Origin of the sequence: Pseudomonas sp. NPDC087697, from assembly GCF_044743155.1 — a bacterium.
Classification (GTDB): Bacteria; Pseudomonadota; Gammaproteobacteria; order Pseudomonadales; family Pseudomonadaceae; genus Aquipseudomonas.
The window spans coordinates 1-57,671 of sequence record NZ_JBIUVW010000020.1; the positions used below are offsets into that span (position 1 = coordinate 1).

A 57,671-nucleotide genomic window follows, 5' to 3' on the forward strand; every position below is an offset into this window, starting at 1 on the left:
CAGTTCGCGATAGTCGAACAGGTCACCGTTGCTCGCCGGGTATTGCAGCAGCGCGCCGAAGAATGCGCTGACATCCGTCAGTTCGCGCTCGTCGCCGACGACTACGTCAATGCCCAACGGCTCGGCGCGGGTGCGCAGCACGTCGAGGGTTTGCGGGTGGCAGTGGGCGGAGGCGAAGAAGGCGTGGCTGCTTTTGTTCTTGCTCAGGCGTTTGCAGAAGGTCATGGCTTCGGCAGCGGCGGTGGCTTCGTCGAGCAAGGAAGCGTTGGCGATCGGCAGGCCCGTCAGGTCGCTGATCAGGGTCTGGAAGTTCAGCAGTGCTTCCAGACGACCCTGGGAAATTTCTGGCTGGTACGGGGTGTACGCGGTGTACCAGGCCGGGTTTTCCAGCAGGTTGCGCAGGATCGGCGACGGCGTGTGGGTGCCATAGTAGCCCTGGCCGATATAGGTCTTGAACAGTTGGTTCTTGGCGGCGATGGCTTTGATCGAAGCCAGTGCATCGGCTTCGCTAAGGCCTGCGCCCAGATCGAGCACGCTGGTGCCTTTGATGCTGTCCGGGATGACGCTGGCGCTCAGGGCTTCCAGGGAATCAAAGCCGAGGCTGTTGAGCATGGCTTGCTCATCGCCCGAACGCGGGCCGATGTGGCGCGCGATGAATTCGTTGGCGGTGCTCACATTTACAGAAACAGAAGGTACTTGAGTCATGTGCGCTCTCCTCAGGCTTCGGCGTTGGCTTTGATCAGACGGTCGTAAGCGTCCTGATCCAGCAGTTTGGCGACAGCCGAGGCGTCGGTTGGCTTGAAGCGGAAGAACCAGCCTTGGCCCAGCGGATCTTCGTTGACCAGTTCAGGGCTGTCGTTGAGGGCCGGGTTGGTGTCGACCACTTCACCGTCCAATGGCATGTACACGCCGCTGGCAGCCTTTACCGACTCAACGGTGGCGGCTTCGGCGCCTTTGTCGTAGGACTGCAGTTCTGGCAGTTGCACGTAGACCACGTCGCCCAAGGCGTTCTGTGCGAAGGCGGTGATGCCGACCGTAACGCTGCCGTCAGCTTCGGTGCGCAGCCATTCGTGATCTTCAGTAAAACGCAACTCGCTCATGGAAACTCCTCAGGGGCCAGACTCGTCTGGTGGACGCGATTGAATGCTCGTGCAGTGCAGAGCTGAATGGTCAGATGCTTTGCAAGAACGCGGCCAAGGTTTTTTATTTGTTATAAATCAATAAGTTACTTATTATTTCCGGCGAACTGAAAAACGCGACTGTAGCGAAATCGCTACAGCTTGAGGCAAGAAAAAAAGCCTATGGGGATCAAAGCCTTGCGTAGCGTAGTTTAAATGAGGGTGTAGCGAAATCGTTCCGCTGTAGCGCATTCAGTACAGATGGAGGTCGCTTTTGACGCTCTTCGTAGGAGCAAGGCTTGCCCGCGATGAACGATAACGCGGTGCATCTGGCGTACCTCATCGCCTGAATCGCGGGCAAGCCTTGCTCCTACGAAAAGCGATAACCTCAAGACTTGCCGGGAATGCCGTATTTGCGCAATCGATGGGCGATGGCGGTGTGGGAGGTTTGCAGACGGCTGGCCAGTTGGCGGGTCGAGGGGTAGTTGACGTAGAGCTTTTCCAGCAGGGTTTTCTCGAATGCTTCCACGGCCTGTTCCAGGCTGTCGACTTCGGTGTCGCTTTGGCGCGCCACGGAGGTGCCGGCGATGTCCAGGTCGCCGATGTCCACCAGGCTGCTTTCGCAAATGGCCGCGGCGCGGAAGATCACGTTCTGCAGTTGCCGCACGTTGCCCGGCCAGCGGTTGCCGAGCAGGGCTGGATAGGTTCCAGGAGCGAGGCGACAAACCGGGCGCTGGATCTGCGCGCAGGCTTGCTGCATGAAGTAGCGCGCCAGCAGCAGAATGTCCTGACCGCGCTCGCGCAGCGGTGGGACTTCGACGTTGAGCACGTTGAGGCGGTAGAACAGATCCTCGCGGAATGTGCCTTCGCTGACCATTTTTTCCAGGTCGCGGTGGGTCGCGCTGAGGATCCGCACGTTGACCTTGACCTCACGATCGCCACCCACGCGGCGGAAGCTGCCATCGTTGAGGAACCGCAGCAATTTGGCCTGCAAGTACGGCGACATTTCGCCGATCTCGTCGAGGAATACCGTGCCCTGGTTGGCCAGTTCCATCAGGCCTGGCTTACCGCCACGTTGAGCGCCGGTGAAGGCGCCAGGGGCGTAGCCGAACAGCTCGCTTTCGGCGAGGTTCTCCGGCAGTGCCGCGCAGTTCAACGCCAGAAACGGCGCGCTGTGCCGGGCGCTGATCGCATGGCAGGCGCGGGCCACCAGTTCTTTACCGGTGCCGGTTTCACCCTGGATCAGCAGCGGTGCATCGAGCGCCGCCACGCGTTGCGCACGGGCCTTGAGGGTACGAATTGCCGGGGATTCACCGAGCAACGCATCGAAACCTTCGGCGTGATCGTGGTGCAACGCCGACAGTTGTTCACCGATGCGATTGGGTTGATACAAGGTCAGCAGGGCGCCGGCGTCGGTGATGGGCGTAGCATCCAGCAGCAAGGTCTGGCCGTTGACGGTGATCTCGCGCAGCGGCAGACGGAAGCCGTGCTCCAGCAACGTTTCCAGCAGCGACGGGTCGGCGAACAGCTCGGCAACGCTTTCCCCGGCCGGCTCACGGCCGTACAAGGCGATCAGTGCCGGGTTGGCCAGCAACACGTTGCCGGCGCTATCGAGGGCCAGCACTGGGTCGGTCATCGCCGCCAGCAACGCGTCGAGTTGCAAGTGCCGCCGCTGGCCGGGAAGGATGTCGACCACCGTCACCGCCTGCACGCCGCGCACGCTGAACAGCGCATCGCGCAGTTCTTCAAGCACTTGCGGGCTGAGGGTCGGAGCGTCGATGTAAACGTTCGGTGGAACCATTTCCACCGCATCCAGATTGAGATTGCGCCCACCGAGCAAGGCCAGGACTTCCTGGGTGATACCGACGCGGTCGATGAAGCTGACGTGGATACGCATGGGGCGGTTCAGTGTTCTGGAGTGCGGAGGGTGGCAAGTATGCCTTGGAGCGGGGTGTCAGGTGAAATTCGCAATCAAATTGTAGGAGCAAAGCTTGCTCGCGATGAACGATCACGCGGTGTATCAGTTACACCGCAGTGCCTGCATCGCGAGCAAGCTTTGCTCCTACAGGTTATGGGTTACTCCAGATGTTCAGGCTTCACCGGATCCCCGGATTTGACGTGCAGTTGTGCGCGTACGTCTTCGAACATCTCGTCGTAATACTTGTGCAGCGAGCCGATGCTGGCAGTCTTGGGCATGCCGTATTTCTGTGCGATGCGCGTGGCGTGTCGGGCAAAGTCGAAGGCCTGGTCTTTGGGCAGAAAGAATTCTTCCTTCAGGTCCTTGCCTTCGACCGAGCCATGCAGCTTGAAGAGCATGCCTGTGCCTTCCTTGGGATCTGTTGCGACCTCATAGTCAATGCACAGGTTGTAGCTGAAGTCGTCCTTGTTCAGTGCGTGGCGCTCGATGTGCAAGTGACCGGGCTCGAACGTGGCCATGGGCGCCTCCTTCAAAGGCATTGAAGCGGGGCAGGCATGAGGCCTGCCCCGGCTGTTTTTATAGGTAAGTGATACCAGGTTTAGCCGTACTGATACGGGTGCCGGCCTTGCCCTGGACGATCGCTTCGATGTCCGAGAGTGAACCGATCACCGCGACTTTGCCAGTGTTGCGGGCGAACTCGCAGGCCGCCTGGACTTTCGGGCCCATGGAGCCGGCCGCGAAGCCGAGTTTTTCGATTTCGTCCGGATGGGCCTGGGCGATGGCTTTCTGGGTCGGCTTGCCGAAGTCGATAAACGCGGCGTTGACGTCGGTGGCGATCACCAGCAACTCACTTTCGAGCTGTTCGGCCAGCAGCGCCGAGCACAGGTCCTTGTCGATGACTGCTTCCACGCCCTTGAGCTTGCGGTTTTCGTCGTACATCGTCGGGATGCCGCCACCGCCCGCGCAAATCACGATGCTGCCTTTGTCCAGCAGCCACTTGATCGGGCGGATTTCGAAAATGCGCTTGGGTTTCGGGCTGGCGACCACACGGCGGAACTTGTCGCCGTCCGGGGCAATCGCCCAGCCTTTTTCAGCGGCCAGCGCCTCGGCTTCGGCCTTGGAGTAGACCGGGCCGATGGGTTTGCTCGGGTTCTTGAAGGCCGGGTCCTTGGCGTCGACTTCGACCTGAGTCAGCAGGGTCGCGAACGGCACTTCGAAGTCCAGCAGATTGCCCAGTTCCTGTTCGATGATGTAGCCGATCATGCCTTCGGTTTCGGCACCGAGCACGTCCAGCGGGTAGGGGGAAACGGAGGTGTAGGCCGCCGCTTGCAGCGACAACAGACCGACTTGCGGGCCATTGCCGTGAGCGATCACCAGTTGATTGCCAGGATGGATTTTGGCGATCTGTTCGGTGGCGATCCGGATGTTGGCGCGTTGGTTGTCCGCGGTCATGGGTTCACCACGGCGGAGCAGGGCGTTACCGCCCAGTGCAACGACGATACGCATAATGCAATCCTTTCAGAATTCGGTGATCCCCTGTAGGAGCAAGGCTTGCCCGCGATGGCGGCGAGTCTGATACACCACGGTGCCCCAATCGCGGGCAAGCCTTGCTCCTACAGGGGCAGTGGCTGTTCACAAAATAGTGCTCAGCCTTTTAGATATCAGCCAGCGCCGAGACCAGAATCGCCTTGATGGTGTGCATGCGGTTTTCCGCTTGCTCGAAGGCGATGTTGGCGGGCGACTCGAAGACCTCCTCGGTTACTTCAACGCCGTTGGCCAGGTGCGGATAACGCGCCGCGATGTCCTTGCCGACCTTGGTTTCGCTGTTGTGGAACGCCGGCAGGCAGTGCATGAATTTCACCCGAGGGTTGCCCGAGGCTTTCATCATTTTGGCGTTGACCTGGTACGGCATCAATTGCTCGATACGCTCGTCCCACGCTTCGACCGGTTCACCCATCGACACCCAGATGTCGGTGTGGATGAAGTCCACGCCCTTGACCGCTTCTTTTGGGTCTTCGGTGATGGTGATGCGTGCACCGCTATCGATGGCGAAGGCTTTGCACTGATCGATGAAGTCCTGATGTGGCCACAGCGCTTTCGGTGCGCCGATGCGCACGTCCATGCCGAGTTTGGCGCCGATCATCAGCAGCGAGTTACCCATGTTGTAGCGGGCGTCACCGAGGTAGGCGTAGCTGATGTCATGCAGCGGCTTGTCGCTGTGCTCGCGCATGGTCAGGGTGTCGGCGATCATTTGGGTCGGGTGGAATTCAGCGGTCAGGCCGTTGAACACCGGCACGCCAGCGAACTTGGCCAGCTCTTCGACGATTTCCTGTTCGAAGCCACGGTACTCGATCGCATCGAACATCCGACCGAGAACGCGGGCGGTGTCTTTCATGCTTTCCTTGTGGCCGATTTGCGATGACACCGGGTCGATGTAGGTGACGTGAGCACCCTGGTCATGGGCCGCGACTTCGAAGGCGCAACGGGTGCGGGTCGAAGTTTTTTCGAAGATCAGCGCGATGTTCTTGCCTTTGAGGTGCGGCTGTTCGGTGCCGGTGTACTTGGCGCGTTTCAGGTCGCGGGACAGGTCCAGCAGGTAGTGCAGCTCGCGATTGGTATGGTGCATCAAACTCAGCAGGCTGCGATTACGCATGTTGAAAGCCATGATGTGGATCTCCTTTGGTTTCGGTTATCCCCAAGGCCGGTGCTCTGTAAGCCTCAGCCAAGGTTTGACGATTAATAGTCGATTGGGTCGCGGATGATCGGGCAGGTCATGCAGTGGCCGCCGCCACGGCCGCGGCCGAGTTCGCCGGCGCTGATGGTGATGACCTCGATACCGGCCTTGCGCAGCAGGGTGTTGGTGTAGGTGTTGCGGTCGTAACCGATCACCATGCCTGGCTCCACGGCCACGACGTTGTTGCCGTCGTCCCACTGTTCGCGTTCGGCGGCAAAGCTGTTGCCGCCGGTTTCGACGACGCGCAGGGCTTTGAGGTTGAGCGCGGTGGCCACGGTGTCGAGGAAGCTGGTTTCTTCGCGACGGATATCGATGCCGCCCTGTTTGCTTTCATCAGGGCGCAGGGTGAAGGCAACGATCTGGTTCACCACTTCCGGGAAGATCGTCACCAGGTCGCGGTCGCAGAAGCTGAACACGGTGTCCAGGTGCATCGCGGCGCGGGATTTCGGTAGGCCGGCGACAATCACGCGCTCAACCGCTTTGTGCTTGAACAGGTTCAGTGCCAGCTGGCCGATGGCCTGACGAGACGAGCGCTCGCCCATGCCGATCAACACCACGCCGTTACCGATGGGCATCACGTCGCCGCCTTCCAGCGTGGCGTTGCCGTGCTCCTGATCCGGGTCGCCGTACCAGACCTGGAAGTCGGCGTTGGTGAACTCGGGGTGGAACTTGTAGATGGCGCTGGCCAGCAGGGTTTCCTGGCGGCGCGCCGGCCAGTACATCGGGTTCAGCGTGACGCCGCCATAGATCCAGCAGGTGGTATCGCGGGTGAACTGGGTATTTGGCAGCGGTGGCAGAATGAAGCTGGAGTGGCCGAGGAAGTCGCGGAACATTTCGATGGTCTTGCCACCGAAGCTGTTTGGCAGGTCATCGGCCGACACGCCGCCGATCAGGAACTCGGCGACTTTGCGCGGTTCCAGGCTGCGCAGCCAGGAGCTGACTTCGTGAACCAGGCCCAGACCCACCTGGTTGGCAGTGATTTTACGCTCCAGGATCCAGTCCAGGGCTTCTGGATTGGCGACGATGTCGGTCAGCAGGTTGTGCATTTCCAGCACATCGATATCACGCTCACGCATCTTGGTGACGAAGTCGAAATGGTCACGCTTGGCCTGGGCAACCCACAGCACATCATCGAAAAGCAGTTCGTCACAGTTGTTCGGGGTCAGCCGCTGGTGAGCCAGGCCTGGGGAGCAAACCATGACTTTGCGCAGTTTGCCGGCTTCGGAATGTACGCCGTACTTAACTTTTTCCGTGGTCATTACAGATCCTCCAGATAACAAAACAGTCGAGTGTTCCAAGCGGGTGCTACAGGGTCAGGAAGCCGTCGTAGAGCCCATAGGCCGCCACCAGGGCGCCAATGACTACCGCGACGAAAATCAGCTTCTCGACGGTGGTGAAAACCGGTTTGCCCAACTCGCGTTTGGCCTTGGCGAACAGGATCGCGCCGGGGGCATAGAGCAGGGCGGACAGCAGCAGGTATTTGATGCCGCCTGCGTACAACAGCCAGATCGCGTAGATCAGCGAGATGGCGCCGATGATCAGGTCTTTCCTGCGTTCGGCCAGGGCGTTTTCGTAGCTCTCGCCGCGTACCGCCAACAGCAGCGCGTAGGCCGCCGACCACAGGTAAGGCACCAGAATCATCGAGGTGGCGAGGTAGATCAGCGACAGGTAAGTGCTGGCGGAGAACAGAGTGATGATGAGGAACACCTGGACCATCGCATTGGTCAGCCACAGGGCGTTGACCGGCACGTGGTTGGCGTTCTCCTTGCGCAAAAACTCCGGCATGGTGTGGTCTTTGGCAGCGGCGAACATGATCTCCGCACACAGCAGCACCCACGACAGCAGCGCACCGAGCAAGGAAATGATCAGGCCGACGCTGATCAGCACCGCGCCCCAGTGACCGACCACATGTTCAAGCACGGCAGCCATCGACGGGTTCTGCAGTTTGGCCAGTGCAGGCTGAGTCATGATGCCCAGCGACAGCACGTTCACCAGCACCAGGAACAGCAGCACGGTGATGAAGCCGATCACGGTGGCTTTACCGACATCCGAACGTTTTTCGGCGCGGGCCGAGAAGATGCTCGCGCCTTCGATGCCGATGAACACCCAGACGGTGACCAGCATCATGTTGCGCACCTGGTTCATCACGCTGCCCAGGCTGGGGTTTTTGATGCCCCAGATGTCGGCGGTGAAGATGTCCAGTTTGAACGCGAACACCGCGATCAATACGAACAGCAGCAGCGGCACGACCTTGGCGATTGTGGTCACCAGGTTGATGAACGCGGCCTCTTTGATCCCGCGCAGCACCAAAAAGTGCACGGCCCACAGCAGCACGGAAGCACCGATCACTGCCGCGACGGTGTTGCCTTCGCCGAAGATCGGGAAGAAGTAACCCAGGGTGCTGAACAGCAGAACGAAGTAGCCGACGTTACCCAGCCAGGCGCTGATCCAGTACCCCCAGGCGGACGAGAAACCCATGTAGTCGCCGAAACCGGCCTTGGCGTAGGCGTAGACACCGCCATCGAGGTCAGGCTTGCGGTTGGCGAGGGTCTGGAAGACGAACGCGAGGGTCAGCATGCCCACTGCGGTGATGGCCCAGCCAATCAGTACCGCACCGACGTCGGCACTGGCGGCCATGTTTTGCGGCAAAGAGAATATCCCGCCACCAATCATTGAACCTACTACCAGTGCGACTAAGGCGCCGAGTCGTAGTGTTCCGGGAGATTCAGACATTGCATGACTCCATTGCCGGAGAAGAGAGACCACAGAATAAATCTGCTAACTGATAGAGCAGCTGATCTGGATCAGTTCATGGTCACATTCCATTGTTAATGAATGACTTATGAATACTTCCGAAATAGCGCGTGCGTGCCGCAAGAAGCCTGTTCCAGAGGCCTCGACATAGATCAAACGGGAATGGGTCCTATTGCAGCGGACTTGAAGCTAGTTGGTTTCTCAGAATGTGCAAATTTTTAGCGGCTGTTTTCAGTACAGAATTGATTTATCTGGAATGATCCACAAAACTGGCCAAATGCCTCTGTGGCATAGATGAGAAAGTTTTAAATAAGCGTTATTTTTGCCGTTATCTGATTAACGTCATGCCACGCTGCATATTTAATGGAATGAACACTTGTTATGTTTTCAAAACATGACAAACAGTCGATTGGAGAAGTAAGGATGTCGCAACCGGTGCAAAAGCTTCGACTCGGCGTGGTGGTCGGCTCGATGACTGGCGGCGTGCTGTCGCTGTGAGGCTGTTGCTCGAATACCCACCGCCTTATGACTGGCCGGCGATGCTCGGCTTCTTGTCAGCACGAGCGATTGCCGGATTGGAGAGCGTGGTCGATGGTGTGTACTCGCGCAGCATCAGCCTGAACGGTGTGTACGGTACGTTTTCGATTACGCCTGCGGCCGGTGATGCGCTTGAAGTGAGGCTGGATTTTCCTGATGCGTCAGCCGCGCCTGAGATCATTGCGCGGTTGCGGCGGATGTTTGATCTGGACGCGGATCTGCCGCGCGTCCATCAGCAACTGGCGGTTGATCCGTTGATGGCAAGGTTGATTGCCGAGCGTCCCGGTCTGCGAGTGCCGGGGGCGTGGGACGGGCTGGAACTGGCGATTCGCGCGGTGCTGGGTCAGCAGATCACGGTCAGTGCTGCAATCAAACTGGCGGGCAAGCTTGTCGCCCAATATGGCGAAGCGTTGTCTCCGCCGTTGTCTGGATTGACTCATGTGTTTCCTGAAGCTGCGGTGTTGGCGGCAGCTGATCTGGCAACGTTAGGAATGCCGAAAAGCCGTGGGCGGACGCTGTCTGGCGTGGCGCAGGCGTTGCTTGACGATCCCTTGTTGTTTGAATCGAATCGGGACGGCGGCGTTGCGCGGCTGTTGGTGTTGCACGGGATTGGCGACTGGACGGCGCAGTACATCGCCTTGCGCCAGTTGCGCGAGCCGGACGCGTTTCCGTCGGGAGATGTGGGGCTGATCAATGCGCTGGCGGCGCTGGAAGGCGGGCCGGTTACAGCGCGTGAGTTGTTGGCCCGCGCCGAGGCCTGGCGACCGTGTCGAGCCTATGCGGCACAGGTGCTTTGGACGTCGTTGAGTCGTTCGGACTGAAGCTGATCCGATAGTTGCGTTGACTGTTCGGTCGTCATCGCGAGCAGGCTCGCTCCCACCTTTGATGTGTGGTGATCACAAATGGTGTGACCACATCAGACCTATGTGGGAGCGAGCCTGCTCGCGATAGCTATTTCACAATCACCACCACTGTGCGCGATGGGAACCCAATTCCCCGGCCGGAATAGCCCACTGCAACGGTGTCCCCGTAATCTTCAGCGGCACCTGCAATCGATGCGCCGGGCCCCAGACTGTTTGCTCAACCAACATTCCCTGATCGTTATCATCTTCCGCCTGCAACGCCTCATCCGCCCCCGCTCCCTGTTCAACCAGCAACTTCGCCGTGCGCGCTAGCGATAATCGCGCTGAGCTGCCGTGCCCGCTCCTCAACCGCTCAGTCAACGCCTTGATCGAACTGGCCGCCATCAGATAACCAGTGGCGTGGTCCAGCGCTTGAACCGGCAACGGCGCGGGTTTGTCCGCATGCTTCCAACCCATCCCCGCCTCGGCGATGCCGCTGCTCATTTGCACCAGGCTGTCGAAGCCACGGCGGTTTTGCCAAGGACCGCTCCAGCCGTACGCATTCAGGCAAATGTCGATCAGGCCGGGGGCGAGTATCTGCCGTTCGGCGGTGCCGTAGCCGAGGTGTTCCAGGGCGTTGGCACGGTAGCCGTGAAGCAGGATGTCGGCGTCCTTGAGCAGACTTTCGAATACTGCGCGGTCGGCGTTGTTGTGCAGGTCCAGGCGGGCGCAGCGTTTGCCCAGGGTGACTTCCGGAATCACACCGGGTTCGTTCCACTGCGGCGGATCGATGCGCAGTACATCGGCGCCCAAGCCGGCGAGAAAGCGACTGGCAACGGGGCCAGCGAGGACGCGAGTCAGGTCCAGCACCTTGATGCCCGCCAGCGGTTGCGCGATCGAGCCTCGCCAGGCGTTTGAGCGCTCGCTGTTGCTGGTGGAAAACTGAATCAGCGGCTCGGCGTTGACGGCCAACCCTTGAGGGTGGGACTGCCATTGTTGCCATGAGCGCATTTCGGCTGCGCAACCGCCAGCCTCGACCACCGCGTGTTCCAGATCGCTTTTGGCCCATTGAGCGACTTTCGCGGCCATCGCCGCTCGATCAAAGCAGTGTCCCAACACCTGTTCGGCAGCATTGCGGTGATGAGGGGCGTTGGTGTGCAGGCGAATCCAGCCGTCGTGGGTTGTGTAGTCACCTGCGATGGGGTCCCACAGCGGTGGCACGCTCCAGCCAATCGGGCGGATCGAGGTGGCGAACCAGAAGGAGGCGAGACGACGGTCGACTTCAAGGGGCGGCAATCGACCGGTCTGTTGCTGCAGCAGTTCACTGACGGCCTGACCGGCAGCCGCGATGCTGGCGCAGGCGAGATCCGTCACGGCAAACGCCGAGGGCAGGGCGCCGGTCGAGGTGAAGGCGACGGTGGTAGCGGGCAAGCCGAGCGCGGCTTGAATGGACGTCAGAAAATCAGTCATCGAAGGCCCTCCGGAAGAGAGGGTTGAGCATAAAACAATTGTGGCGAGGGGGCTGCTGTTCAGGAGGCTTGCGGCAACGATTCCGGTCGCGACCAGATCCACAGGTTTCCCAGGCTCATGCCGGCGATGGCCAGGTAGATCGGCCAGCCGTGGTCGAGCATCACCAGCATCAATCCGGCGCACAGCAGCATGCTGACGGTGGCGCTGACCTTGGCCCGGCGGGCGATGATTTTACCGTTGCGCCAGTTGCTCAGGATCGGTCCGAACAGGCGATGGTTTTCCAGCCAGGCACTCAAGCGCGGCGAACTTTTGGTGGCGGCCCAGGCGGCCAGCAGGATGAACTCGGTGGTCGGCAGACCCGGCACGACGATGGCGATCAGGCCCAGCGCCAGACTGGTGTAGGCGAGCAGGCCAAAGAGGAGGCGTGAGAGTCTGGAGGTGGCGAGGGATGAATGGGTCATAAGGTCGATAGCTATAACCTGTAGGAGCAAGGCTTGCCCGCGATGAACGATAACGCGGTCTATCTGGAAAACCGAGGCGCCTTCATCGCGGGCAAGCCTTGCTCCTACAGAAAGCAAGGCCAGTTGAACCCGGAAGATTGAATCAGGCGAGCTCTGGGGTTGTGGCGTAAGCCTGTTCCAGCAGCACGGTGAAGCGGTTGAACGCATCAATCGCACCTTTCTCGACTGCCGCTTCTTCTTCGGCACTGAACGTCAGACCGTCGAGGGTTTTTACGAAGCTCTTCCAGCCTTCGGCGCGACCACCGGCAGGTTCTCCCAAATGACGGGCACCAAAGGTTTCGCTCAGGCCCAGGCCAACGGCACGCTTGATCAGGAACGCGGCCCCGAGTTTCGAACCTTCGGAAACGAAGATCCAACCGAGTGCTTGCGCTTTGCTCGGGTTTTTCACGGCGCCGGCCACGGGGGCCGGAACATCTGTTTCCAGGTCGACCAGGTCAGCCTTGGCGGCTTCGGCGCGGCAGCGTTCCGGTAGGTCCGGGACGATGGCGATCAGCTCGGCGTCGTTGTACAGCGACACCAGTTCCGACTGGAACAGGTACTGGGCAACCACGAAGCGGGCGAAATTGGCTTGGGTTTCGAACGGTGCGTGAGCTTTTACCAGTGCGTCGAGCTTGCTGTGCGGCTCGTTTGTTATCTGGTTCAGACGTTGTGAGCGCAGGTTCGGGCGTTCAGAGGTTTGGGCGGCGGTCATGAAGAAGTCCTTGAGAATGAAAGGCGCGTTGTAACTAGACGAACCAGAAGACGCGACAGAGTAAAAAAACCTCATTGCGCTTTGATCTAAAAAGCGCAGTGAGGCCGGCCTGGATCAGATATCCCAGATCAGGTTGATCGCGAAGTTGCGGCCTGGCTCGGTCAGGCGGTCGAGGTTGGCCGGGCTGAGCACGGCGGCTTCGCCGACGCTGTCGTAACCGCGCACGTTGTCCCACTGCCAGTATTTCTTGTCGGCCAGGTTGTACACGCCTGCGCTGACGGTGACGTCGTCGGTCACCTTGTAGAACCCGCTCAGATCAAGAATGCCGTAACCCGGCGTCTTGAACTGGCTGCTGACGCCGTCCGGCGACTTGAAGCTGCTGCTGTCGACGAGGTTTTTCTTCTGCACCAGGGTCCAGCTGAGCAAGGCGCCGTAGTTCTCCTGGTCGTAACCCAGGCCGAACACGCCAGTCAGCGGGTTGACTGCATTGAGCGGTTCGCCGGTGTCGTTGTTGCGTCCGTGAGCGTAAGCCACCGAGCCCTGGGTGTAGAGGCCTTGCGGTGCGCCGAAGGTGTCGAGGTTCAGGCGACCTTTGAGCTCCACGCCCTTGATGGTCGCGTGCTTGATGTTGTTGCTCTGGAACGTCAGCTCGTTGTAGCCCGGAGTGACGGCGTCTTCGTTGATGAAGTCGCGGTACTTGTTATAGAACACCGCCACATCGAAGTGGCCGGACTCGAAGTTGCCGCGCAGGCCGGTCTCGTAGCTCTGGCTTTTCTCCGGTCCCAGGTTCGGGTTCGGTTCCACTCGGTAGCCGGTAGTGGTGTTCTCGAAACGGCCGTACAGCGCTTTGGCGGTCGGGGTGCGGAAGCCTTCGGCGTACTGACCATACCAGGTGTAGTTGTCGGTCAAGGCGTAGGTCAGGCCGAACTTGGGCGACACGCGATGCCAGGTCTTGTTCTCGTCGCTGACCGTGCCTTTGCCATCGGCGGCCACGGTGTTGAGGAATTCCTGAGTGATGTGCGGCTTGAGCTGGGTGTAGTCGTAGCGCAGGCCTGGCAGGAAGGTCCACTTATTCCAGCTGATCTGATCCTGGGCGAACAGGCTGTAGGTGTTGATGGTCGGGTCCGGGAAGTCGCTGGATTTCTTCAACACGTCAGCAGGGTTGATCGCGCCGATCGCTGTGCAACCACGGCCAACCGCCAGACAGGTGCCGCTACCGCTGCGCGAGCCGGTGACTTTCTCCTGCTTGATGGTGGTGCCGTAGGTCAGCAAATGGTCGGTTTCACCGATGTTGAAGGCCTTATCGAGCTGTGCGTCGAATACCCACTGTTGTTCTTCATAGAGGGTTTCGCGACTACGCATCACGTTGCGGCTGAACGGGAAGTAGTTTTCCAGGGTGCTCTGATCGGTCTTGGCGATCTGGTAGTTCAGACTCCACTTGAGGTGATCGACCAGCAAGGAATCGAGGGCGAAATTGTTTTCCAGGCCGAAGCGTTCGCGAGTAACAGTGTCATTGCCGGTGCGCGAGCGGTACATGCCCATTGGCTGGCCATTGTTGAACGGGCCACCGATAGCGCTTTGCTGGTCGGTGTCGCGGTCGTCCTTGTACTTCTCGTAAGTCAGGCCCAGGCGCGCGTCATCGGCGTAATTCCAGCCGGCTTTGGCCAGCACGTTGGTGGTGCGTACATCCTCCGGGTTGGCGGCGGTGCGATTGAGCCCCGTGCCGTTGTTGCTGCCGAAGGATTCGGTTTCATGACCGTCGCGCTGGCTGAAGTGCAGCAGGCCGTCGAACTGCTCGGCACGGCCTGCGACAGTGGCGGATTTCAACCAGCTGTCGTCGGACGAGTTGTAGCCGGTCTTCAGGCGAGCGCCGACGTCTTTGCCCGGCTTGATGATGTCGTCCGGGTCGAGGGTGAAGTAGCTGACCGCGCCGCCGATGGCGTTGCTGCCGTAAAGCACCGAAGCCGGGCCGCGGAGGATTTCCACGCGCTTGATGATTTCCGGGTCGACGTAGTTGCGCTGGGTCTTGGCGTACGGACCGTTGAAGAAACCGTTGGGCACCTCGACGCCATCGACCTGCGTCAGGATCCGGTCACCGTCGATACCGCGAATGTTGTAGCCGCTGATGCCGCCACGGGTGCCGGTGCCGCCGACCGAAACACCCGGTTCGTAACGCACCAGTTCCTTGATGGTGTTGACGTTGTTGCGGTCCAGCTCTTCGCGCGTGTGCACGGTGACGGTGCTTGGCACGCTGTCGACTCTCTGTTCCTGACGAGTGGCGCTGATGGTCATCTGCTGCAGGGCGAGGGTGCCACCGACGCTGCGTTTTTCCAGCACGATGTTGTTATTGCCCAGCTTGCGATAGCTCAGGTTGGTCCCCACCAACAGGCGATCGAGGGCTTTTTCCGGTGTCAGCGCGCCGTGTACACCCGGCGAGGCGATACCTTCAGCGAGTTCTGCCGGCAGACCAACTTGCCAACCGGTGACCGCGGTGAAAGCGTTGAGCGCCGACACTAACGGTTGTTGGGCGATGGCGAACGTGTAATCGCTCATGTTACGGCTTGGTTGTTGGGTCGCGGTGGCGGCCATGACCGGTGCAGTGCCGGCCATCAGAATGGCGGCAGTCAGCAGGGACAGCACGCGGGAAGGTGAAGAGGACCGGCGGGTAAGGCGAGAGGACATCGATAGCGCTCCGTGTCGCACGAATCTTATAGGTGCAGATCCACATCGAAGATGCGAATCAATTGCATTGGCTATAACGAGACGTACGGGGGATTGCTATCGAGTAAAAATAATTCTCATTTGAGTCCGAAAGACCTAATTCAGGATCACCAGCGCCGGGAATTCCTGAAGCCTGGCCGAGGTGACGTGAGCCAGCGAGCGGACCACGTCCAGCGGTTGGTCGAGGCGGTAATTGCCGGTCACCGCAACGTTGGCCAACTGCTCGTTGTTATTGATGATCCAGCCCGGGTAGTAGCGGCGCAGTTCGGCCAGCACTTGGCTCAATGGGCAGTTTTCAAACACCAGCCGGCCCTGGACCCAGGCCAGATCGGTTGCCGGGTCGAGTCTGGCCGGTTGATCGAAGCCATTGGGGCCGATGCGGATGCTTTCGCCCGCGCTCAGGCGCACGCGGGCATCGTTGCGGTTGGAGCGTAAATCGACATCGCCGCGCTGCACGCGAACCTGGGCTATGCCGTCCAGATAACGCACGGCGAAGGTGGTGTCGCGCACGCTGGCCGTGACCGGGCCGGCGTCGATTTCCAGTGGCAGACCGCGATTGGCCGCGACCTCGAAATAGGCCTCGCCCTGATACAGGCGGGCGACGCGCTGCTGATCGTTGATGGTGCTGGAAAACGCCGAATTGGTGTTGAGCAGGACTTTCGAACCGTCCTCCAGTTGCAGGCGCTGACGCTCGCCGACCACGGTCAGATGATCCGCCTGAATCCGCATCGGCAGGTTGCTGAAACTGAACAGCCCAAGTATCAACACGGCCGCCATGGCCAGCGGTTTCCAGTGCGGGCGCAGGCGACCGGGCAGCGAGACCTTGCGCTTGGAGGCGTTCAAACTCTGTGCACACTGAGCGACCTGCGGCCCGTTCCAGATCGCCTGAGCCTTGGCGAATGCTTCGGCATTGTCCGGGTCGGCGGCGAGCCAGTCGTGGAATTCGCGGGTTTGTTGCTCGCTCGGACTGTCCAGCACGATCAACCAGTCCAGCGCCTGATCCATGGTGCTGCTGACTGGGCCCCGCGCCGGGGTTGGCGGGTGGGAGTGTGGGCTGTCCGTCACGGGTGTTCCTCGGCTGAGTCTGCAGACCGGCAGTTTCAAGCTTCAAGCTTCAAGCGGCAAGTATTGCGGTTCGGGATTTTCTTGCAGCTTGAAGCTTACAACTTGCGGCTGCTCTTATTCGTTGAGGCGATCAGCGACACCGACGCAGATTGCCATGATCAGCTTCAGGTCTTTTTGCACGGTGCTCAAGGACACACTGAGTTGCTCGGCGATCTCCAGATAGCTGTGCCCGTGCAGGCGGCTGAGGATGAAGATTTGTTGTTGGCGCGGGCTGAGTTGGTTGAGGCTGATGTTCAAGCGTTCGAGCATCTGTTCGGCATGGGCGGCGTCCTCGGCACTGCTGAGCGGCGCCGCGATGCTTTGCACGACGTCCAGCGGAACGTCTTCGAGCAGCGTTCGGGACTGAATGCGCCGTGCGCGCAAATGGTCCAGCGCCAGGTTGCGGGCGGTTTGAAACACGAAAGGTTCGAGGTGATCGATGGCCCGTTCACTCAACGCGCGAGCCACTCGCAGGTAGGTTTCCTGCAAGAGGTCCTCGGCGGTGCTGTGGTTGTTGACCATCCGCTCCAGGGTCCGCAGCAGCGAGACTCGCTGAGCGAGGAAGACATGGTTGAAGCGCGATTGACTCACAGTAGGACCTGATCCATTTCGAGTTAATGATAATGCTTATCATCTGTCGGAAAGGTCAAGCGCTACCTGCGAGAATTATTTGCGGCCTTGCAGGTACGCCGGGTAATCGGGGATCCGGTACTCGTGTGGCTGATCCATCAACGGGCTGCTGAGCAGGTAATCGGCGCTGCATTCATTGCAGGCCACTGGAATGTTCCAGACCGCCGCGACCCGCAGCAACGCCTTGATATCCGGATCGTGAGGTTGCGGCTCGAACGGGTCCCAGAAGAACACCAGCATGTCCACCCGCTGTTCGGCGATTCGTGCACCGAGTTGTTGATCGCCACCCAATGGGCCGCTGATCATGCTTTCAACGGGCAGACCCAGGCGTTTGCTCAACAGCATGCCGGTGGTGCCGGTGGCCACAAGCTCGTGTTGTGCGAGCTTGTCTTTTTGCCGTTCGGCCCAGTCCAGCAAGAACACTTTGCAGTGGTCATGGGCAACCAGGGCGATGCGTTTGCGCGCCGCCATGGTTTTGGTGGTAAAGCTGATACCGATCATCGGCTGCTCCACGGGCAATCGGCCTTATTCGGCGTTGCACAGGGCGAGGCAGTTATCGAGCATGCGGTTGGAGAAACCCCATTCGTTGTCGTACCAGGCCAGTACCTTGAGCAGCTTGCCGCTGGACTTGGTGTGGTTGGCATCGAAAATCGACGACAGCGGGTTGTGGTTGAAGTCACTGGAGACCAGCGGCAGGGTGTTGTAGCCGAGGATCTTCGAGTGCTGGCTGGCTTCTTTGAGCAATGCGTTGACCTCGTCAGCGCTGGCTTCGCGCTTGAGCTGCACGGTCAGGTCCACCAGCGACACATTGATCACCGGCACGCGCACCGACATGCCGGTCAGTTTACCGGCCAGTTCCGGCAGCACCAGGCCTACCGCTTCGGCGGCGCCGGTCTTGCTCGGGATCATGTTATGGGTGGCTGAACGGGCACGGTACGGGTCGACGTGGTAGACATCGGTAAGGTGCTGGTCATTGGTGTAGGCGTGGATGGTGGTCATCAGACCGCTCTCGATGCCCAGCTCGCGGTGCAACACCTGAGCCACCGGGGCCAGGCAGTTAGTGGTGCACGAAGCGTTGGAAATGATCTGGTGCGACTGGCGCAGGATGTCATGGTTGACCCCGTACACCACGGTGGCATCGGCGCCTTTGGCCGGTGCCGAGATAATCACTTTGCGCGCGCCAGCGGTAATATGGGCGGCGGCTTTGGCACGGTCAGTGAACAGACCGGTGCATTCGAACACGACGTCGATCTTCTCGGCAGCCCACGGCAAATCGCCCGGGTTGCGAATCGCGCTGACCGAAATCCGGTCGCCGTTGACGGTCAGGCTTTCCTGATCGTGCTGCACATCGGCATCGAAGGTGCCGTGCACGGTGTCGTACTTGAGCAGGTGGGCGTTCATCGAACTGTCGCCCAAATCGTTGATGGCGACGATCTGCAAATCCTGACGGTAGCCTTGGGTATACAGTGCGCGAAGGACATTACGGCCAATGCGGCCAAAACCATTGATTGCAATTCGTAGAGTCATATGAAAGGCGCCTTCGTCATTTTGTTGTTGGAATTACAAGATTATTCGCAAAAAAATAGAAAACAAGCCTTTTTAGTGGCAATATTTTGTTTTATCTACAACGAGTGACCTGAATCAACTGGTCCGAGTTGTCAAGAAAACTGTCAGCGCTGCACGCGTTGACGCCTCTTGATCAGCATAGACACGAACAGGTCGCCACATCCGTTAGCCTGGAGTTCTACACATGCATCCCCGCGTACTTGAGGTCACTGAACGGCTTGTCACCCGTAGCCGCGCTACCCGTGAGGCCTACCTTGCATTGATTCGCGGCGCCGCCAGCGATGGCCCGATGCGCGGCAAGCTGCAATGCGCCAACTTTGCCCACGGCGTGGCCGGGTGTGGCACCGAAGACAAGCAAAGCTTGCGGATGATGAACGCCGCCAACGTGGCGATTGTTTCGTCATATAACGACATGCTCTCGGCCCATCAGCCGTACGAGCACTACCCGGAACAAATCAAACACGCGCTGCGCGAGATCGGTTCGGTCGGTCAGTTCGCCGGCGGCGTGCCGGCCATGTGTGACGGCGTGACTCAGGGCGAGCCGGGCATGGAACTGGGTATTGCCAGCCGCGAAGTGATCGCGATGTCGACCGCCGTCGCGCTGTCTCACAACATGTTCGATGCGGCGATGATGCTCGGCATCTGCGACAAGATCGTGCCGGGCCTGATGATGGGCGCGTTACGCTTCGGTCATTTGCCGACGATTTTTGTTCCGGGCGGGCCGATGGTGTCGGGGATTTCCAACAAGGAAAAAGCCGACGTGCGTCAGCGTTACGCCGAGGGCAAGGCCAGCCGTGAAGAGCTGCTGGAGTCGGAAATGAAGTCCTACCACAGCCCTGGCACCTGCACCTTCTACGGCACCGCCAACACTAACCAGTTGCTGATGGAAGTCATGGGCCTGCATTTGCCAGGCGCGTCTTTCGTCAACCCGAACACGCCGTTGCGCGATGCCCTGACCCGCGAAGCCGCGCACCAGATCACCCGTCTGACCAAGCAAAGCGGCAACTTCATGCCGATCGGCGAAATCGTCGACGAGCGTTCGCTGGTCAACTCGATTGTTGCGCTACATGCCACGGGCGGCTCGACCAACCACACCCTGCACATGCCGGCCATCGCCATGGCGGCCGGTATTCAACTGACCTGGCAAGACATGGCCGACCTCTCCGAGGTGGTGCCGACCCTGTCCCACGTCTACCCGAACGGCAAGGCTGACATCAACCACTTCCAGGCAGCGGGTGGCATGTCGTTCCTGATCCGCGAATTGCTGGAAGCCGGTCTGCTCCACGAAAATGTAAATACCGTGGCCGGCCATGGCCTGAGTCGCTACACCCAGGAACCGTTCCTGGAAAACGGTGAGCTGGTATGGCGCGAAGGTCCGATCGAAAGCCTTGATGAAAACATCCTGCGCCCTGTTGCCCGTGCGTTTTCGCCAGAAGGCGGCCTGCGGGTGATGGAAGGCAACCTCGGTCGTGGGGTGATGAAAGTCTCGGCCGTGGCACCGGAACATCAAGTGGTCGAAGCACCGGCGATGGTTTTCCAGGACCAGCAAGACCTGGCCGATGCGTTCAAGGCAGGCAGGCTGGAGAAGGATTTTGTCGCAGTGATGCGCTTCCAGGGCCCACGTTCCAACGGCATGCCGGAACTGCACAAGATGACGCCGTTCCTCGGTGTGTTGCAGGACCGTGGCTTCAAGGTTGCGCTGGTCACTGACGGGCGGATGTCTGGCGCCTCGGGGAAAATCCCGGCGGCCATTCACGTTTGTCCGGAAGCCTATGTCGGCGGCGCTTTGGCACGTGTGCACGAGGGCGATATCATCCGCGTCGATGGCGTCAAAGGCACCTTGCAGCTTATGGTGGACGCCGACGAATTTGCCGCTCGCACACCGGCCAAAGGCCTGCTGGATAACGGCATTGGCTGCGGTCGCGAGTTGTTTGGCTTTATGCGCATGGCCTTCAGCTCGGCAGAGCAAGGCGCCAGCGCCTTTACCTCTGCCCTGGAGACCCTTAAGTGAAGCTAGCGCTGGTCGGTGACATTGGTGGAACCAATGCGCGTTTTGCGTTGTGGAAAAACCAGCAACTGGAGTCGATCCAGGTACTGGCGACAGCTGACTATGCCCGCCCGGAAGACGCCATTGGCGTCTACCTGAGCGGCCTCGGCCTGGCGCCCGGTTCGATTGGTGCGGTGTGCCTGTCGGTGGCGGGGCCGGTCAGCGGTGATGAGTTTCGCTTCACCAACAACCACTGGCGACTGAGCCGCAAGGCCTTTTGTCAGACCTTGCAGGTCGATCAGCTGCTGCTGGTCAATGACTTTTCGGCCATGGCACTGGGCATGACGCGTCTCCAACCGGGCGAGTTTCGGGTGGTCTGCGAAGGTAAGCCGGAGCCTATGCGTCCGGCGGTGGTGATCGGGCCCGGAACCGGCCTCGGGGTCGGCACCTTGCTTGATCTTGGCGAAGGCCGTTGGTCTGCATTGCCGGGGGAGGGCGGACATGTCGACCTGCCGCTGAGCAGTCCGCGAGAAACCCAACTCTGGCAGCACATCTACAACGAAATCGGTCACGTCAGCGCCGAGACAGCGTTGAGTGGCAGCGGTTTACCGCGCGTCTATCGGGCGATCTGTGCAGTGGACGGGCATGAACCCGTGCTTGATACCCCGGAAGCCATCACCGCCGCCGGCCTGGCTGGCGACCCGATTGCCCTGGAAGTGCTTGAGCAGTTCTGCTGCTGGCTCGGTCGGGTGGCCGGCAACAACGTGCTGACCACTGGTGGACGTGGCGGTGTGTACATCGTCGGTGGGGTGATTCCGCGTTTTGCCGATTTCTTCCTCAAGAGCGGGTTTGCCCGCTGCTTCGCCGACAAGGGTTGCATGAGCGAGTACTTCAACGGCATTCCCGTCTGGCTGGTGACCGCACCATATTCCGGCCTGACCGGCGCGGGTGTAGCGCTGGAGCAGTCAGTTGCGTAGTTGATACGTGACCGAGTCGCCTTCATCGCGGGCAAGCCTTGCTCCTACAGGGTTCGTGTCGGCCACGATTTGGCGGCTAACCCAAAACCGTAGGAGCAAGGCTTGCCCGCGATGGGGCCCGAACAGACAGCAACTCTCCAACGTCCATCAGGCATAATCCGCTCCATCCATAACAACAAGGATGCCTTCGAAGTGAGCTCAGTCAACAAGTCGATTTTGTTGGTCGATGACGATCAAGAGATACGCGAGTTGCTGGACACCTACCTCAGCCGCGCAGGGTTTCAGGTGCGGACCACGCCCGACGGTGCCGGTTTTCGCCAGGCGTTGAACGAGGCGCCGAGTGATCTGGTGATCCTTGATGTGATGCTGCCGGACGAGGACGGCTTCAGCCTGTGCCGCTGGATTCGCCAGCACCCGCGTCAGGCGCAGGTGCCGATTATCATGCTCACTGCCAGTTCCGACGAGGCTGACCGGGTCATTGGCCTGGAGCTGGGTGCCGACGATTACCTGGGCAAACCCTTCAGCCCCCGTGAATTGCAGGCGCGCATCAAAGCCTTGCTGCGGCGTGCGCAGTTCGGTCAAGAGCGCTCCGGCGGTGAGGTGTTGGCCTTCGATGAGTGGCGGCTGGACATGGTCAGCCACCGGCTGTTTCACACCGACGGCGAAGAGGTGATTCTCTCCGGTGCCGATTTCGCCCTGCTGAAACTTTTCCTCGATCATCCACAGGAAATCCTCGACCGCGACACCATCGGCAATGCTACCCGTGGCCGCGACCTGATGCCGCTGGATCGCATCGTCGACATGGCCGTCAGTCGTTTACGCCAGCGTCTGCGCGATACCGAAAAACCTCCACGCTTGATCCGCACCGTGCGTGGCAGCGGCTATCAACTGGCCGCCAATGTGGTCGCCAGCAATGGCCACTGAGTTCCTTGCTCGGCTGATACGGCGGATGCCGGTGCCACGTTCGCTGCTCGGGCGGATGTTGCTGCTGACCTTGCTGGCGGTGCTGTTTGCCCAGACGCTGTCGAGCGTGATCTGGGTCTCGCAATTGCGTGCCACGCAGTTGGAAGGGCTGGTCACCGCCGCTCGCAGCCTGGCGCATTCGATGACTGCCAGCGTCAGTTACTTTCGCTCCCTTCCGGTGGCGTACCGACCGTTGGTTCTCGACCAGTTGCGCAGCATGGGCGGCACCCGTTTCGTGGTGACGCTCAACGACAAACCGCTGGAAATGCAGCTGTTGCCGGCGACCCCGCGCAAAGAAGCGGTGCTGGCGGCAGTCGATGAAGTGTTGCGGCAATCGCTGGGCGCGGACACCGATATCTCGGTGCAATTTGTCAGCCCGGACGATCTGCGGATCTTCAATGGTGGTTTGAAGCTCGATGAATTGCCGCGTTCCTGGGCGCACTACGCGCTGACCCTGGAACCGGTCAATCCGCCGGTGCTGGTCACCCAAATCAAACTGGCCCAAGGCGAATGGCTATACATCGCCTCGCTGCTGCCCGAGCCCTATACCAGCCTCGAAGAGCAGGGCCTGCCGTCGCAGCAGGTCTGGTTCATCGTACTCACCAGCGGTTTTCTGTTGCTGTTTATCGGTCTGTTGGTGCACTGGCAGAGCCGGCCGCTCAAGCGCCTGGCGCGGGCGGCGCGGGATATGTCGCTGGGCGCTGAGGTGGAACCGGTGGCTGAGGGTGGCGGCAGTGAAGTGGTCGAAGTTGGCCGCGCCTTCAACGCCATGCGTGAGCGCATCAGCCGCTACCTGACCGAGCGCAGCCAGTTGTTCAGTGCAATTTCCCATGACTTGCGTACACCTATCACTCGTCTGCGACTGCGGGTCGAGTTGCTGGAAGATGAGCGGCTGCAAGCCAAGTTCGGCCGTGATCTGGATGAGCTGGAGCTGTTGGTCAAAGGCGCGCTGCAATGCGTCAAGGACACCGATATCCACGAAAACATCGAGCCCGTGGACCTCAACCATGTGCTTGACTGTCTGGTTGAGCCTTACTTGGCGCCCAACGGCAATGGCCGCGTAACCCAGCAGGGGCGGGCGCTGGCGCCGTATCCGGGTAAGCCGCTGGCGCTCAAGCGCTGCATCGGCAACCTGATCGACAACGCCCTCAAGTACGGGCAGAACGCGCATTTGCACATCGACGACGATGACACTGCGTTCATCCTGCACGTCGACGACGAAGGCCCAGGAGTGCCTGAGCAGCGACTGGAGCAAGTGTTCGAACCGCACTTTCGGTTGGCCGGCCAGCAGCAGGGTTATGGGTTGGGGTTGGGCATCGCGCGCAATATCGCTCACAGTCATGGTGGGGAAGTCAGCCTGCAAAACCTGCGTGAGGGCGGTTTGCGGGTGACGTTGCAGTTGCCGCGCAGTGTTGATTAGAGAGACCGCGTTATCGTTCTTCGCGAGCAAGTCCGCTCCCACATTGGATCTCCAGTGTTCGCAAATTATGTGTTCACCGCAGATTAAATGTGGGAGCGGGCTTGCTCGCGAAAGCGTCTGACCATTCAACACATCCTTTTGAACAAATGTCACAAGTCTGTGACATCACTCGCCCCCTTCGTTACCCGCGTCACCTTCGCCGTTGTTTAGACTCTTCACAGTCATAACAACAAAAAAAGGTACTCCATGGACACCTTCCAACCTGCCTACAGCAGTTGGCTGAACGCGCCTGCCCATCAGCAATGGCTGGCCGACGAAGGCCTGCGCCTGCTGGCTTTCGCCAAGGCCTCTAAGCTGCCCGAAGGCTTCGGCAATCTGGATGAATACGGTCGCCTGCCGGCCAACGCCCAGGCACACACCATGAACACCGCACGCATGACTCACAGCTTCGCCATGGCGCACATTCAGGGCTTGCCGGGATTTGCCGAGCTGGTGGATCACGGCATCAACGCCCTCAATGGCCCGCTGCGTGACGCCGAATTCGGTGGCTGGTTTGCGGCGCCCGATCACCGCGACGGCGATACCGGCAAGGCTGCTTATCTGCATGCTTTCGTGGCACTTGCGGCCAGTTCTGCGGTGGTCGCCCAAAGGCCCGGTGCACAGGCCTTGCTCAGCGATGCCATCGCGATCATCGAGCAGCATTTCTGGAGCGAAGAGGAGGGCGCGATGCGCGAATCCTTTAACCGCGACTGGAGCGAAGAGGAACCCTATCGCGGCGCCAACAGCAACATGCACGCCACCGAATCCTTTCTCGCGTTGGCCGATGTCACTCAGGACAGCCGTTGGTTGAGTCGTGCCTTGCGGATTGTCGAGCGAGTCATTCACGGGCACGCGGCGGCTAATCAGTACCTGGTGGTCGAGCATTTCGATCAGCACTGGCAACCGCTGCACGACTACAACCGGACCAATCCGGCCGACGGTTTCCGACCTTACGGCACCACGCCGGGCCATGGTTTCGAATGGTCACGACTGCTGTTGCACCTCGAAGCAGCGCGCGTGCAAGCCGGCATGTTGACCCCCGACTGGCTGGCGATCGACGCGCAACAACTCTTCGCCCACAACTGCCTTCACGGGTGGGAAGTCGATGGCGCGCCCGGCATTGTCTACACCCTCGATTGGGACAATCGCCCGGTCGTGCGCCAGCGTTTGCACTGGGTTCACTGTGAAGCCAGCGCCGCCGCCAGTGCTTTGCTCAAGCGTACCGGCGAGGCGCAGTACGAAACCTGGTATCGGCGTTTCTGGGAGTTCAGTGACAGTTGTCTGATCGACCGAATCCATGGCAGCTGGCACCACGAACTCAACCCGCAAAATCGCCCGAGCGCGCAGATCTGGGGCGGCAAACCAGACCTCTATCACGCCTGGCAAGCGGTGTTGATTCCACGCCTGCCGCTGGCGCCGAGCATGGCCAGTGCATTGGCTCAGGGCTCTACCTCGGTACTTATGTAACCATGTGGTGACATTTTGCCGTCGCTTCGTTACCTGCGAAGCGGACTACGCTGTTTAAACTCGTTTGCAGCGCAAGCACCAGACTTGCATGCATAACAACAAGAAAGGTAATTCAGATGAATGCGATTTCTCGCCTCGCCACTGTCATTTCTCTCGCCTCAATGTTTCCCCTCTGCGCCCTTGCCGCCGATTCCAAAGGTTCTGTAGAAGTCGTGCACTGGTGGACTTCGGGTGGTGAAAAAGCAGCGGTCGATGTCCTCAAGGCTCAAGTCGAAAAAGACGGCTTCACCTGGAAGGACGGTGCGGTCGCCGGCGGCGGTGGCGCTACAGCCATGACCGTACTCAAAAGTCGCGCCGTAGCGGGTAACCCGCCGGGTGTCGCGCAAATCAAAGGTCCGGATATCCAGGAGTGGGGCAGCACTGGCCTGCTCAGCACCGACGCCCTGAAAGGCGTGTCCAAAGCGGAAAACTGGGACGGCCTGCTGTCGGCCAAAGTCGCCAATACCGTCAAATACGAAGGTGATTACGTTGCGGTTCCGGTGAACATCCACCGGGTCAACTGGCTATGGATCAACCCGGCCGTCTTCAAGAAAGCCGGTATCGAAAAAGCCCCGACTACCCTCGAAGAATTCTATGCCGCTGGCGACAAACTGAAAGAAGCAGGCTTCATTGCCCTGGCCCACGGTGGTCAGCCTTGGCAGGACAGCACCGTGTTTGAAGACGTGGTGCTCTCGGTCATGGGCGCTGAGGGTTACAAGAAAGCCCTGGTCGATCTGGACCAGAAAACCCTTTCCGGTCCGGAAATGGTCAAGTCCTTCACCGAGCTTAAAAAACTCACCGGTTACATGGACCCCAATCGCGCGGGTCGTGACTGGAACATCGCTGCCGCCGACGTCATCAACGGCAAGGCTGGCATGCAGATGATGGGTGACTGGGCCAAAAGCGAATGGACCGCCGCCCATAAGGTAGCCGGCAAGGACTATCAGTGCGTGCCGTTCCCGGGCACCGAAAAAGCCTTCACCTACAACATCGACTCCCTGGCCGTGTTCAAGCTCAAGGCTGATCGCACCGGTGATATCGCCGCTCAGCAAGACCTGGCCAAGGTCGCGTTGGGTAAAGACTTCCAGAAGGTCTTCAGCATCAACAAAGGTTCGATCCCGGTTCGCACCGACATGCTCAATGACATGAGCACGCTGGGCTTCGACTCCTGCGCCCAGGCTTCGGCCAAAGACTTCCTGGCTGACGAGAAGACCGGCGGCCTGCAGCCGAGCATGGCGCACAACATGGCCACATCTCTGGCCGTGCAGGGCGCGATCTTCGATGTGGTGACCAACTTCATGAACGACAAGAGCGCTGACCCGGCCAAGGCCAGCGCCCAACTGGCATCGGCCATCAAAGCCGCCCAGTAAGTTCGTCATTCGCCGCAGGTGAACCCTGCGGCATACCCCAGATTGCGAGCCCTTGTGGGAGCGGGCTTGCTCGCGAAAGCGGACTGACATTCAACATTAATGTCGACGGTTACACCGCCTTCGCGAGCAAGCCCGCTCCCACAGGGAAACGCTGTCCGGATTTCACTACTTCACCTGGATTATCCCGATGAGCTCTGTGGCGGTTTTCAGCAAAGCCTCACCGTTCGATGCATTGCAGCGCTGGCTCCCCAAACTGGTTTTGGCGCCGAGCATGCTGATCGTCCTGGTTGGCTTTTACGGTTACATCATCTGGACATTCGTTTTGTCCTTCACCAACTCCAGCTTCATGCCGAGCTACAAGTGGGTCGGCCTGCAGCAATACGTCCGGTTGATGGAGAACGACCGCTGGTGGGTCGCGAGCAAGAACCTCGCGGTCTTCGGCGGCATGTTCATCGGCATCAGCCTGGTGCTCGGGGTGTTTCTGGCGGTGCTGCTGGATCAGCGCATTCGCAAGGAAGGCTTCATCCGCACCATCTACCTGTACCCGATGGCGCTGTCGATGATTGTCACCGGTACCGCCTGGAAATGGCTGCTCAACCCGGGCCTTGGTCTGGACAAGATGCTGCGTGACTGGGGCTGGGAAGGCTTTCGCCTGGACTGGCTGGTGGATCAGGATCGCGTGGTTTATTGCCTGGTGATCGCCGCTGTGTGGCAAGCCTCGGGCTTTGTCATGGCGATGTTTCTGGCCGGCCTGCGCGGTGTCGATCAGTCGATCATCCGTGCCGCTCAGGTCGACGGTGCGAGCCTGCCGACCATCTATTTGAAGATCGTCCTGCCGAGCCTGCGTCCGGTGTTTTTCAGCGCCTTCATGATCCTCGCGCACATCGCGATCAAGAGCTTCGACCTGGTGGCGGCGATGACCGCGGGCGGTCCGGGTTACTCCTCCGATTTGCCGGCGATGTTCATGTATTCCTTCACCTTCAGCCGTGGCCAGATGGGCATCGGTTCGGCGAGCGCGATGATGATGCTCGGCGCGATCCTGGCGATTCTGGTGCCGTACCTGTACTCCGAACTGCGAGGCAAACGCCATGAGTAATCAGCTTGGCAAACCTGCCATCAGCTTTAGCCGCATAGCGATCTACGCCACCTTATTGCTGGCCGCCGCGGTGTACCTGATTCCGCTGGTGGTGATGCTGCTGACCAGCTTCAAGTCCCCGGAAGACATCCGCACCGGTAACCTGCTGAGCTGGCCGCAAGTGATTGATGGCATTGGCTGGATCAAGGCCTGGGACGTCGTGGGCGGCTACTTCTGGAACTCGGTGAAAATCACCGTGCCGGCGGTGCTGATCTCGACCTTCATCGGTGCAATGAACGGTTATGTGTTGTCGATGTGGCGCTTCCGTGGCTCACAGCTGTTCTTCGGCCTGCTGTTGTTCGGTTGCTTCCTGCCGTTCCAGACCGTGCTGCTACCAGCCTCGTTCACTGTCGGCAAACTCGGCCTGGCCAACACCACCACGGGTCTGGTGCTGGTGCACATCGTCTACGGGCTGGCGTTCACCACGCTGTTCTTCCGTAACTACTACGTGAGCATTCCAGATGCGCTGGTGAAAGCGGCGCGGCTCGATGGCGCGGGCTTCTTCACCATCTTCGGGAAGATCCTGCTGCCGATGTCGATCCCGATCGTGATGGTCTGCCTGATCTGGCAATTCACCCAGATCTGGAATGACTTCCTGTTCGGTGTGGTCTTCGCCAGTGGCGATGCCCAGCCAATCACCGTGGCCCTGAACAACCTGGTCAACACCAGCACCGGGGTCAAGGAATACAACGTTGATATGGCGGCGGCGATGATCGCCGGGCTGCCGACACTGCTGGTCTACATATTCGCTGGCAAGTATTTCCTGCGTGGGCTGACGTCCGGCGCGGTCAAGGGGTAGAACATGGCAACTCTCGAATTACGCAACGTCAACAAGACCTACGGCAGCGGCTTGCCGGACACCCTGAAAAACATCGAACTGAAGATCGATGACGGTGAGTTCCTGATCCTCGTCGGCCCGTCCGGTTGCGGCAAGTCGACCTTGATGAACTGCATCGCCGGACTTGAAAACATCAGCGGCGGGGCGATTCTGGTGGATGACGCTGATATCAGCGGCATGAGCCCCAAGGATCGCGACATCGCCATGGTGTTCCAGTCCTACGCGCTGTACCCGACCATGAGCGTGCGCGACAACATCGCCTTTGGCCTGAAGATTCGCAAAATGCCGGCCGCCGAAATCGACGAAGAAGTTGCTCGCGTCGCCAAGCTGCTGCAAATCGAACACCTGCTCAGCCGTAAACCCGGCCAGCTCTCGGGTGGTCAGCAACAGCGCGTGGCGATGGGCCGTGCGCTGGCGCGGCGGCCGAAGATCTATCTGTTCGACGAGCCGCTGTCCAACCTCGACGCCAAGCTGCGGGTCGAGATGCGCACCGAAATGAAACTGATGCACCAGCGCCTGAAAACCACCACGGTCTATGTGACTCACGATCAGATCGAAGCCATGACCCTGGGTGACAAGGTTGCGGTGATGAAGGACGGGATCATTCAGCAATTCGGCACGCCGAAGCAGATCTACAACGACCCGGCCAACCTGTTCGTCGCAAGCTTCATCGGTTCACCACCGATGAACTTCATCCCCCTGCGTTTGCAGCGCAAGGACGGCCGTCTGTTGGCGCTGCTCGACAGCGGCCAGGCGCGTTGCGAGCTGCCGCTGGGCATGCAGGACGCCGGTCTTGAGGACCGCGAAGTGATCCTCGGCATGCGTCCGGAACAAATCGTTTTGGCGAACGGAGAGGCCAATGGTTTGCCGACCATTCGCGCCGAAGTCCAGGTCACCGAGCCGACCGGTCCCGATACCCTGGTGTTCGTCAATCTCAACGAAACCAAGGTCTGCTGCCGCCTGGCGCCGGACGTTGCGCCGGCCGTGGGCGAGACCCTGACCCTGCAATTCGATCCATCGAAAGTGCTGCTGTTCGATGCCAAGACTGGCGAACGTCTGGGGACGGCCGGTCGACCGCAAACCGAAGCGCGCGGCGACAACGTCGCTCAATTCAAAGGCAGATGAAAATCAAAAATGTGGGAGCGGGCTTGCTCGCGAAAGCGGTGTGACAGTCAACAGTAATGCTGCATGTGCTGGCCTCTTCGCGAGCAAGCCCGCTCCACAGGGGGGATTCGTGGTGGATGGGGACATCCGTCGCAACCGCTGTAAACCGCGTTAGATAAAAACAGTTAATAACAATAAAGACGAGGATGTAGGGATGAAAAAGAACAACAACGCTCAGCTTATCTGCCAATTGTCAGCTGTTGCGGTGATGACCATGGCCGGTAGCGTACACGCGGCTGACGCGTTCAGCGCCGACTCCAAGTGGATGACGGGTGACTGGGGTGGCGAGCGGACCAAGCTGATCGAACAAGGTATCGACATCAAGGCGGACTATGTCGGTGAAGTGGGCGGCAACCTCCACGGCGGCTACAACCACGACAAGACTGCGCGTTACGCCGACCAGTTTGGTCTGGGCGTGGCGCTGGACCTGCAAAAGCTGTGGGGCTGGGATAACACCCAGGCCAGGATCCAGCTCACTAACCGTAACGGTCAGAACATCTCCAATGACCGTGTCGGCGACCCGCGTGCCGGCACCTTGAGTTCCTCCCAGGAAGTCTACGGCCGTGGCCATATGGTCCGTCTGACCCAATTGTGGGTCCAGCACCAGTTCCTCGACGGTAAACTGGACGTCAAAGCCGGTTACTTCGGCGAAGGCGAAGACTTCAACACCTTTCCTTGCGAGTTCCAGAACCTGGCATTCTGCGGTTCCCAAGCGGGTAACTGGGCGACCGGTATCTGGTTCAACTGGCCGGTCATGCAGGCGGCGGTTCGCGTGAAGTACAACATCACGCCTGAGTTCTATGCGCAGATCGGCGCGTACAACCAGAACCCATCGCAACTGGAGCACGGTAACGGCTTCAAGCTCAGCGGCAGTGGTACCAAGGGCACCGTCTTGCCGGTCGAACTGGTCTGGTCGCCGAAGGTCAACGACCTGCCGGGCGAATACCGTGTCGGTTACTACAAGAGCACTGCCGACGCCAATGACGTCCGTAAAGACGACAATGGCAATGATGCAGCGACCACAGGCAAGGCCTTCCGCAGCCACGACAGCAAGCACGGCTACTGGTTTGTGGCACAGCAACAACTCACCACCCACAACGGTGACGCTTCTCGCGGTCTGAATATCGCGGCCAACGCCACTTTCCACGACAAGGACACCAACGTCGTCGACAACTACCAGTCGCTGATGTTTGTGTACAAGGGCCCATTCGACGCACGTCCAAAAGATGACGTCGGGATCGGTTTTGCCCGTATCCATGTCAACGATGACGTGAAGAAAAACGCCGAGTTGCTCAACGCCGCCAATGGTGTCACCGACTACGACAATCCGCTGTTCTCGCCACTGCGCTCCACCGAGTACAACTACGAGATCAACTACGGTTTCCACGTGACCAACTGGCTGACTGTGCGTCCTAACCTGCAATACATCACTCATCCGGGCGGTGTTGATGAAGTCGACAACGCGCTGGTGGCCGGTTTGAAAATTCAGTCGGTGTTCTAACGCAGCTGCGATAAGCTCCTCTCCATGTGCGCATTTTTGCGGACGGCCAAGGCTGTCCGCTTTTTTTTGGGGCGGCGCAACCCTGTAGCTCCTATCGGTATGGCAATGATTTTCAGGACTGCGGCACATGCATGAGCATCCGCTACAACGCTTCTTCAAATCCCTGCGCGAGCGCCCGGTGTTTGCCTGGGAGCGCTATCAGCAGCGCGAGGTGCTGGTGATCGATCATCCGCTGTGTCAGGCGGTGTTCAGTCGTCAGGGCGCGCAGTTGCTGCATTTCCAGCCCAAGGGCCAAAAGCCCTGGCTCTGGTGCGCGGCAAAGTGGCCACAGGTCGGGGCGATTCGTGGCGGCGTGCCGGTGTGCTGGCCGTGGTATGGCCGTCATCCGAGCGAAAACGCCTGGCCGTCCCATGGTTGGGCACGGCTGATCGACTGGAAGCTGATCGACAGCAGCGCCGATGACGACGGCGTACGCCTGCATTGGCAATTGCAGCTGTGTGACTGGCAGGTGGACCTGCACGCGCACTTGGGCGAGCGTATGGATTTGCGCCTGAGCACCGAACATCAGGACAGCCTGCCGTGCCAACTGAGCCATGCATTGCACGCCTATTGGCGTATAGGCGATGTTGGTGAGGTAGCGCTGTCTGGACTCGATGGCGCGCAGGGTTATGACCAGCTCAAACGTGAGTTTTGCGAGCAAAAAGGCGAGTTGCGGGTTGATGGTGGCTGTCAGCGGGTTTTCCAGCACGAGGGCGAGTTGCAGCTCAAGGATCACGCCTGGCAGCGTCAGTTGTGCATCGACACCGGTGACAGTGCCGACACGGTGGTCTGGCATCCCGGATCACGGCCGCTTCTGGGCGTGAGCTGGAATGAGATCTCGGAGTTTGTCTGCGTGGAGGCGGCCAGCGGTGGCACCGATAGCCTCAGCCTGGCGCCCGGGGAGCGGGCGCATTTGAGTTTGCAGGCGCGGGTGGGGGCTTAGCTCAAGGTGTGAGGTGGGGCTGATGAGGCTATCGCTGGCAAACAGACCGCCGCCCGGCCGCTCCTACGGGTTTTGCGTCGAAGGTTGCGAGGGTAATGGTCGCGTTGATGTGTTGTTCAACCAGCCCGCCAGCAAGTGGGTCGACAATGGAATGAAGAAGTAGACCATCAACGGCGTCAGGGCCAGGGTGCTGACGAATACACGGGTCAGCAGGCCCATGTCGCTCAGTAACGGGCCGAGTGCAAAGTTGAACAGCAGTGAGACCGGGAAAAACGCCAGCCAGATCGCCACGGCCTGTTTCCACCGGGGTGGGCGTTGCCCGACGGAACCGAACCAACCGTCGATGCCGCTGACCCGATGTTCGGAAGGGTGGGCGAACAAGTCGCTGCCGCGTCCCAGCCATGCGGTGCGCGAGGCGGAATGCTCCCAGGCATGCAGGGTCTGCTCATCGGCGAAGCGGAAGATAATCTGGAATTCGTCATCACCGGGCGGCGGAGCGAGCACGCCAGAGCCGAGATAGCCGGGAAAGTCGGTGGCCAGTTGTTCGCCTTCGCGCAGCCAGGCGATCAGGTCCTGATAACGGCCGTTGGCAACGCGGCGCGCAACCATCAGGGTGACGGGTGAGGTAGACATTGTGTATCTCCGTAGGGCAAGCACGCGGTTCCGGGTAGGAGGCGTACAAAACGCAGCACAGGGGTAGAGGGCTGCGTTTAAAAACAAGCAAGGATTATTCCTGATTTCACGCAATACACCAGAGACGTTGGTCGACTAACACTCTCTTGTACATATGACACCGTTGAGCGCTAAATGGGATCCAATCTGACATGGACGTCCCAAAACTCATGGTGGCTATCACTGAACCTCCCCAGACCTTGCAGCCTTCTCGTCTGGAAAAGCTGGAGCAAATGTTCCCGATCCGTGAAGTGGCACGCCTGACGGGCGTCAACCCAGTCACCCTGCGCGCCTGGGAGCGGCGTTACGGTTTGATTCAGCCGACACGCACCGAAAGTGGGCATCGGCTCTATTCCATGACCGATATTGAGCAGGTTCGGGGCATTCTTGGCTGGATCGGTCGGGGTGTGGCGGTCAGCAAGGTGGGCAGGATTCTGGCGAAGTCCAGCGAAGCTCTGGCGCTGTCGAGCATCATCCCGGATGAGCTGGTTCAGGCTGACTATGCGCAGTGGCAAACTCAGATCAAAGCAGCGCTCAGCCATTTTGACGATGTGGAGTTGGGGCGGATTTACGGTCAGGTATTTTCTACCTACTCACTGACGGTGACGTTCCAGGACATTTTAATGCTGTTGTGGACACAGTTACTCCAGCAGCAGGGCATGTTTGGACACACCAGCGAGTGGGTGATGCTGGACGGTTTCCTTCGTGCCAGGGTTCTCCAGCGTCTGGTTTTGTTGCGAGGTTTGCAGCCGTTACAGGTCGTCGTCGCAGGGATTGATGGATACTGCCGTGAGCTTGAGTTGCTATTGGCTGCCTTGTATTTGGGCAGTGGCGAGGTGAGCGTCAGGGTACTGGCACTGGGGCAGCCCTTTGATGAACTGACTCTGGTCTGTGAAAGGATCAAGCCGCACGCGCTGGTGTTGTTCTCCAATCAAGCGCCGACATCTGACTTCGCCCGCCGTCTGAATCGCCTGGCTATGGGCCTGGATTGCCGCCTGATGCTGGCCGGTGATTCGGCGGATCTGGCACAGGAGAGCCTGGCTGGGTCGTCGATTGGTTGTCTGGGGAGTGAAGGGGTATTGATGCAACAGCGTCTGCAGCAGTTCCTCGCGGGAACGCTTGATACCTGATACTCAGATGTGCAAGGCGGGATGTGTCAGGCGATGCTGCTGAAGGATGTACTGACGCAGGCGTTCGGTTTCATCCTTGTCGCTTTGGTTGAGCCGATAGGCGTAATAGCCGTGTTCGGTTTCTCGTTCGAAGGTCCCACGCAACGCAATACGTTCGTAGCCTGAGGGGCTGAACCACAGCGCGAAACTTTTCGGTGGCTTGGTACGGTTGCGTACTTCCAGCAAAACCCCTTTGAACGACACTTCGTGCACCCACAGTGTACCGGGCTGGCCTTTGGCATTCTCCAGAGCTACAGGCTCCTCCAGCGCCAGGCGCCAAGGACGAACCATCGGTCCGTCCTCGTAAATGCTCGGTACGCCCAGGCGCAAATGCAACGCATGAAATTCATCCTCCACCAGGTGCAGTGGAAAGGTCATTTGCTGATTTTCGAAGTGTGCCTGGATGGTTACCTGCTCATTGGCCGCCAGGCGTGTCAGCAAGTCGCGGATTTGCGAACCCCCATTAACCAGCAGGCTCGACGTCGCATCGCGAACGTTGAGCTGCGGGTTGTGCTGCATGGTCTGGATGAAATCCAGTTCATCCTGAGTCAGGAGGGCATCGCGGTGCATGGTTTGCTCGAAAGAAATAATTACAAAGTCATTGGTGATTGTAGTTAATGACCATTAATTCGACAGCTTGTTTTGACCGTTGGTCGCTTTGAGTGCCTGTAGTTCAGCTTGAACTTCGGCCAGTTGGGCCTCCAGTTGTTCCACCCGTTTTTGCGCCTTGACCTGAACGGTGACGTCTTTCTGCACGCCGACGAAATAAGTCTGCTTGTCGTTTTCGTTGTATGCCGTTGAAAGCGACAGCTCATTCCAGAAGTGCGTACCGTCCTTGCGGTAGTTACGCAGGATTTCCCGGCAGGACTTTCCGTTTTTCAGCGTTTCGCGGATTGGTTTTAGCGCGGCCTGATCGCGATCTCCGGACTGGAGAAAGCGACAGTCCTGATACAGGATTTCTTCGGCGCTGTAGCCGGTGAGTTTTTCGAAGGCGGGGTTTACGTAAATCAGGATGTTGTCTTCGCCTTCCCTTTCCGCGATTACGATTCCATCGTTTGACGCGTTGATCACCAGTTGCAGCAGCTGGGCATTGATCATCAGAAGTCCTTTCTGCGCTAAATGATGGGCTGCATTCTATGGCATGGCTGCGGGCTGTCCACTGGCCATCAGGGCTAATCGAGAGACAATCGCAGTTTTTTTACGTCAGCTGTTAATATTCCGGTCTTTTATTCAGCTTCAGGATCAGATTGATGAAAGTCGCCATCCTTTCCGGCTCGGTGTACGGCACGGCCGAAGAAGTCGCCCGGCATGCGGCCAACCTTCTCAAGGCTGCGGGTTTTGAAACCTGGCACAACCCGCGTGCAACCCTGGCGGATGTTCAGGCATTCGGCCCGGAAGCCTTTCTGGCCGTGACTTCGACCACCGGCATGGGCGAGTTACCGGACAACCTGCAACCGCTGTATTCGATGATTCGCGACCAGTTGCCCGCCGCCTGGCGCGGCTTGCCGGGGGCGGTGATCGGTCTGGGGGATGCCAGCTACGGCGACACTTTCTGCGGTGGCGGCGAACAAATGCGCGAGCTGTTCGGTGAGTTGGGTGTGCGTGAAGTGTTGCCAATGCTGCGTCTGGACGCCAGTGAAAGCGTGACTCCGGAAACCGATGCCGAACCTTGGCTGGCGGAATTGATCAGCGCGCTGCGCGGCTGACCGGGTTGTTGAACCTGTTTGCCGCGCCGCTGTTGGCCCAGGTTTTGTGACAGCGCTCACGTCATTCAGCGGGCGAAAGCTTGCTGACTCGGTAGGTCAGTAAGCTGGCTGCCAATGCAACTACACGAATCCCGACACCTGACTAGACTGCTTTCACACCCACAAAATAATAAGAAGCAGAGGTCCTTGCCGTGAGCGTAACCCCCGTTCAATCGACACCCGATGTGAAAGATCAGGTCAGTGCCGCCGAGTGGCAAACCCGTGTCGATCTGGCAGCCTGCTATCGGCTGGTGGCCCTGCAGGGTTGGGACGATCTGATCTTCACCCACATCTCGGCCAAGGTGCCGGGCACTGAAGATTTTTTGATCAATCCATTCGGGATGATGTTTCACGAAATCACCGCTTCGAGCCTGGTCAAAGTCGATCAGGCCGGTAACAAGCTGATGGACAGCCCCTACGAGATCAACCCCGCCGGTTACACCATTCACAGCGCCGTGCACGAAGTGCGTCACGACGTGGTGTGCGTGCTGCACACCCACACTGCCGCCGGTGTGGCGGTTTCCGCGCAGAAGCAGGGTGTATTGCCCATCAGCCAGCAATCGCTGTTTGTGTTGTCCAGCCTGGCGTATCACGCCTATGAAGGCGTCGCGCTCAACCACGAGGAAAAGGTTCGCCTGCAAGCCGACCTCGGTGAAAACAACTTTCTGATGCTGCACAACCACGGGTTGCTGACCTGTGGGAGCACCATTGCCGACACCTTTTTGATGATGTTCACCTTCCAGCGCGCTTGCGATATCCAGGTGCTGGCGCAGAACGGCGGGGCTGAACTGATTGCTATCGAACCGCAGATCCTCGCAGGTGCCAAGGCGATGATTGCCGGCGTGACCAAAAGTGCTCAAGGGATGGGCGGTGCGCTGGCCTGGCCGGCGTTGCTGCGCAAACTCGATCAACAAGCCCCGGGTTTCAGACTCTAATGGCACTCGCCGAGATCCCTCTGTGCGTCTGGCGCAAACGCGGCCAGAGCTTCGTGTTTCGTGGCCAGACCATTCGCTATTGGGTGGCCGGGCAAGGCGAACCGTTGCTGCTGATCCACGGTTTCCCCACCGCCAGCTGGGATTGGCATTACCTGTGGCAGCCCTTGGCCCAGCGTTATCGGGTGATCGCCTGCGACATGCTCGGTTTTGGCGACTCAGCCAAGCCAATGAACCATGAATATTGCCTGTTGGAGCAAGCCGATTTGCAGCAGGCACTGCTGGAACATGTGGGCGTCCGGCAGCCCCTGCACCTGCTGGCGCATGATTACGGTGACAGCGTGGCTCAGGAATTACTGGCGCGGCATGCTGAGGCGCGCATCGAGATTGGCAGTTGTGTGTTCCTCAACGGTGGCCTGTTCCCCGAAACTCATCGGCCGGTGTTGATGCAAAAACTGTTGCTCAGCCCGTTGGGCTGGATGATCGGGCGAGCGTTCAGTCGGGATGGACTGGTCAGGAGTTTCCGACAGATCTTTGGCCCCCAGACCCGTCCGAGTGAAAGCGAGCTGGATGATTTCTGGAGCCTGATCGACAACAATCGCGGCACCCGCATCATGCACAAACTGATCAACTATGTGCCGCAACGCCGCATGCAGCGGGATCGCTGGGTCAGGGCCATGCAAGAGGGCACCGTCCCGCTTCGGGTGATCGATGGCGAAGTCGATCCGGTTTCCGGCGGCCACATGGTCGAACGTTACCGGCAACTGATCCCCAATCCGGACACGGTGTTGCTGCCCGGGATTGGTCATTACCCACAAATCGAAGCGCCGGTTCAGGTGCTCAAACACTACCTGGCGTTTCGTGACCAGGTGGATCCCCCTGCGCTGAAAACCGCCTGTTCCTGATTCACGGATCAGCGTAAGCGCATCATCCCCCAGCCTTATCGCGCACCATTCAGCCTCAGCCCTGTTGATTGTGACCACTCGCGCGGTGCTTGACACTCGGACTCACTGTCCCTGGCCCGCTGGAGTTTGGTAATGAAAGAGTCTGTACGCTTTGAAGATAAAGTCGTGATCGTCACCGGTGCAGGCGGCGGCCTCGGGCGGGCTCATGCGCTGTTGTTCGCCAGGCAGGGCGCCAAGGTGCTGGTCAACGATCTCGGTGGCTCGGCTCAAGGTGAAGGCGCCAATGCCTCGGCTGCCGACCGCGTGGTGACAGAGATTCGTGAGGCTGGCGGCACTGCCGTGGCCAACCACGATTCGGTGACTGACGGCGACAAACTCGTGCAGCACGCTCTCGATACCTTTGGTCGTATCGATGTGGTGGTCAACAACGCAGGGATTCTGCGCGACAAGACCTTCCACAAAATGGAAGACAGCGATTGGGACCTGGTTTACCGCGTCCACGTCGAAGGCGCCTACAAAGTCACCCGCGCCGCGTGGCCGCACATGCGCGAGCAAAACTACGGTCGGGTGATCTTCACCGCCTCGACGTCTGGCATCTACGGCAATTTCGGTCAGTCCAACTACGGCATGGCCAAACTCGGTCTCTATGGCCTGACCCGAACCCTGGCCATCGAAGGCCGCAAGAACAACATCCTGGTCAACGCCATCGCACCGACGGGCGGCACGCGCATGACCGAAGGCCTGATCCCGCCGCAAGTCTTCGAACAGCTGAAACCGGAACTGGTCAGCCCGCTGGTGGTGTACCTGGCCAGCGAAAACTGCCAGGAAACCTCCGGCCTGTTCGAAGTCGGCGGTGGCTGGATAGGCAAGGTGCGCTGGGAACGCAGCCTCGGCGCGGGGTTTGATCCGCGTGAGGGGTTCTCCCCGGAGGATGTCGCCGCTCATTGGCAGCAGATTTGCGACTTCGAAGGGGCGGCGCATCCCAAGGACAACATTGAGGCGCTGAAGGAAATGATGGCGAATTTGCAGAAGTATTCGCTGTAAATCCGAGGATTATTGTCGGCGTGCGTTCAATCACCTTCGCTTGCGAACCCCCCATCGAACCCCGTGCTCACGGGGTTCTTTTTTTCGAGCCTAAAAAAGGCCGCTGCAAACGCAGCGGCCAAGGTAAGACGTTGGATCAAGGAGCTACAAATCAACGTCAGTGACACGGGACGATGAGCTGAAAAGGTTTCAACTCATCTGGATTCTGTCGCTAATGAGGCGGGAGGGACACACCTCGGTACTTCGTGCTTTCGGGCCCATTGCCCTGAACGCCAAGCAAGAATAAGTACTTATCCCCAAAGGAAAAATAGCGATTCGGGACAATGACTGTTACAGCCTCGACAACAGTCGCTGCTACGGGATCTGCGTTTGCTCCGCGTCATGCGCGTGACTGATAACCCTCTATCCAGCCCATCCATGCCCGGTGCAAAGCCCCGGCCCAGGCGGGTATTCATCCTTTGGAGGTACAGCGCGAATACCTCCTTGGTGCGCTTATCGCTCCTGACCCGCGGCAGTAGGGTGAGGCCTTCTGTCACTCACCGGGGAAGACGCATGACAAAAATAACAATGCGCGCCATCTTCACGCCGCAGGCGCTCGCCGTCGCGGTTGCCTTGGGTTGCTGTGCCCAGGCGCAGGCTGTTGATTTCAACATCGGGGAAATCGAGGGCACGTTCGACTCTTCGCTGTCGATCGGCGCGAGCTGGGGCATGCGCGATGCCGACAAGTCGCTGGTGGGCATCGTCAACGGCGGCACTGGCCAGTCATCGACCGGTGACGACGGGCGTTTGAACTTCAAGAAAGGACAAGCCTATTCGGAAATCTTCAAGGGCATCCATGATCTCGAATTGAAATACGGCGATAGCGGCGTCTTCGTGCGGGGTAAATACTGGTATGACTTCGCGCTGCAAAACCGCGACCTGGAGTTCAAGAACGTCAGTAACGACGACCGCAAGGAAGGCGCCAAATCCTCCGGTGGGGAGATTCTCGATGCCTTCGTCTATCACAACTACTCCATCGCCGACCTGCCGGGCACTGTACGTGCCGGTAAGCAGGTGGTCAGTTGGGGGGAAAGTACCTTCATCGGCAACTCGATCAACAGCATCAACCCGATCGACGTCTCAGCGTTCCGCCGTCCGGGGGCGGAAATCAAAGAAGGCCTGATTCCGGTCAATATGCTGTTTGCTTCTCAAGGGCTGACCGATCAGCTGACGGTGGAAGGTTTCTACCAGTTGCAGTGGGACGAGACCGTTCTGGATAACTGCGGCACCTTCTTCGGCGTCGACGTGGCGGCTGAAGGCTGCACCAAGGGTTACACCGTCGGCAGCCCGCTGATTGCACCGTTGCAGCCGATTGCAGCAGCTTTTGGCCAGGGTTTCGAAGTCAGCCGCGAAGGGGTGATCGTTCAGCGTGCCAGCGACCGCGATGCCCGTAATTCCGGGCAGTGGGGTACGGCGCTGCGCTGGCTGGGCGACGATACCGAGTACGGCCTGTACTTCATGAACTACCACAGTCGCACGCCGACCGTCGGCACCATCACCGCTGGCCGCTCGACGCTGTCGGCGCTCCCCGGGATTGTCGGCACCGCCAACGCGATTGCTCCGGGAACCGGCTCTGCACTGGCGCAAAGCGTGATGCTCGGACGCGGCCAGTACTTCCTCGAATACCCGGAAGACATTCGCCTGTACGGCGCGAGCTTCGCGACCACCTTGCCCACAGGCACTGCGTGGACCGGGGAAATCAGTTATCGGCCGAACGCTCCGATACAGGTCAACACCAATGACCTGACGCTGGCGCTGCTCAACCCGATTGCCGGCGGTGTCGCGTCGCCGATCAAGACTACGCCGGGCGCGGATAACAGCGGCTATCGGCGCAAGGAGGTGACTCAGGTGCAAAGCACCCTGACGCACTTCTTCGACCAGGTACTCGGCGCGGAGCGCTTGACCGTTGTAGGTGAGGCGGCGGTGGTGCGGGTCGGTGGTCTGGAGCCGCGCAGCAAACTGCGTTACGGCCGGGACTCGGTCTACGGCCAGTACGGCTTCGGCGGCGACACCGGCGGTTTTGTTACCTCAATGTCCTGGGGTTACCGCGCGCGGGCGATCCTCGATTACGCCAACGTGATCGGCGGGATCAACCTCAAGCCGAACCTCTCCTGGTCGCATGACGTCAGCGGTTACGGCCCCAACGGTTTGTTCAACCAAGGTGCCAAGGCCGTGAGCCTTGGCGTCGATGCCGACTACCGCAATACCTACACCGCGAGCCTCAGTTACACCGACTTCTTCGGTGGCAAATACAACACCTTGACTGACCGCGACTTCCTCGCTCTGAGCGTCGGCGTGAACTTCTGATTTGTCTGAGAAGGATGATTTTATGCGCAAGATGATTCTGCAATGCGGTGCACTGGCCCTGAGCTTGCTGGCAGCCAACGTGATGGCGGCGGTCTCGCCCGATGAAGCGGCAAAACTGGGCACCAGCCTGACGCCGCTGGGTGCCGAGAAGGCCGGGAACGCCGACGGTTCGATTCCGGCCTGGACCGGCGGCATTCCGAAAAACGCCGGTGCGGTGGACAGCAAAGGCTTTTTGGCGGACCCGTTCGCCAGTGAAAAACCACTGTTCATCATCACCGCGGCCACGGTCGACAAATACAAGGACAAACTCTCGGACGGTCAGGTGGCGATGTTCAAACGCTACCCGGACACCTACAAGATCCCGGTCTACCCGACCCACCGCACAGTGGCTGTGCCGCCGGACATCTACGAGTCGGCCAAGCTCAGCGCGCTGAACGTTACCACCATCAATGACGGTAACGGTTTGGCCAATTTCACCGGTAACCGTTACTACGCCTTCCCGATTCCGAAGAACGGCGTCGAGGTGTTGTGGAACCATATCACCCGTTATCACGGCGGTAACCTCAAACGCATCATCACTCAGGTGACTCCGCAGACCAACGGCGCCTACACGCCGATTCGCTTCGAGGAAGAGATCGCCGTACCGCACCTGATCAAGGATATTGATCCGGATAAAGCCGCCAACGTGCTGACTTTCTTCAAGCAGTCGGTGACCGCGCCGGCACGTTTGGCCGGTAACGTCCTGCTGGTCCACGAAACCCTCGATCAGGTGAAGGAGCCGCGTCTGGCGTGGATCTACAATGCCGGACAACGTCGCGTACGCCGTGCTCCGCAAGTGGCCTACGACGGGCCGGGTACCGCCGCCGACGGTCTGCGGACCTCGGATAACTTCGACATGTTTTCCGGTGCGCCGGACCGCTATGACTGGAAGCTGATCGGCAAGAAGGAAATGTACATTCCGTACAACAGCTACAAACTCGATTCACCGAGCCTGAAGTACGACGATGTGATCAAGGCCGGGCACATCAACCAGGACCTGACGCGCTATGAGCTGCACCGGGTCTGGGAAATTGTCGGCACGGTCAAACCGAGCGAGCGGCACATTTACGCCAAACGCCACATGTTCCTCGACGAAGACAGCTGGCAAGTGGCGCTGGTGGACCACTACGACGGTCGCGGCCAACTCTGGCGCGTGGCCGAGGGGCATGCCCAGTACTACTACGATCATCAGACACCGGCTTACACGCTGGAAGCGCTCTACGACATCATTGCCGGCCGTTACATTGCCCTGGGAATGAAGAACGAAGAGAAGCACAGCTTCGAGTTCGGATTCGACGCCAAGGCGGCCGACTACACCCCGGCAGCCTTGCGCGCAGAGGGCGTTCGGTAAGGGTTTTGACACATCGACCGAGTAAAGGGTGACCTGCGGGTCACCTTTTTTATGGGCGCCAATCAGCGCCCTGAATGTTTCTCAACAAGGCGCCGGGAGAGGGTTAGGGTTGCTCCACAATTATAAAAAGGCACGCCGCAATGACCGCCATGACTCAGTGTCTGGACCGTCCAGGATTCCTGCCCCGTTTGTCTTCCCAGCACCTGCCACGCGAGCGTCTGACGCAACCGTTACTGGCATCGGCTGCGCGGGTGAAATTGCTCTGCGCTCCCGCTGGCAGCGGAAAAAGCGCACTGTTCGCCGAGTGCCTGTTGCAGGCGCCACCGCAGTGCACGGTTCATTGGTTGCCCTTGAACGGCGCGCTGCAAAGCCGCGCTGAATTCTGTCGGACGTTGGCACAGGCGTTAGGAATTACGGTACAAGACGAGCCGAGTCTGTTGGCGTATCTGGCGCGCCTGCAGGCACCCACCTGGTTATTTATCGATGACTATTGCCGTGTTCCGGCACCAGAGCTCGACGCGTTGCTTGATCGCGTACTGGCCGTCAGCAGCCCGGCCCTGACGTGGTGGCTGGGCGGGCGTCGACGTCCGCATTGCAACTGGCCGCGGTTGTTGCTTGATGACGATTTGTACGAGTGCGCAAGCGTTGAGCTCGCGTTCAACCGTGAAGAAATCCAGCAATTGATCGTCCAACTCCCTCACCTGATGTGCGCAAACGCGAGCGAGCGGATTTTTCAGCGCAGCGGTGGCTGGTGCGCCAGCGTGCGGGTGGCCTTGCTCGATGGCAACGGGAGCAGTGCCACTGAACTCAAGCAAGGGCGTTCGGCGACCTTGCTCAATTACCTGGATCACGAGCTGTTCAGCGTTCTGTCACCGGAGCTTTCCGAAGCCTGGCGAGTGCTCGCTCATCTGCCGCGATTCAACGTCGGGCTCTGCGAGCATCTGTTCGGCGCGGGCGAGGGTGGCCAATGGTTGCGAACCTTGCAGGAAATGGGCTGCTTCATCGAGCCCTGGGAAGACTCGGCAGACTGGCTGCAGGTGTTCCCGCCGCTGGCCAAGCTGGTACGCGATGATGAATGGGAGGCCGGTCGCTCGTGGCATCGTCGGGCCTGTCAGTGGTTCATCGCACAGCAAGACTGGCAAGTGGCGTTCGAGCAGGCGCTATTGGCCGAGGAGTTTGAGGTCGCGGTCAGCCTGTTGCAGCATTTCAGCTTCGAGCATTTGTTCCAGCATCAGAATGTGCCGTTGCTGCTGCGTCTGCATGAACAGCAAGGTGCCGATTTGATGTTTGGCAGCCCGCAGTTGGTCGGGTTGATCACGGCTGCATTGTTGTTCGTCGGACGCTTCGAGCAAGCGGGTGTCTGCATCGAGCAAATGGCCCGATTCGCGCCGCAACCAACGGCGACTTCGCAGCGTCAACTGGTGGCGCGCTGGCAGGCGCAGCAAGGTTGGTTGTTGCACTTGCAAGGGCATATGGAACCTGCCCGTGAGCATTTTCTCGATGCGTTGACCGAGCTTTCAGCCGTGGCCTGGCCGGCACGCTTGCTGTGTTTGTCCGGGTTGACTCAGCAAGCCTTGCTCAAGAGTGAACTCGACGTGGCTCAGGCGTTCAATCGCCAGGCGCTGTGTCTGGCGCGGGCGCAAGGGGCGCTGCTGTTCGAGGGCTTGCTGGAACTCGATCACGCGCAATTGCTGGAGCAGCGCGGTGCACCTCATCGCGCCGAAAGCCTGTTGTGCAGTATCAATGAGTTGCTTTGCGAGCAAGCCAGACATGCCACGCCACTGCTGGGACGGATTGCCCTGCGTCGGGGGCGATTGGCTCTGTGTCAGGGGCATGACGGGCAAGCTGCCGAGTTTTTCGAGTCAGGGCTTCAAATGTGTTTGTGCAGTCAGGACAAGCGCGTGTTGTACGGTTTTCTGGGACTGGCCCAAGTGGCCGCCAATCAGGGCGATTACGCTCAGGCCTTCGTCCGTTTGCGAGACGCAGAGCGAATGATGCAGCGCCAGCACATTCCCGATACCGTTTATCGCGGTGTCCTGCTGCAAGTCAGCAGTCATTTCTGGTTGCAGCAGAGCCGCCCGGAGTTGGCCCATGAAGCCCTGACACGGGTGCTGCGCCACTATCACGGACCCGACGCGCGTCAGGCGCCGCCGGCGACGCTGGAGCTGATCCCGGGTCTGGAATATCTGTTGATACTGGCCGAGGTTTATCTGGGGCAGACGCAAGCCCCTTTGGCCCGACTCGAAGCCCAATTGCAGTGGGCCCGACAGCGGGGGATGTCGGGGCTGCAAGCGCAAGTGCATCTGGTGATGGCCGAAGTTGCCTGGTTGACGGGCAATCCGTTGTCTGCCCGGCAGTCGTTGCAGGAAGGCTTGGCACTGGTCGAGCGCTGCAACTTGCAACAGGCGTTGCGAGATGTGTTGTTGCGTCAGCCACGGTTATTGGATGCTCTCGAGCTTGTCGAGTCGGGCAGTAGTCCGCTGGCGCCGGCCCTTACGCACAGCCCGTTGAGTCAACGTGAAATAGAAGTGCTCAAGTTAGTGGCCCAAGGTAACTCGAATCAGCAAATCGCCGATCAGTTGTTCATATCGTTACATACGGTAAAAACCCATGCGCGTCGGATAAATGGGAAGTTGGGCGTGGAGCGCAGAACTCAGGCGGTGGCCAAGGCGAAAGTGTTGGGGGTTGTTATTTGAAGTGTGGGTTGGCACGGTCTTGTTGTGGTTGTTTACGAATGCATACACGTTGTAGGGTGTACTTTGGTAGTGGGGGTGTTTATAAAGGTGTGAGTCGGTCCGGCTAATTTGAATTTATCTTGTCGAGTGTGTTGATCGACTTACTTCGTTATGAATGTTGAGAAATTAAATTTCTTTGGCCGCACTATCGTTTAGTCCTGCCGAAACAAATAACTGTTTCGGGTAGGCGTTGAGGAACTATTATGAGTGATCATTATTATTACAGAAATGAGCCGCGTGTCGAAGCGCTGCGTAAAGGGCATATCGCACACGCGGTACGGGTACTGCTGGGTGAGCGTTTGGCCCCACTCGGGCTTGACCCGGAAAAGACCTACATAAGTGCGGTTGATAGTCTGATTACGATGAACGTGACCTATTCGGTCAGCCTGTTCGAGGAGGCGCTGCAAAAGGTCCAGGAGAACTATCTGCCAAATTATGACACTAGCAGCGTAAATATTTTCGCTGTGCCCTATTCGTTCGAAGGCGAGCATCGCATCAAGAGTCTCGAGCTGTTGGTGTTTGAGAGGATGCTCATGAATATTGTGAAAGTATTGAACGATTGATTCGAATGGCTAATCGGCTGTCGCGCTGAGTCGATCTAATAATTTGCTGATCTGTAGCGTGCCAAAAGGAATAGTGCATGAGTGTTAATATTTTAACGAAAGTTATGGGCGATAAGGTTCAGGAAGAATTTTTACGCCCGTCGAAACGAGCAATGATTGAGCAGCTTCACCTGATCCCGGATTGGCTGCAACGCGCCAGTGAAGAGGATCGTCAGTATTACCTGGACACTGAACAGTCCCTGACAAAAAAAGAGCAAGCGCTGGATATACTGTTGAGGGAAATGAAATCCCTCAAGGATTTCGTGAATTTCCATGTCCGGGAGATTGTCAGAACTGAAACCGACGAACTTATCGACCCGGATCAGGTTTTCGTCAACGCTCGCCATACATTCTACGTGGGACAGCAAAAGGTTATTCAATGTAATCGCCTGACCCTGTCCGAGTTTGTGCTCAACGGTGCCTATGATGCGGCCACTGTTCCACTGGAGATCACCCTTGAAGGTGAAACACTGCCGGCGGGCTTGACCAGGCAATTTCTCTTGGAGGATCTGAGAGACACTAGTCTTCGTTCGGCATATGCCATTCTTTTTGAAGAAAAATACCGTAATGAAGCGGTGCTGCAAGCCCTGCAATCTGTGTTGGAAAGTCGCACGGCACTAAGTGCGTTCAGCGCAAAACTGCAGGGGCATATCAGCGACGAGAGCCTCAAGATTGTCGATCGGGCTAGCCAGAATGCAGAAAACTATTCGCTGGGAGCTCTTTCGTTCGAAGGCTGGAAACATGCCTTCCAGGGGATGATTGTCTATTGCGGGCCGGAAGGTGAAGGCGGTACTTGCGTCCTCTATGCGCCGGAAGCCCCCGGGGGCAGGATCTGGTACGAATTTGCAAGCATCAGGCAATTGAATTTTCACCTGTTTGAGTGGACGACTCAGCCAGTGGGACGCAGCTATCTGAGTCGACAATCTCACGCCAGTGAGCGAGGGCTCACCGATGCGTACATGAGGCGTGTTCTGGAGCTGCCGAGTCAGTGGCGCGGCATCCAGCGCAGCCCTTGGCCGTCGGTCGGTGCCGGTGTATTACGTCAAGGTGTGTTGCTCAATGTCGGTTGGCTTCGGGGCGAAATGGAGGCGGTCATTCCCGCCGGTTATCGCTCGGCCTCGTCCTACCAACGGCAGTATTTCGCCCGGTTGAACACTGAGCTTAAAGCATTGACACGGCTTGCCACCCGCGAGGCGGCGCTGATCAGCTACGAGAGGTTTGCGTTCAACCTCATTAAACGGAAGGTTGAAGATGTTCTGGCGGAAAACGGTGTAACCATCGCCGTGAACCCTGATCTGATGACGGTGGAGCTGGACGAGTCGCAAGAGATGACCTTGTCTCAACTCATCATCAAGGAGCATCACATTACGGAGGACAGCGGGCCGATACATAACCCGGGAATCTATCCAAGGCTCCGTTTGTCAGATGGCCATCCAGCCATTTCCGATCAGTTGATGTCCGACGTGTTGATGCAATACATCGTGGGCTGGTCGAAGACGTTGCGTCCGGGCGAAAAATATATCGACATGCTGTCCGCGGACTATCTGGATGAAAATGCGCCTGGCTACGCGCTGAAACGCGATGTGTATGTAAACGTGCAACTGCACGAAATGCAGCGCGCCGCGTTAGCGGAATTCTTCAGCGGCAGACTGACCAGGCAACAAAGTGGGGATATCGAAAGGGCCATTGATCGGTTGCGCGAGCCGGAGCCCTCCGATCGGTGGGACTACGAAGAGCCTGAATCTCCTCAACGCAACGGTGTGTACACGTTTCATCTGGAAGGCCGCAGGATTGAGGGCGTTTATGTTTTCCGCACGATGAACAAGGGTGTGGCCAAGGACTTGTTGTATACCCCTTATGCCCCGGATGACCGATGGTTTCGACCGCTGACCGAGTTCGCCAGGTCGGTGAAAGTGAAATGTTTAGGCAGTTATTACTGCAAGCGCGCCAAGTTCACCGACCAGCGGGTGGTCAACGCTTACATCGAACAGGTACAACGCAGCAGTGCCGACGTCGAACCGCCGCGACTGCAATTTGATAGCCGTGTGCGTGATTTTTCTCGCTCTTACACCAATATGATCGGCCAGATCATTGACGGTGTAGATGCCCAGACCACGAGTCTCATCGAGATTGTCGGCAAACTGGCCTACGACGCTGCAGTAGCAGCAGTCACCGTTGTAGGCTGTGTGTTCCCACCGATCGGTTTTGGGCTGAGCGCCGTGGTGATGGCAAAAGGCGTGTTTGATGGAGCCAGGGCTTATCACGAAGGTGATTATAAGGCGCTGTTTGCAAGCTACCTGGATTGCATGCTGGAACTGGCCACGATGCGCATCGGCAAGTTGGGGTTCTCGCCCGTGCAAAAGGCAATTGCCAAGCGGTTAGGCGATGCGAATACCTGCTTGAACGTTGTCTCCGCGTGCAGTGGAACAACAGTGGATCTGGCGGTGATGACCGCATTGATGAAGGAAGCGCTCGAGGAGCCTGAGTCCAGCGAGCAGACGCTGCTGGCGTAAACCCAGGCGTTCAGCGCCGAACGATTTAACCGATAGCGGTGGCGGGCTCATAGCCCATCCGCCAACTCACGGCCCGGGTCGCCGCCAGCAGTCGCTGCGCCGCCGGGCCGTTTTCGTCGGCGTGAAACAATGAGGTCGGGCCGACGATGGTCAGCACCGCCGCTACTTGGCCGACAGCGTTGAATACCGGTGCGGACAATGCGTCCACTCCCGGCATCAAGAGTCCATGCACATGATGCAAACCGCGTTCGCGGATCTGTTCACACAAGGTTGCGTAGGTCTGGTTATCAGCCAGCGGATGGGCAGCCGTTGCCTGCAATTCCAGTTCCCGTAACTCAACGGTTTCACGGTTCGGCAAATACGCGCTGAACACCAGGCCCGTGGACGAACTGAGCAGCGGCAGCACCGAGCCCAGTTGCGTTACCACCGTCACTGCCCGCACCGCCGGTTCGATATGCACCACGGTGGCGCCCTGGTTACCCCATACCGCGAGGAAACAGGTTTCGTTCAGATCGTCACGTAACTCGGCCAGTGGCAGGGCGGCGACTTTCAGCACGTCCATACTGTTTAAAGCGGCCAGGCCAACGCGCAAGGCTTCGCGGCCGAGGCCGTAATGGTTGGTGGCGGTGTTTTGTTCGGCAAACCCGCTGGCAATCAGCGCCTGCAAATAGCGGTGAACCTTGCTCGCCGGCATCTGCACGTGTTCGGCCAGGCGCGACAACGACGTCGACGGCGACAACTCGGCCAGGGCCTTGAGGATGTCGGTGCCGACCTCGGCCGAGCGGACTTTCTGTTTACCGTTGTCGGCTGTGCTGCTACGCGGCTTTTCCATGGAGGCGGTGTGATCCCGGGACGAATGGGCGTCTTTATAGCTTGACGGTCAATACCAATCAAATTACGTTAAGCGTAATCGAATTACGATAAAAATAACCCAGGCGTGCCGAGACTTCTGAAAGGGAGCCGTGGGCCACCGCCTACTCCCTGTTCAGGAGGCTCCATGAACCTTGATTCAACGGCGCCAGCGCTGGTTTACCAGTCAGGCTTCGGTAACGAATTCAGCAGTGAAGCGCTGCCCGGCGCACTGCCTGTCGGCCAGAACTCCCCGCAAAAAGCCCCTTACGGTCTCTACACCGAACTGTTCTCCGGTACTGCGTTCACCATGGCGCGCAGTGAAGCGCGACGCACCTGGATGTACCGCATTCAGCCGTCGGCCAATCACCCGGCATTCGTCAAGCTGGAACGGCAATTGGCCGGCGGTTCGCTGGGCGAAGTAACGCCCAATCGCCTGCGCTGGAACCCGTTGGACATTCCTGCCGAACCGACTGATTTCATCGACGGTCTGGTGCGCATGGCGGCTAACTCGGGTTCGGAAAAACCGGCCGGCATCAGCATTTATCACTACCGTGCCAATCGCTCGATGGAACGGGTGTTCTTCAACGCCGATGGCGAGTGGTTGCTGGTGCCAGAGTCGGGTCGGTTGCGCATCGCCACCGAACTCGGTGTGCTGGAGCTGGAGCCGCTGGAAATCGCCGTGCTGCCACGCGGTTTGAAGTTCCGCATCGAACTGCTCGACCCGCAAGCCCGTGGCTACCTGGCCGAGAACCATGGCGCGCCACTGCGTCTGCCGGACCTCGGGCCGATTGGCAGTAACGGTCTGGCCAATCCACGGGACTTCCTGACCCCGGTCGCGCAGTACGAAGACCTCAAGCAGCCGACCACCCTGGTGCAGAAATTCCTCGGTGAGTTGTGGGGTTGTGAGCTCGACCATTCGCCGCTGAACGTGGTCGCCTGGCACGGTAATAATGTGCCGTACAAATATGACCTGCGCCGCTTCAACACCATCGGTACGGTCAGCTTCGATCATCCGGATCCGTCGATCTTCACCGTGCTGACGTCGCCGACCAGCGTCCACGGTTTGGCCAACCTCGATTTCGTGATCTTCCCGCCGCGCTGGATGGTTGCCGAAAACACCTTCCGTCCACCGTGGTTCCACCGCAACCTGATGAACGAATTCATGGGCCTGATCCAGGGCACCTACGATGCCAAGGCCGAAGGTTTCCTGCCGGGCGGTGCGTCGCTGCACAGTTGCATGAGTGCCCATGGCCCGGACGGCGAAACCTGCACCAAGGCGATCAATGCCGAGCTTGCGCCAAGCAAAATCGACAACACCATGGCCTTCATGTTCGAGACCAGCCAGGTGTTGCGTCCAAGCCGCTTTGCCCTTGATTGCCCGCAACTGCAAAACAACTACGATGCTTGCTGGGCCTCGTTGCCTGCCACTTTCAATCCGAATCGGAGATAACCCATGACTCAGACCACCCCCACTCGTAGCTGGGTTGCCTCCGCCAACGGCCACGCCGACTTCCCGCTGCAAAACCTGCCGCTGGGTGTGTTCAGCACCCAGGGTTCGGCGCCGCGCAGCGGTGTGGCGATCGGCGAGCATATTTTCGATCTGCAAGCGGCGCTCGAAGCCGGTCTGTTTGACGGTGCTGCGCGCGCGGCAGTCGAAGCCACCCGTGGCGGTCAGTTGAATGCGTTCTTCGACCTCGGTCGTGGTGCCCGCGTGGCCCTGCGTGAGCGTCTGCTGGAACTGTTCGCTGAAGGCAGCACCCTGCACGGCAAGATCGAAGCCCAAGGCGCAAAACTGCTGCCATTGGCCGCCGATTGCCAGATGCACCTGCCGGCGAAGATCAACGACTACACCGACTTCTACGTCGGCATCGAGCACGCGCAGAACGTCGGCAAGCTGTTCCGTCCGGACAACCCCCTGCTGCCGAACTACAAGTACGTGCCGATCGGTTACCACGGCCGTGCGTCGACCATTCGCCCGTCCGGCACCGGCGTGCGTCGTCCGAAAGGCCAGACCCTGCCAGCCGGTCAGACCGAGCCAACGTTCGGCCCGTGTGCGCGTCTGGACTATGAGCTGGAACTGGGCATCTGGATCGGTCAGGGCAATGAGATGGGTGATTCAATTGCCATCGGCGACGCCGCCGAGCACATCGCCGGTTTCTGCCTGCTCAACGACTGGTCGGCGCGCGACATCCAGGCCTGGGAATACCAGCCACTGGGGCCATTCCTGTCGAAAAGCTTCATCACCAGCATCTCGCCATGGGTCGTCACCGCTGAAGCGCTGGAGCCGTTCCGCCGCGCCCAACCGGCGCGTCCCGAGGGCGATCCGCAGCCGCTGCCATACCTGTTCGACAAACGCGATCAGGCCGCTGGTGCCTTTGATATCGAACTGGAAGTGCTGCTGCTCACCGAAGCCATGCGCGAACAGAACCTGCCAGCCCATCGCCTGACGCTGAGCAACACCCAGCACATGTACTGGACCGTGGCACAACTGGTCGCGCACCACAGCGTCAACGGTTGCCAGTTGCAGGCCGGTGACCTGTTTGGTTCGGGCACCTTGTCGGGGCCGGAAAACGGTCAGTTCGGCAGCCTGCTGGAAATCACCGAAGGCGGTAAAAAGCCGATCGAACTGGCTTCGGGCGAGGTGCGCAAGTTCCTTGAAGACGGCGACGAAATCATCCTGCGCGCACGCTGCAACCGTGACGGTTTCGCCTCCATTGGTTTCGGCGAATGCCGTGGCAAAATCCTGCCAGCACGCTAAGAGGTTCAGGCTATGGAACTCTTTACCTACTATCGCTCGACGTCGTCCTTTCGGGTGCGCATTGCCCTGGCACTCAAAGGGCTGGATTACCAGGCGCAGCCGATCAATCTGATCGCGCCGCAGGGTGGCGAACACCAGCAACCGGCTTATCTGCAGATCAATCCGCAAGGCCGGGTGCCGGCCTTGCGCACCGATGAAGGCGAGTTGCTGATTCAGTCCCCGGCGATTATCGAGTACCTGGAAGAGCGTTACCCGCAGGTGCCGCTATTGTCCAAGGACCTGGCCAAACGCGCGCACGAGCGAGCGGTGGCGGCGTTGATCGGTTGCGACATTCATCCGCTGCACAACGTCAGCGTGCTCAATCAGCTGCGCCAACTCGGTCATGATGAGCCGCAGGTGGTGCAGTGGATCGGCCACTGGATCACTCAGGGGCTGGCGGCAGTCGAGCACTTGATTGGTGACGACGGTTACTGTTTCGGCAGCGCGCCGGGGTTGGCGGATGTCTACCTGATCCCGCAGCTGTATGCGGCCGAGCGCTTCAATATCTCCCTTGAGGCTTATCCGCGGATTCGCCGGGTGGCGGCGCTGGCGGCGCAGCATCCGGCCTTCCTCAAGGCGCATCCGGCGAATCAGCCCGATACCCCGAAGTAACGCCAAACCCTGTGGGAGCAAGCTTGCTCCCACAGGGTTTGCGCCTTATCCCGCTTGCCGACCTTAGTTGAACTCATCCCCGATCGGATACCGGCTGGCGTTTAGGCTTTCCTTGATCTTGCGCAAGTGCGGCTGGAAGTCGACGCCGCGGCGCAGGGTCATGCCGGTGGCAAGCACGTCGAGCACCGTCAGCTGGATGATCCGCGAAGTCATTGGCATGTAGATGTCGGTGTCTTCCGGCAGCGGGATATTCAGGCTCAAGGTGCTGGCCTTGGCCAGTGGCGAACCCTCGGCCGTCAGACCGAGCACCGAAGCACCGTTCTCGCGGGCAATGCGCGCCACTTCCACCAGTTCGCGGGTGCGCCCGGTGTAGGAAATGATCACGAACAGCTCGCCCGTGTGCGCCACCGAGGCAATCATCCGCTGCATCAGCACGTCCGCATGGGCGGTGACCGCCAGGTTGAAGCGGAAGAACTTGTGCTGTGCATCCAGCGCCACCGGAGCTGACGCACCGAGGCCGAAGAAGTGGATCTGCCGGGCCTGGATCAGCAAATCCACGGCGCGACTGATCAGGTTCGGGTCCAGTGCCTGACAGGCGCTGTCCAGCGATGCGATGGCGCTGCCAAAGATTTTCTGGGTGTAGGCTTCAGGGTTATCGTCGGCTTCCACCGCGCGGCTGACATACGCCGCGCCGCTGGCCAGGCTTTGGGCCAGTTGCAGTTTGAGTTCCGGGTAGCCACTGACACCGAACGAACGGCAGAAACGGTTGACCGTCGGCTCGCTGACCGAGGCGGCCTGGGCGAGGGCGGCAATACTGAAGCGAGTGGCCTGCTGTGGGTTGAGCAGGATCACTTCGGCGACCTTGCGTTCGGCCTTGTTCAGGTCTGCAAGGCGATTCTGGATTTGTTCCAGTAAATTTCGCACGCGGTCCATACAGGTTCCTTAGGTCGGCTATGCAGATTGGGCCCGTGTAGCGGCCCATAATGGTGGCCTATCCTACTGATGGCCCCGACCGACCACCACTCGGAATCTGTATTTTTGAAAAATGTTGTGGTTATTACTACATTTTTCCTTGAGCGATGCCTTAAAAAAAGGTATTTGTAGCTTAACTTGATAAAAGAACAAACATCATGCCTTCGATTACGGTTGAACCGTGCACCTTTGCCTTGTTCGGCGCCTTGGGCGATCTGGCCCTGCGCAAGCTGTTTCCTGCCTTGTACCAACTCGATGGTGCCGACCTGCTGCATGAGGACACGCGCATTATCGCACTGGCCCGTGAACCGGGCACCGAGCAAGAGCATCTGGCCCTTATTGCCAGCGAGCTGCGCCATTACGTCGATGCCAAGGAGCTCGACGAAACCGTGGTCGAACGCTTCCTGGCACGCCTGACGTACCTGCATGTCGACTTTCTCAAGTCTGACGACTACGTCGCTCTGGCCGAACTGGCTGGCACGGCGCAGCGGATGATTGCCTACTTCGCGACGCCTGCTGCGGTGTATGGCGCGATTTGCGAAAACCTGGCAAAGGTTGGTCTGAGCGAAAACACCCGCGTGGTGCTGGAAAAGCCGATCGGTTCGGACCTCGAGTCGTCGCGCAAGGTCAACGACGCGGTGGCGCGGTACTTCCCGGAAAACCGCACTTACCGCATCGACCACTACCTGGGCAAAGAGACGGTCCAGAACCTGATCGCCCTGCGTTTCGCCAACAGCCTGTTCGAAACCCAGTGGAACCAGAATTACATTTCCCACGTGGAAATCACCGTCGCCGAGAAGGTCGGGATCGAAGGCCGCTGGGGTTACTTCGACAAGGCCGGCCAGCTGCGGGACATGATTCAGAACCACCTGTTGCAGCTGCTGTGCCTGATCGCCATGGACCCGCCGGCGGATCTCTCGGCCGACAGCATCCGTGACGAGAAAGTCAAAGTGCTCAAGGCGCTGGCGCCGATCAGCCCCGAAGGTCTGACTACCCAAGTGGTGCGCGGCCAGTACATTGCCGGTCACAGCGAAGGCAAGTCGGTGCCGGGTTACCTGGAGGAAGAGAACTCCAACACTCAGAGCGATACCGAAACCTTCGTCGCCCTGCGTGCCGACATCCGCAACTGGCGTTGGGCGGGCGTGCCATTTTACCTGCGCACGGGCAAGCGGATGCCGCAAAAGCTGTCGCAGATCGTCATCCACTTCAAGGAACCGTCGCACTACATCTTCGCCCCCGAGCAGCGCTTGCAGATCAGCAACAAACTGATCATCCGCCTGCAACCGGACGAAGGTATTTCCTTGCGCGTGATGACCAAGGAACAAGGCCTGGACAAGGGCATGCAGCTGCGCAGCGGTCCGTTGCAGCTGAATTTTTCCGATACCTATCGCAGTGCGCGGATCCCCGATGCCTACGAGCGGTTGTTGCTGGAAGTGATGCGTGGCAATCAGAACCTGTTTGTCCGTAAAGATGAAATCGAAGCCGCGTGGAAGTGGTGTGACCAGTTGATCGCCGGGTGGAAGAAGTCCGGTGATGCGCCCAAGCCTTATGCGGCGGGCTCCTGGGGACCGATGAGCTCCATTGCACTGATCACGCGGGACGGGAGGTCGTGGTATGGCGATATCTGAATTCAAACTGCCTCGGGGCGTCAGCGCTCATGAGTTTCGCAGCCCGGTGTTGCTGGCCGAAGGCCTGGCACTGAAGGTGGCCAAGCAACTGAGCGACGCAATTGAAGCTCGGGGTACCGCGACGCTGGTAGTGTCCGGCGGACGCAGCCCGGTGGCGTTTTTCCAGCACTTGGCCAAACAGACGCTGGACTGGTCGAATGTGGTCGTCAGCCTCGCCGACGAACGCTGGGTACCCGTGGAGCACGCCGACAGCAATGCCGGTCTGCTCAAGCGGTACCTGTTGCAAGGCCCGGCGGCCCAGGCGCAGTTCCTCAGCCTCTATAGCGCCACCGCCAACCTTGAACAGGCTGCCGAGCAGGCCGACCGCTTGCTCGCCGAGTTGCCGGCGATCGACGTGCTGGTGCTGGGGATGGGCGACGACGGTCACACCGCCTCGCTGTTCCCCAACAGCCCGAATCTTGGCGACGCCTTGCAGGCCGACGGCACGCGCCGTTGCTGGCCGATGCTGGCGCCGACCGTGCCGCATCAGCGCCTGACCATGAGTCGTGCACTGCTGGCCTCGGCACAGTTCACCGTGCTATCGATTTCCGGTCAGTCCAAGCTGACCACCCTGAGTGCCGCACTGGCGGGTGACGATGTCGCCGCAATGCCGATTCGCGCGTTTCTGCAACCCACGTTAGAGATTTACTGGTGCCCATGAGCCAAGGATCAGCCGCTATGACAAACACTCAACCGACCGTTTCCATGGCGGACAAAGTTGCCCTGATCGACAGCCTTTGCGTCAAGGCGCGAATTCTGCCGGTGATCACCATTGCCCGTGAACAAGACATTCTGCCGCTGGCCGATGCCCTTGCAGCGGGTGGGTTGACGGCCCTGGAAGTGACCCTGCGTTCGCAGTTCGGCCTCAAGGCCATCCAGATTCTGCGTGAGCAGCGTCCGGAGCTGGTCACCGGTGCCGGCACCGTGCTCGATCGCAACATGCTGGCCGCCGCTGAAGCCGCCGGTTCGCAGTTCATCGTGACCCCAGGCATTACCCGTGACCTGCTGGAAGCCAGCGTTGCCAGCCCGATTCCATTGTTGCCGGGCATCAGCAACGCCTCCGGCATCATGGAGGGCTACGCCCTGGGCTATCGCCGCTTCAAGCTGTTCCCGGCGGAAGTCAGCGGTGGTGTGGCAGCGATCAAAGCCCTTGGCGGCCCCTTCGGCGAAGTGCGCTTCTGCCCGACTGGCGGCGTTGGCCCAGCCAACATCAAGAGCTACATGGCGCTGAAAAACGTGATGTGCGTCGGCGGTAGCTGGATGCTTGATCCGGAGTGGATCAAGAACGGCGACTGGGCACGTATCCAGGAGTGCACCGCCGAGGCGCTGGCCCTGCTGGACTGATTGGTTTTACCGGCTTTTTTTACCCTGAATCGTTGTAGTTGTGTTCTACGGCTTTACGGCGCACTTGGTCAGTGCGCCGTTTTTTTTTGCCTACAGAAAAGTGGCAGCCCTTCAGGGGCATAGGTATCTACGAGTTTTTTTGCTCTAACCCCCCGTAGCAGCTGTCGAGCCTGCGAGGCTGCGTTCGGCCGCGGAGCGGTCGTAAAATCAGGCGGCGCGTTCTTCCAGGCAAACCGCGTACGCAGGGTTTGCGAGGACTTCGTCCTCGAACGCAGCCTCGCAGGCTCGACAGCTGCTACGGGTGTTGTATACATAGTTACCGCAACCCACCCCGGAGATCTCTTTATCCTTCGAGCAACTTATGGAGGAGAGCGACTCATGGAAGAACACGCAACAACCAACACAACCGAGCCAGTCTGTTTATTGGCCCCGAGCAGATTGCCGGCCCGTACTTCAGAAACCCCAGGTTGATCCGAAGGAACATCAGTGAAGGCGCCAGCGGCATTCCTTTGCTGCTCAAGCTGAATATTGTCGACGTCAGCAACTGCGAGCCGGTAACGGATGCTCTCGTGGACATCTGGCAATGCAATGCGCGAGGGGCCTATTCGGGCTGGAGCAAGGTCGATCCGGATAAAGAGGTCGATGTCGGCGACATCGGCTCGGTTCCGCGTACCGATGACGACACTTATTTGCGCGGTGGGCAATTCACCGACCGCAAAGGCATCGTCAGGTTTACCACGATTTATCCGGGATTCTATGCAGGGCGCAGCGTGCATATTCACGTTGCCGTGCGAATCGTTTCCGGCAGTAATTACCTGGATGCACGGCACGTGGCCTGGGTCGGCCAACTGTACCTTCCCGAGGTGACATCGCGTTCGGTACTGAA

The 57,671-nt window shown here is 59.3% G+C and carries 49 protein-coding genes and 1 pseudogene (1 of these 50 running past the window's edge); 29 read left to right on the plus strand and 21 right to left on the minus strand.

The features are described 5' to 3' along the window. The 8 genes and pseudogenes from ACIPIN_RS15505 to arcD all read right to left on the minus strand — a co-directional run. A pseudogene (locus ACIPIN_RS15505) lies at window positions 1–705 on the minus strand (glycine dehydrogenase (aminomethyl-transferring)); the annotation flags it as partial. 11 nt (window positions 706–716) lie between these two features. After that, the gene (gene gcvH / locus ACIPIN_RS15510; protein WP_401119981.1) at window positions 717–1,100 is read right to left on the minus strand and encodes a glycine cleavage system protein GcvH; all 384 of its coding nucleotides are present in this window, start codon (window positions 1,098–1,100) and stop codon (window positions 717–719) included. Window positions 1,101–1,506: 406 nt separating this feature from the next. Beyond that, window positions 1,507–3,015 carry a sigma-54-dependent transcriptional regulator gene (locus ACIPIN_RS15515; protein WP_401119983.1) on the minus strand — a complete coding sequence of 503 codons (1,509 nt, stop codon included), beginning with the start codon at window positions 3,013–3,015 and terminating at the stop codon, window positions 1,507–1,509. Between the two features lie 179 nt (window positions 3,016–3,194). After that, window positions 3,195–3,554 (minus strand): DUF5064 family protein, encoded by a 360-nt coding sequence (locus tag ACIPIN_RS15520; protein WP_401119984.1) that lies wholly within the window; start codon window positions 3,552–3,554, stop codon window positions 3,195–3,197. A 58-nt stretch (window positions 3,555–3,612) separates the two neighbouring features. Continuing rightward, window positions 3,613–4,542, minus strand: coding sequence for a carbamate kinase (gene arcC, locus ACIPIN_RS15525; protein ID WP_401119985.1), 930 nt, complete (start codon window positions 4,540–4,542; stop codon window positions 3,613–3,615). A 148-nt stretch (window positions 4,543–4,690) separates the two neighbouring features. Next, window positions 4,691–5,701, minus strand: coding sequence for an ornithine carbamoyltransferase (locus tag ACIPIN_RS15530; RefSeq protein WP_262116591.1), 1,011 nt, complete (start codon window positions 5,699–5,701; stop codon window positions 4,691–4,693). Window positions 5,702–5,772: 71 nt separating this feature from the next. Then, on the minus strand, window positions 5,773–7,029 hold the full coding sequence (gene arcA / locus ACIPIN_RS15535; RefSeq protein WP_401119986.1) for an arginine deiminase: 1,257 nt from the start codon (window positions 7,027–7,029) through the stop codon (window positions 5,773–5,775). A 46-nt stretch (window positions 7,030–7,075) separates the two neighbouring features. Continuing rightward, on the minus strand, window positions 7,076–8,503 hold the full coding sequence (gene arcD / locus ACIPIN_RS15540; RefSeq protein WP_401119987.1) for an arginine-ornithine antiporter: 1,428 nt from the start codon (window positions 8,501–8,503) through the stop codon (window positions 7,076–7,078). Between the two features lie 515 nt (window positions 8,504–9,018). Between arcD and ACIPIN_RS15545 the strand changes: the two genes are divergently transcribed. Beyond that, the gene (locus ACIPIN_RS15545) at window positions 9,019–9,882 is read left to right on the plus strand and encodes a DNA-3-methyladenine glycosylase family protein (protein ID WP_401119988.1); all 864 of its coding nucleotides are present in this window, start codon (window positions 9,019–9,021) and stop codon (window positions 9,880–9,882) included. A 141-nt stretch (window positions 9,883–10,023) separates the two neighbouring features. Here the strand turns inward: ACIPIN_RS15545 and ACIPIN_RS15550 are convergent, their stop codons facing one another. The 8 genes from ACIPIN_RS15550 to gap form a co-directional block, all read right to left on the minus strand. Continuing rightward, window positions 10,024–11,373, minus strand: a complete 1,350-nt coding sequence (locus ACIPIN_RS15550; protein WP_401119989.1) for a CoA transferase — start codon at window positions 11,371–11,373, stop codon at window positions 10,024–10,026. Between the two features lie 59 nt (window positions 11,374–11,432). Continuing rightward, the gene (locus ACIPIN_RS15555) at window positions 11,433–11,834 is read right to left on the minus strand and encodes a YbaN family protein (RefSeq protein WP_401119990.1); all 402 of its coding nucleotides are present in this window, start codon (window positions 11,832–11,834) and stop codon (window positions 11,433–11,435) included. Window positions 11,835–11,976: 142 nt separating this feature from the next. Then, window positions 11,977–12,585: a biliverdin-producing heme oxygenase gene (locus ACIPIN_RS15560; RefSeq protein WP_401119991.1), complete on the minus strand. Its 609-nt coding sequence runs from the start codon at window positions 12,583–12,585 to the stop codon at window positions 11,977–11,979. A 114-nt stretch (window positions 12,586–12,699) separates the two neighbouring features. Then, a complete protein-coding gene (locus ACIPIN_RS15565; RefSeq protein ID WP_401119992.1) occupies window positions 12,700–15,267 on the minus strand; it encodes a TonB-dependent receptor in 2,568 nt (855 codons plus the stop codon). Between the two features lie 135 nt (window positions 15,268–15,402). Continuing rightward, on the minus strand, window positions 15,403–16,371 hold the full coding sequence (locus ACIPIN_RS15570) for a FecR family protein (protein WP_401119994.1): 969 nt from the start codon (window positions 16,369–16,371) through the stop codon (window positions 15,403–15,405). 114 nt (window positions 16,372–16,485) lie between these two features. Then, a complete protein-coding gene (locus ACIPIN_RS15575; protein WP_401119996.1) occupies window positions 16,486–17,001 on the minus strand; it encodes an RNA polymerase sigma factor in 516 nt (171 codons plus the stop codon). A 75-nt stretch (window positions 17,002–17,076) separates the two neighbouring features. Next, the gene (locus ACIPIN_RS15580; protein WP_401119997.1) at window positions 17,077–17,541 is read right to left on the minus strand and encodes a methylglyoxal synthase; all 465 of its coding nucleotides are present in this window, start codon (window positions 17,539–17,541) and stop codon (window positions 17,077–17,079) included. A 24-nt stretch (window positions 17,542–17,565) separates the two neighbouring features. Further along, the gene (gene gap / locus ACIPIN_RS15585; RefSeq protein WP_401119998.1) at window positions 17,566–18,567 is read right to left on the minus strand and encodes a type I glyceraldehyde-3-phosphate dehydrogenase; all 1,002 of its coding nucleotides are present in this window, start codon (window positions 18,565–18,567) and stop codon (window positions 17,566–17,568) included. A gap of 223 nt (window positions 18,568–18,790) precedes the next feature. Between gap and edd the strand changes: the two genes are divergently transcribed. The 11 genes from edd (at window position 18,791) to ACIPIN_RS15640 (ending at window position 32,488) form a co-directional block, all read left to right on the plus strand. Next, window positions 18,791–20,617: a phosphogluconate dehydratase gene (gene edd / locus ACIPIN_RS15590; RefSeq protein ID WP_401119999.1), complete on the plus strand. Its 1,827-nt coding sequence runs from the start codon at window positions 18,791–18,793 to the stop codon at window positions 20,615–20,617. Further along, window positions 20,614–21,570 (plus strand): glucokinase, encoded by a 957-nt coding sequence (locus ACIPIN_RS15595; protein WP_401120001.1) that lies wholly within the window; start codon window positions 20,614–20,616, stop codon window positions 21,568–21,570. The genes edd and ACIPIN_RS15595 overlap by 4 nt, the downstream gene beginning before the upstream one ends. A gap of 192 nt (window positions 21,571–21,762) precedes the next feature. Then, on the plus strand, window positions 21,763–22,494 hold the full coding sequence (locus tag ACIPIN_RS15600) for a response regulator (protein ID WP_019693222.1): 732 nt from the start codon (window positions 21,763–21,765) through the stop codon (window positions 22,492–22,494). Window positions 22,495–22,525: 31 nt separating this feature from the next. Continuing rightward, window positions 22,526–23,953, plus strand: a complete 1,428-nt coding sequence (locus ACIPIN_RS15605) for an ATP-binding protein (RefSeq protein ID WP_401120082.1) — start codon at window positions 22,526–22,528, stop codon at window positions 23,951–23,953. A gap of 246 nt (window positions 23,954–24,199) precedes the next feature. Further along, window positions 24,200–25,459, plus strand: a complete 1,260-nt coding sequence (locus ACIPIN_RS15610) for an AGE family epimerase/isomerase (RefSeq protein WP_401120003.1) — start codon at window positions 24,200–24,202, stop codon at window positions 25,457–25,459. Between the two features lie 116 nt (window positions 25,460–25,575). Continuing rightward, a complete protein-coding gene (locus tag ACIPIN_RS15615) occupies window positions 25,576–26,868 on the plus strand; it encodes an ABC transporter substrate-binding protein (RefSeq protein WP_401120004.1) in 1,293 nt (430 codons plus the stop codon). A gap of 187 nt (window positions 26,869–27,055) precedes the next feature. Continuing rightward, the gene (locus ACIPIN_RS15620) at window positions 27,056–27,964 is read left to right on the plus strand and encodes a carbohydrate ABC transporter permease (RefSeq protein WP_019693218.1); all 909 of its coding nucleotides are present in this window, start codon (window positions 27,056–27,058) and stop codon (window positions 27,962–27,964) included. Beyond that, a complete protein-coding gene (locus ACIPIN_RS15625; RefSeq protein ID WP_019693217.1) occupies window positions 27,957–28,802 on the plus strand; it encodes a carbohydrate ABC transporter permease in 846 nt (281 codons plus the stop codon). The genes ACIPIN_RS15620 and ACIPIN_RS15625 overlap by 8 nt, the downstream gene beginning before the upstream one ends. A 3-nt stretch (window positions 28,803–28,805) precedes the next feature. Then, entirely contained in the window at window positions 28,806–29,966 is a 1,161-nt protein-coding gene (locus tag ACIPIN_RS15630; RefSeq protein WP_401120006.1) for an ABC transporter ATP-binding protein, read from the plus strand. Between the two features lie 193 nt (window positions 29,967–30,159). Further along, a complete protein-coding gene (locus tag ACIPIN_RS15635; RefSeq protein WP_401120007.1) occupies window positions 30,160–31,506 on the plus strand; it encodes a carbohydrate porin in 1,347 nt (448 codons plus the stop codon). Between the two features lie 127 nt (window positions 31,507–31,633). After that, a complete protein-coding gene (locus ACIPIN_RS15640; RefSeq protein WP_401120009.1) occupies window positions 31,634–32,488 on the plus strand; it encodes a D-hexose-6-phosphate mutarotase in 855 nt (284 codons plus the stop codon). Window positions 32,489–32,551: 63 nt separating this feature from the next. On the opposite strand, the gene ACIPIN_RS15645 is transcribed toward ACIPIN_RS15640, so the two are convergent. Beyond that, on the minus strand, window positions 32,552–33,121 hold the full coding sequence (locus ACIPIN_RS15645; RefSeq protein ID WP_401120010.1) for an antibiotic biosynthesis monooxygenase: 570 nt from the start codon (window positions 33,119–33,121) through the stop codon (window positions 32,552–32,554). Window positions 33,122–33,312: 191 nt separating this feature from the next. Here ACIPIN_RS15645 and ACIPIN_RS15650 point away from each other — a divergent pair, with 191 nt between their 5' ends. Continuing rightward, window positions 33,313–34,290 carry a MerR family transcriptional regulator gene (locus ACIPIN_RS15650; protein WP_401120012.1) on the plus strand — a complete coding sequence of 326 codons (978 nt, stop codon included), beginning with the start codon at window positions 33,313–33,315 and terminating at the stop codon, window positions 34,288–34,290. A gap of 3 nt (window positions 34,291–34,293) precedes the next feature. Here the strand turns inward: ACIPIN_RS15650 and ACIPIN_RS15655 are convergent, their stop codons facing one another. Continuing rightward, window positions 34,294–34,899 (minus strand): hypothetical protein, encoded by a 606-nt coding sequence (locus ACIPIN_RS15655; RefSeq protein WP_401120013.1) that lies wholly within the window; start codon window positions 34,897–34,899, stop codon window positions 34,294–34,296. A gap of 54 nt (window positions 34,900–34,953) precedes the next feature. Beyond that, complete coding sequence (locus tag ACIPIN_RS15660; RefSeq protein ID WP_401120014.1) at window positions 34,954–35,427, minus strand: PAS domain-containing protein; 474 nt, start codon at window positions 35,425–35,427, stop codon at window positions 34,954–34,956. A 152-nt stretch (window positions 35,428–35,579) separates the two neighbouring features. Here ACIPIN_RS15660 and ACIPIN_RS15665 point away from each other — a divergent pair, with 152 nt between their 5' ends. The 9 genes from ACIPIN_RS15665 to ACIPIN_RS15705 all read left to right on the plus strand — a co-directional run bounded on the left by ACIPIN_RS15665 (window position 35,580) and on the right by ACIPIN_RS15705 (window position 48,541). Continuing rightward, entirely contained in the window at window positions 35,580–36,035 is a 456-nt protein-coding gene (locus tag ACIPIN_RS15665) for a flavodoxin (protein ID WP_401120016.1), read from the plus strand. A gap of 191 nt (window positions 36,036–36,226) precedes the next feature. Continuing rightward, the gene (locus ACIPIN_RS15670) at window positions 36,227–37,009 is read left to right on the plus strand and encodes a class II aldolase/adducin family protein (RefSeq protein ID WP_401120017.1); all 783 of its coding nucleotides are present in this window, start codon (window positions 36,227–36,229) and stop codon (window positions 37,007–37,009) included. Then, a complete protein-coding gene (locus ACIPIN_RS15675; protein WP_401120018.1) occupies window positions 37,009–37,911 on the plus strand; it encodes an alpha/beta fold hydrolase in 903 nt (300 codons plus the stop codon). Before ACIPIN_RS15670 ends, ACIPIN_RS15675 begins: the two co-directional genes overlap by 1 nt. A gap of 132 nt (window positions 37,912–38,043) precedes the next feature. Continuing rightward, window positions 38,044–38,955 carry an SDR family oxidoreductase gene (locus ACIPIN_RS15680; protein ID WP_401120019.1) on the plus strand — a complete coding sequence of 304 codons (912 nt, stop codon included), beginning with the start codon at window positions 38,044–38,046 and terminating at the stop codon, window positions 38,953–38,955. A gap of 552 nt (window positions 38,956–39,507) precedes the next feature. Next, window positions 39,508–41,301 carry a DUF1302 domain-containing protein gene (locus ACIPIN_RS15685; protein ID WP_401120021.1) on the plus strand — a complete coding sequence of 598 codons (1,794 nt, stop codon included), beginning with the start codon at window positions 39,508–39,510 and terminating at the stop codon, window positions 41,299–41,301. Window positions 41,302–41,323: 22 nt separating this feature from the next. After that, the gene (locus ACIPIN_RS15690; RefSeq protein WP_401120022.1) at window positions 41,324–42,691 is read left to right on the plus strand and encodes a DUF1329 domain-containing protein; all 1,368 of its coding nucleotides are present in this window, start codon (window positions 41,324–41,326) and stop codon (window positions 42,689–42,691) included. A 140-nt stretch (window positions 42,692–42,831) separates the two neighbouring features. Further along, window positions 42,832–45,387: a LuxR C-terminal-related transcriptional regulator gene (locus ACIPIN_RS15695; protein WP_401120024.1), complete on the plus strand. Its 2,556-nt coding sequence runs from the start codon at window positions 42,832–42,834 to the stop codon at window positions 45,385–45,387. 242 nt (window positions 45,388–45,629) lie between these two features. Then, window positions 45,630–45,989: a hypothetical protein gene (locus ACIPIN_RS15700; protein ID WP_401120025.1), complete on the plus strand. Its 360-nt coding sequence runs from the start codon at window positions 45,630–45,632 to the stop codon at window positions 45,987–45,989. A gap of 77 nt (window positions 45,990–46,066) precedes the next feature. After that, window positions 46,067–48,541 (plus strand): dermonecrotic toxin domain-containing protein, encoded by a 2,475-nt coding sequence (locus ACIPIN_RS15705; protein ID WP_401120027.1) that lies wholly within the window; start codon window positions 46,067–46,069, stop codon window positions 48,539–48,541. A gap of 25 nt (window positions 48,542–48,566) precedes the next feature. Here the strand turns inward: ACIPIN_RS15705 and ACIPIN_RS15710 are convergent, their stop codons facing one another. Continuing rightward, a complete protein-coding gene (locus ACIPIN_RS15710; RefSeq protein ID WP_401120029.1) occupies window positions 48,567–49,373 on the minus strand; it encodes an IclR family transcriptional regulator in 807 nt (268 codons plus the stop codon). A gap of 165 nt (window positions 49,374–49,538) precedes the next feature. On the opposite strand from ACIPIN_RS15710, the gene hmgA reads away from it, so the two are divergent. Genes hmgA through maiA form a run of 3 tightly spaced genes read left to right on the plus strand, consistent with a single transcriptional unit; the run spans window position 49,539 to window position 52,802 of the window. Beyond that, complete coding sequence (gene hmgA, locus ACIPIN_RS15715) at window positions 49,539–50,843, plus strand: homogentisate 1,2-dioxygenase (RefSeq protein WP_401120031.1); 1,305 nt, start codon at window positions 49,539–49,541, stop codon at window positions 50,841–50,843. A gap of 3 nt (window positions 50,844–50,846) precedes the next feature. Continuing rightward, on the plus strand, window positions 50,847–52,151 hold the full coding sequence (fahA, locus tag ACIPIN_RS15720) for a fumarylacetoacetase (RefSeq protein ID WP_401120032.1): 1,305 nt from the start codon (window positions 50,847–50,849) through the stop codon (window positions 52,149–52,151). A gap of 12 nt (window positions 52,152–52,163) precedes the next feature. Further along, the gene (gene maiA / locus ACIPIN_RS15725; protein ID WP_401120034.1) at window positions 52,164–52,802 is read left to right on the plus strand and encodes a maleylacetoacetate isomerase; all 639 of its coding nucleotides are present in this window, start codon (window positions 52,164–52,166) and stop codon (window positions 52,800–52,802) included. A gap of 63 nt (window positions 52,803–52,865) precedes the next feature. Here maiA and ACIPIN_RS15730 read toward each other — a convergent pair whose 3' ends face one another. Next, window positions 52,866–53,726: a MurR/RpiR family transcriptional regulator gene (locus tag ACIPIN_RS15730; protein WP_178098709.1), complete on the minus strand. Its 861-nt coding sequence runs from the start codon at window positions 53,724–53,726 to the stop codon at window positions 52,866–52,868. 206 nt (window positions 53,727–53,932) lie between these two features. Between ACIPIN_RS15730 and zwf the strand changes: the two genes are divergently transcribed. From zwf to ACIPIN_RS15750, 4 genes are all read left to right on the plus strand, one after another. Continuing rightward, window positions 53,933–55,402 carry a glucose-6-phosphate dehydrogenase gene (gene zwf / locus ACIPIN_RS15735; RefSeq protein WP_401120036.1) on the plus strand — a complete coding sequence of 490 codons (1,470 nt, stop codon included), beginning with the start codon at window positions 53,933–53,935 and terminating at the stop codon, window positions 55,400–55,402. Beyond that, window positions 55,389–56,102 (plus strand): 6-phosphogluconolactonase, encoded by a 714-nt coding sequence (gene pgl, locus ACIPIN_RS15740; RefSeq protein ID WP_401120038.1) that lies wholly within the window; start codon window positions 55,389–55,391, stop codon window positions 56,100–56,102. The genes zwf and pgl overlap by 14 nt, the downstream gene beginning before the upstream one ends. Window positions 56,103–56,119: 17 nt before the next feature. Then, window positions 56,120–56,785: a bifunctional 4-hydroxy-2-oxoglutarate aldolase/2-dehydro-3-deoxy-phosphogluconate aldolase gene (locus tag ACIPIN_RS15745; protein ID WP_123584259.1), complete on the plus strand. Its 666-nt coding sequence runs from the start codon at window positions 56,120–56,122 to the stop codon at window positions 56,783–56,785. Window positions 56,786–57,252: 467 nt separating this feature from the next. Next, window positions 57,253–57,671, plus strand: the 5' portion of a protein-coding gene (locus ACIPIN_RS15750; RefSeq protein WP_401120039.1) for an intradiol ring-cleavage dioxygenase. 217 nt of this gene lie beyond the right edge of the window; 419 of the gene's 636 nt are visible here — the first part of the coding sequence; its start codon is at window positions 57,253–57,255; its stop codon lies off the right edge, out of view.

Coding starts and splice junctions, on each gene's coding strand:
- gcvH (WP_401119981.1), bottom strand. CDS start 1,100: ATGAGCGAGTTGCGTTTTACTGAAGATCACGAATGGCTGCGCACCGAA.
- ACIPIN_RS15515 (WP_401119983.1), bottom strand. CDS start 3,015: ATGCGTATCCACGTCAGCTTCATCGACCGCGTCGGTATCACCCAGGAA.
- ACIPIN_RS15520 (WP_401119984.1), bottom strand. CDS start 3,554: ATGGCCACGTTCGAGCCCGGTCACTTGCACATCGAGCGCCACGCACTG.
- arcC (WP_401119985.1), bottom strand. CDS start 4,542: ATGCGTATCGTCGTTGCACTGGGCGGTAACGCCCTGCTCCGCCGTGGT.
- ACIPIN_RS15530 (WP_262116591.1), bottom strand. CDS start 5,701: ATGGCTTTCAACATGCGTAATCGCAGCCTGCTGAGTTTGATGCACCAT.
- arcA (WP_401119986.1), bottom strand. CDS start 7,029: ATGACCACGGAAAAAGTTAAGTACGGCGTACATTCCGAAGCCGGCAAA.
- arcD (WP_401119987.1), bottom strand. CDS start 8,503: ATGTCTGAATCTCCCGGAACACTACGACTCGGCGCCTTAGTCGCACTG.
- ACIPIN_RS15550 (WP_401119989.1), bottom strand. CDS start 11,373: ATGACTGATTTTCTGACGTCCATTCAAGCCGCGCTCGGCTTGCCCGCT.
- ACIPIN_RS15555 (WP_401119990.1), bottom strand. CDS start 11,834: ATGACCCATTCATCCCTCGCCACCTCCAGACTCTCACGCCTCCTCTTT.
- ACIPIN_RS15560 (WP_401119991.1), bottom strand. CDS start 12,585: ATGACCGCCGCCCAAACCTCTGAACGCCCGAACCTGCGCTCACAACGT.
- ACIPIN_RS15565 (WP_401119992.1), bottom strand. CDS start 15,267: ATGTCCTCTCGCCTTACCCGCCGGTCCTCTTCACCTTCCCGCGTGCTG.
- ACIPIN_RS15580 (WP_401119997.1), bottom strand. CDS start 17,541: ATGATCGGTATCAGCTTTACCACCAAAACCATGGCGGCGCGCAAACGC.
- gap (WP_401119998.1), bottom strand. CDS start 18,567: ATGACTCTACGAATTGCAATCAATGGTTTTGGCCGCATTGGCCGTAAT.
- edd (WP_401119999.1), top strand. CDS start 18,791: ATGCATCCCCGCGTACTTGAGGTCACTGAACGGCTTGTCACCCGTAGC.
- ACIPIN_RS15610 (WP_401120003.1), top strand. CDS start 24,200: ATGGACACCTTCCAACCTGCCTACAGCAGTTGGCTGAACGCGCCTGCC.
- ACIPIN_RS15615 (WP_401120004.1), top strand. CDS start 25,576: ATGAATGCGATTTCTCGCCTCGCCACTGTCATTTCTCTCGCCTCAATG.
- ACIPIN_RS15620 (WP_019693218.1), top strand. CDS start 27,056: ATGAGCTCTGTGGCGGTTTTCAGCAAAGCCTCACCGTTCGATGCATTG.
- ACIPIN_RS15625 (WP_019693217.1), top strand. CDS start 27,957: ATGAGTAATCAGCTTGGCAAACCTGCCATCAGCTTTAGCCGCATAGCG.
- ACIPIN_RS15630 (WP_401120006.1), top strand. CDS start 28,806: ATGGCAACTCTCGAATTACGCAACGTCAACAAGACCTACGGCAGCGGC.
- ACIPIN_RS15635 (WP_401120007.1), top strand. CDS start 30,160: ATGAAAAAGAACAACAACGCTCAGCTTATCTGCCAATTGTCAGCTGTT.
- ACIPIN_RS15640 (WP_401120009.1), top strand. CDS start 31,634: ATGCATGAGCATCCGCTACAACGCTTCTTCAAATCCCTGCGCGAGCGC.
- ACIPIN_RS15645 (WP_401120010.1), bottom strand. CDS start 33,121: ATGTCTACCTCACCCGTCACCCTGATGGTTGCGCGCCGCGTTGCCAAC.
- ACIPIN_RS15650 (WP_401120012.1), top strand. CDS start 33,313: ATGGACGTCCCAAAACTCATGGTGGCTATCACTGAACCTCCCCAGACC.
- ACIPIN_RS15655 (WP_401120013.1), bottom strand. CDS start 34,899: ATGCACCGCGATGCCCTCCTGACTCAGGATGAACTGGATTTCATCCAG.
- ACIPIN_RS15660 (WP_401120014.1), bottom strand. CDS start 35,427: ATGATCAATGCCCAGCTGCTGCAACTGGTGATCAACGCGTCAAACGAT.
- ACIPIN_RS15665 (WP_401120016.1), top strand. CDS start 35,580: ATGAAAGTCGCCATCCTTTCCGGCTCGGTGTACGGCACGGCCGAAGAA.
- ACIPIN_RS15675 (WP_401120018.1), top strand. CDS start 37,009: ATGGCACTCGCCGAGATCCCTCTGTGCGTCTGGCGCAAACGCGGCCAG.
- ACIPIN_RS15680 (WP_401120019.1), top strand. CDS start 38,044: ATGAAAGAGTCTGTACGCTTTGAAGATAAAGTCGTGATCGTCACCGGT.
- ACIPIN_RS15685 (WP_401120021.1), top strand. CDS start 39,508: ATGACAAAAATAACAATGCGCGCCATCTTCACGCCGCAGGCGCTCGCC.
- ACIPIN_RS15690 (WP_401120022.1), top strand. CDS start 41,324: ATGCGCAAGATGATTCTGCAATGCGGTGCACTGGCCCTGAGCTTGCTG.
- ACIPIN_RS15695 (WP_401120024.1), top strand. CDS start 42,832: ATGACCGCCATGACTCAGTGTCTGGACCGTCCAGGATTCCTGCCCCGT.
- ACIPIN_RS15700 (WP_401120025.1), top strand. CDS start 45,630: ATGAGTGATCATTATTATTACAGAAATGAGCCGCGTGTCGAAGCGCTG.
- ACIPIN_RS15705 (WP_401120027.1), top strand. CDS start 46,067: ATGAGTGTTAATATTTTAACGAAAGTTATGGGCGATAAGGTTCAGGAA.
- ACIPIN_RS15710 (WP_401120029.1), bottom strand. CDS start 49,373: ATGGAAAAGCCGCGTAGCAGCACAGCCGACAACGGTAAACAGAAAGTC.
- hmgA (WP_401120031.1), top strand. CDS start 49,539: ATGAACCTTGATTCAACGGCGCCAGCGCTGGTTTACCAGTCAGGCTTC.
- fahA (WP_401120032.1), top strand. CDS start 50,847: ATGACTCAGACCACCCCCACTCGTAGCTGGGTTGCCTCCGCCAACGGC.
- maiA (WP_401120034.1), top strand. CDS start 52,164: ATGGAACTCTTTACCTACTATCGCTCGACGTCGTCCTTTCGGGTGCGC.
- zwf (WP_401120036.1), top strand. CDS start 53,933: ATGCCTTCGATTACGGTTGAACCGTGCACCTTTGCCTTGTTCGGCGCC.
- pgl (WP_401120038.1), top strand. CDS start 55,389: ATGGCGATATCTGAATTCAAACTGCCTCGGGGCGTCAGCGCTCATGAG.
- ACIPIN_RS15745 (WP_123584259.1), top strand. CDS start 56,120: ATGACAAACACTCAACCGACCGTTTCCATGGCGGACAAAGTTGCCCTG.